Source organism: Roseovarius sp. ZX-A-9, assembly GCF_028369135.1.
Taxonomy (GTDB): Bacteria; Pseudomonadota; Alphaproteobacteria; order Rhodobacterales; family Rhodobacteraceae; genus Roseovarius.
In genome coordinates this window covers 1-56,374 of record NZ_JAPWHW010000004.1, presented here as the reverse complement: position 1 = coordinate 56,374, position 56,374 = coordinate 1, and the positions used below count along the sequence as shown (strand labels likewise).

The following is a 56,374-nucleotide window of genomic DNA, read 5'->3' as shown; positions in this document are numbered from 1 at the left end:
TTCGAGCCCGAGGAAGACGTCTATTGGGGCGCAGAAGGCGAATGGCTGGCCACATCGGACACCGAGAACAGCCGCTATTCGGGCGAGCGTGATCTGGAAAACCCGCTGGCCGCCGTTCAGATGGGCCTGATCTACGTCAATCCCGAAGGTCCGGACGGCAACCCCGATCCGGTCGCCTCGGGGCACGATATCCGCGAGACATTCACGCGCATGGGCGTCAATGACGAGGAAACCGTGGCGCTGATTGCGGGCGGGCATACCTTTGGCAAGGCGCATGGTGCGGGCGATCCGATCTATGTCGGCCCCGAACCAGAGGCCAGCGGCTTGGAGGACATGGGCCTGGGCTGGAAGAACAGCTTTGATTCAGGGGTCGGCGTGCATACCACCACAAGCGGCATCGAAGGCGCGTGGAAGCCCAAGCCGACAACCTGGGACATGGGCTATTTCGACGTTCTGTTCAGCAACGAATGGCGGCTGACCAAGAGCCCGGCAGGCGCGCAGCAATGGACCCCCAAGGACCCGCGCCCCGAGCACATGGTCGAGGACGCGCATGATCCGTCGAGAAAGCACCCGCCGATGATGACCACCGCCGATCTGGCGATGCGCTTCGACGAGAAATACGAGGCGATCTCGCGCCGGTTCCACGCCGACCCGGACGCCTTTGCCGATGCCTTTGCGCGGGCGTGGTTCAAGCTGACGCATCGCGACATGGGGCCGAAATCCCGCTATCTTGGTCCGGATGTCCCGGCAGAGGATCTGATCTGGCAGGACCCGATTCCGGCGGTCGATCATGCGCTGATCGACGCGGGCGACATTGCGCGGCTGAAATCGGATATCCTTGGCAGCGGGCTGAGTGTCGGCGAACTGGTTCGCACCGCGTGGGCCTCGGCCTCGACCTTCCGGGGATCTGACAATCGGGGCGGCGCCAATGGCGCGCGCATCCGTCTGGCGCCGCAGAAGGATTGGGAGGTGAACGAGCCCGCGCAACTGGCCAAGGTGCTGGATGTGCTGACGGGCATCCAATCGGCGTTCAACGATGCGCAGACCGGAGGTAAGCGCGTCTCATTGGCCGATCTGATCGTGCTGGGCGGCTGTGCCGCGATCGAGCAGGCCGCCAAGGCGGGCGGTCATGAGATCGACGTGCCGTTTCATCCCGGCCGCATGGATGCCAGTGCCGAGCAGACCGACCCCGACAGCTTTGCGGTGCTGGAGCCGGTCGTGGACGGGTTCCGCAACTACGCAAAGGCGGACTTCAATGTGCCCGCCGAAAAGCTGCTGGTGGATCGCGCGCAACTGCTGGGGCTGGGCGCGCCCGAGATGACCGTGCTGGTCGGCGGTTTGCGGGTTCTGGGTGCCAATGCAGGCGGCTCGGCGCATGGCGTGCTGACTGATCGCGTCGGAACCTTGAGCAATGATTTCTTCACCAACCTGCTGGACATGAATATCTGCTGGACCCCGGTCAACGAGGCGCAGAGCGAGTTTGCGGGCAAGGATCGCAGCACCGGCGAGATCAGATGGACCGGCACTCGGGCCGATCTGGTGTTCGGCTCCAGTTCGCAACTGCGGGCTGTCGCTGAAATCTATGGGCAGGATGATGCAGGCCCGCGTTTCGTGCGCGATTTCGTCGCAGCATGGGCCAAGGTGATGGATGCCGATCGCTTCGATCTGGCATAAAACTCTGCCAACATCCGGAAAAAACGCCCCGGTCATTGCCGGGGCGTTTTGCGTCACCAGAGCGCGGCGGTGGACCATGACAGCCCTCTCGGCTTAGGCTGGGAGCAACAACGGAGAGTGCGTGATGGACTGGCAATCGCACCGGCGAGAGGCGCATGACCTCGGCCACATGCAGGAGTTTCTCAAGCAGATCGTCTATGGCGGCAATGACGGGATCGTCACGACCTTTGCCATTGTCGCAGGCTTTGCCGGGGCGGCGGCAGATGGTGTCGCGCAGATCGGCGGGCTGGCGGTGCTGGTCTTTGGCCTGGCCAACCTTTTTGCCGACGCGACCAGCATGGGGCTGGGCGAATTTCTGTCACTGCGATCAGAACATGATCTTTACCGGGCGCGCCGCAACAGCGAGTTGCGCGAGATTGCCGAGAATCCCGATCATGAACAGGTCGAACTGTTCATGATCCTGCGCCAGCGCGGCCTGCCTGCGGGCGAGGCGGATACGCTGGCGGATATCCTTACCCGGCACCCGCCGATCATGGCCGACCTGATGATGACCTATGAATTCGGCATGCAGGACCCCGACGGCGAAAGCCCTGTGATGAACGGGCTTTATACCTTTGGGTCGTTCATCATTTTCGGGGCGGTGCCGCTGGTGCCCTATTTCCTGTGGCATCCGACGCAGCAGACCTTTTACCTGTCGATCGCGGCGACGCTTGTCGCGTTGGTCGCGTTGGGTCTGCTGCGGTGGAACGCAACCGGCTTGCGGCTGATGCGCACGGTTGGTGAGACGGTGCTGGTGGGCACCGTCTGTGCGCTGGTGGCCTATGCGGTGGGGGCAATTGTCGGCGGCTGAGCGATGTGGCAGGCGGGTTGACGCCCCCTACCCGATCATCCCGCCCGCATCGCCCAGCAAAGCATAGTGCCGCTTGAGCCGTTGCAGCGCGATCCGCAACACGATCTTGCCGGAGCGCGCCGACCAGCCCATCCGCTTTTCCGCGCTCTCCAGCCCTTCCAGATGGCAGCAGCAGCGCAGCGCGATATCGCCCAGCCCTGGCCCGAGGTCACGCAATGCCCCCTGAACCCTGCGGCGCGCAGCGGCGGCACCGCGATCCGGCACGTTGTCCCCACCGCTGTCGATGTCGCCGCCGATCAGGAAACGGTCCCAATCCTGGCCCGCATCGGCGCCAATCTGCGACAGCTCGAAATCCTCGCGCAGCCGTTCGCCGGCCCTGACCAGATCATCCGAGATGAAGCGCGCCCCTTGCGGGTGATGTGATAGCGCGCGACCCGGCCCGACTGATCGCAGGCGATCCACGCCTTGAGCGCCATCGCCTCGGCGATCTCGCGGTCCACCACGGCCGTGCGGGTCGCATCGCCCGCCGGGCCATCGCGGACCACGACGGCCTTTTCCATCTGTGGCGCGACGGCCAGCACAGCACCGGCCTCGCATAGCCGCCGCAGGATGCGCTGGCTTTCGGTCTTCAGCCGGGATTCGGATATTTGTCCCAGGTCCATGGCAGTCTTGGTCATCGGTTTCCCCTTGGATGAGGAACCGGCTTTCTCGCTCGGGCCGAGCCGCTGGCCGAGCGCGCGCAAGGCTTCGTCGACCAGGTGATCGTCGCGACGGGTCTCGAAACGCCTGATCCGTCGCAGAACCGTGGAAGCGTGGCAGCCCGTGCCGCGGGCCAGGGCACGAATGGACGCCCCCTTTTCGGTGTGCAGCAGATACAGGAGCGCCCCGTCCGGCACCCAGGACGGAACACAGCCTGCCTCCCTCAACGACGCGCCTCGGTTTTGCATCTGCTACCCTCCATTGCTTGTGGGGCTTGGCCGGCCAGACCGGCGTGCCCCATCTTTGTCCACATTTTCGGCCCCGAAGCATTCGCAGGCTGTTTGACTGGCCTGTTCGCGACATTTTCGCTGACCTGTCCACAGTGGCGAACGCAACCTATGCGAGTAAAGATTACCGGTTCGCTAATTGTTGCTAACCCGTCAACCTTTGTTCCGAATTCGTAAACAATCAGGCACAGGGGCGTGCGCAACAAAGGCGCGAGGCGCAACACCCGCTTAGGCTGCGCCATGGTGGCCACCACCCTGAAAACGGAGACCCGCCATGAAAGACACCCTGAACACCCTCGCCACGCTGCGCCGCCCGCGCATCCTGATCCGTGCCGCACGTATCGGTGCGGCGGAGTATCGGCGCGATGCGCATTTGCGGCGCCATCTGGGCTATGGGCCGTTGCCGCGCCCGGAGGCGGCCCTTGGCGCATTGGTGAAAATGGAAGCGGCGCTGGAAACCCAGCGCCGCCAAGACAGCGCGGGCTATGTTGCCTCGCGCCATGTCGATATCCTGATCGCGATGATGGGCGAGGCGCGCATCCTGCGCGCCGCCGCCCTGCAACCGGTCACATGAAGGAGTCCGGCATCGATTCCTTCTTGCGCGCGATATAATCGGCTAGCCCTTCGGCGATTCCTTCGTCGAGGGGCGGTTGCTGATAGGTGTCCAGCATCCGGCGCATGCGGACGTTGGCCAGCGTCATGGTATCGCGGCCGCCCTCCTCTTCCCAGGTCTCGAACGGCTTGTAATCCAGCAAATCCGTACGCCAGAAAGCGTTCTTGAAATTCGCCTGCGTGTGGGCGCAGCCGAGGTAATGCCCGCCGGGGCCGACCTCGCGGATGGCATCCATCGCCTGAGCGTTTTCGTCATGCGCGACGCCGCGTGCAAGGTGATGCAATACGCCCAGTTGGTCAGCATCCATCACGAATTTCTCGAAGGACGACACCAGCCCGCCTTCGAGCCAGCCACATGAATGCAGCATGAAGTTCACGCCGCCCAACAGCACCGCATTATGGGTGTGCGCGCTCTCATAGGCTGCCTGAGCATCGGGCAGCTTGGACCCGCACAACCCGCCGCCGGACCGGTAGGGCAGATTCATGCGACGCGCCAACTGACCTGCACCATAAAGAATATGGCTGGCTTCGGGCGTGCCAAAGGTGGGCGCACCGGAGTTCATGTCAATCGACGTGACGAAGGCCCCGAAGATCACCGGCGCGCCGGGGCGCACCAACTGGCTGTAGGCGATGCCGGCCAGAACCTCGGCCAGAACCTGCGTCAGCGTGCCGACGACCGATACAGGTGCCATCGCACCGCCAACGATAAAGGGCGACAGGATGCAGGCCTGATTGTTCTTGGCGTAGACTTCCATCGCGCCCATCATCACATCGTCGAAGGTCATCGGCGAGTTGACGTTGATGAGCGAGGTCATCACGGTGTTTTCCTGAACGAATTCCTTACCAAAGAGGATCTCGCACATCTCGACGCTGTCCTGCGCGCGGCTGGGTTCGGTGACCGAGCCCATGAACGGCTTGTCCGAGAGCGTCATGTGGGCGTGCAGCATGTCGAGGTGACGCTTGTTCACGGCCACGTCGGTGGGTTCACAGACCGTGCCGCCGGAATGGTGCAGCCATTTCGACATGTAGCCCAGTTTCACGAATTTGCGGAAATCATCCATCGTGGCGTAACGGCGGCCGCCATCCATGTCGCGCACGAAGGGGGGGCCGTAGACCGGCGCGCAGACCAGGGTGTTGCCGCCGATCTCGACGGTGCGCGCAGGGTTGCGGGCGTGCTGGGTGATCCGGCTGGGAGCGGTCGAACACAGCTTGCGTGCCAGACCCTTTGGTATGCGCACGCGTTCGCCGGTGATATCCGCACCGGCCTCGCGCCAACGCTCCAGCGCAGCGGGGTTGTTGACGAAATTGACGCCGACCTCTTCGAGAATCGTTTCGGCATTCGCCTCGATGATCTCCAGCACCTCTTCGGTCAGAGGCTCATAGAGGGGAATATTGCGTTCGATATACTTGGCGGTTTCGATGCTGACCGCGGTACGTTCCGCCCTGCGCGCGGCACCGCCGCCTCCCCGTGCCCGTCTGGGGGCTGCTGTTTCAGTCATATATGACTTCCCTTGTCAGTCGTGGCCCCTCATGGGCCCTGTGAATACCATACGACATTATCCGACCGAAATCCTGCGCCGCGGGAGATAACCGCCACTTGCGGGGGGAAAGCGACATGTCGCAATTGCGCCGCGTTCCGGCAGGTCTGCCGCGGTCGCGTCAAAACCCCGCGTCGCCCTCTTGCCTTGCGCCGCGCCGCGCCCTACTAGGCAAACATGACAGATCCATCGCATGACCGCCTTCTGATAATCGACTTCGGCAGCCAGGTAACGCAGCTGATTGCGCGCCGCCTGCGTGAGCTGAATGTCTATTGCGAGATTCACCCCTACAACATCGTCACTGACGAGTTTCTCGAACGGTTCGCGCCGCGCGCCGTGATCTTGTCGGGGGGGCCATGCAGCGTGCTGGACGCCGGAGCCCCGCGCCCGCCCGCCAGCGTTTTCGAACTTGGTGTGCCGATCCTTGGCATTTGCTACGGCCAGCAGGTGATGATGCAGATGCTGGGCGGCCACGTCGAACGCGGCGATGCCACCGCCGAGTTTGGCCGCGCCTATGTGACCCCCACCAAAGAGCGCATCGACCTGCTGAACGGCTGGTTCCTTGAGAATCGCGAGCAAGTCTGGATGAGCCACGGCGACCATGTCAGCCGGATCGCCCCCGGCTTTGCCGTTTATGCCACGTCTCCCGGTGCGCCCTTTGCGATCACCGCCGACCTGAAACGCAATTTCTATGCGGTGCAGTTTCACCCCGAGGTGCATCACACACCGAATGGCCGCACGCTCTATGAAAATTTCGTCAGGCTGGCAGGCTTCAAGGGCGACTGGACAATGGCCGCCTATCGCGAGGAAGCGGTGCAGAAAATCCGCGACCAAGTGGGCGACGGTCATGTGATCTGCGGTCTTTCGGGGGGCGTCGACAGCTCTGTTGCCGCGGTGCTGATCCACGAGGCGATCGGCGATCAGTTGACTTGCGTCTTTGTGGATCATGGCCTGCTGCGCCAAGGCGAGGCGGACGAGGTCGTGGGGATGTTCCGCGATCATTACAACATCCCGCTGATCCATGCCGACGAAGCCGACCTGTTCCTTGGTGAGCTTGACGGTGTAAGCGACCCGGAAACCAAGAGGAAAATCATTGGCCGCCTCTTTATCGATGTGTTCCAGAAACACGCCAACGCCATCGACGGGGCGGAATTTCTGGCGCAGGGCACGCTCTATCCGGATGTGATCGAAAGCGTCAGCTTCTCGGGTGGTCCCAGCGTCACGATCAAGAGCCATCACAATGTTGGTGGCCTGCCCGAGAAAATGGGTCTGAAGCTGGTTGAGCCTTTGCGCGAGCTGTTCAAGGACGAGGTGCGCGCGCTTGGCCGCGAGCTTGGCCTGCCCGACAGTTTCATCGGACGTCACCCTTTCCCCGGACCGGGCCTCGCGATCCGTTGCCCCGGCGAGATCACCCGCGAAAAGCTGGAGATCCTGCGCAAGGCCGATGCGGTCTATATCGATCAGATCCGCAAGCATGGGCTCTATGATGAGATATGGCAGGCTTTCGTCGCCATTCTGCCGGTACGCACCGTTGGCGTGATGGGCGACGGGCGGACCTATGATTTCGCCTGCGCGCTGCGCGCCGTCACTTCCGTTGACGGAATGACCGCTGATTATTACCCTTTCAGCCACGAATTCCTGGGCGAGACGGCGACGCGGATCATCAACGAGGTGCGCGGGATCAATCGCGTCACATACGACATCACCAGCAAACCGCCCGGCACGATCGAGTGGGAATGACGGTGCTGGCTGACGATGGGATGCAATGCAGGCGGACCGGAACATGCCAGTATTGATCCGCTCCTAGGGTGACACCGATTTTGTCACCGGATTGCGTGCCATTGCGGCGATTATGGTAATCGCGATTCACACCGGCGCGTTCCGCGAACTTGGCTGGCTGGGTGGCAATATCGCGGATAATGGCAAGTACGGGGTTCAAATTTTCTTTGTGATCTCCGGATTCACCATTGCCCAGACCTTTTGCAACGCACGTGGTTTCTGGCCTTATTTCGGTCGTCGGGTGATGCGGATCGCGCCGCTTTATTACGCGATGATCCTGCTGGGCTTTGCGCTGATCGCCACGGCCACGCTGCCGCACCCCTACTGGATGGAATTTTACGGGTCAGAGCCAAGCCTCTACAACCTGCTGATGCATCTATCGTTCCTCAGTGCTTGGGACCCGACAATTGCGCCGTCTATCTTGGGGGTCGAATGGACGATCCCGATCGAGATGTTCTGGTATGTCACGCTGGCGCTGCTGCTGCCAGTCAGCGGGGATCGCCGGGCAGTGTTCAAGGTTTTTGGCGTGCTGCTGGTGCTGTCCGCGCTGACCCGAGGGCTGGGGCAACTTTACCTTCCGCCCGCAGGGGCACACTTCAACCCATTGACATATGGCGCTTATTTCTACCTTGGAGCCGTCGCAGATCAGATGCGCAGCGTCTTTCGTGAGCGTGAGAAACCTTGGAAACGACAGCGATTGTGGCTGTGCTACGCGGTGTTTGGGCTGGCTTTGATCACCGATATCGGGGTGAATTCAGCCCTTTTGGGTCTCGCGACCGCCGGGATAATTGTATTTTACGACCACAACGCTGCGCGGGCAAAGCTGTTAACATGGCGCCCAATGCTGTTTCTCGGCTCGATCAGTTACAGCCTTTACCTTATACATTATCTGGCGATTACCATTGTGAACGCGATCTGGCCTGCCCATGCTGTTACCGGAACGCCGTTCTTCGTATTGATCACGGCACTGACCATCGTGCTTTCCACAGCGACCTACCTTCTTATCGAGCGACCATCGAACCGTTTGGGCAAAGCGATTTTTGGCGCGCAGCGCGGCACCTGACTCACTCCCCCATACGGTAATGACACAGGCCGACGCCGCGTCGAATACTTGACAAGCAGCACACAACGCCCAAGAAGTGCAGCGTCAGTACAAAGGCCCGCCAATGACCGTCTTCAGCGAACTCGCACACCTTAAGGCCATGTCGGACTGGGCCAAACGGGGCTATTCCGACCACGCACCGCAATTCGTCAAACGGGCGATTTTCCGGAAATATTCGATAGACGGCGCCACCTGGGTGGAGACCGGCACATTCATGGGCCGGACTACGCGGTTTCTGGCCTCGCTTGCGCCGCTGGTCTACACGATCGAGCCTGCGCCCAAACTGTTCAAACGCGCCAAGCGGCGTTTCAAGAACACCCATGTCCACGTTCTGAACGGCACCAGCGAGGATGTGATTCCCACGCTGCTGCCCAAGCTGTCGGGCGATATCTGTTTCTGGCTCGACGGGCATTATTCTGCCGGACAGACCCACAAGGGCCCGACGGACTGCCCGATCGAGCAGGAGCTCGCGGCCATCGCCGCGAATCTCGGGAATTTCGATCGCGTCAGCATCCTGATCGACGATATCCGCCTCTTCCTGCCCAGCGAGACCACCTATTCCGACTACCCTTCGGTCGATTTCCTGGTCGATTGGGCGCGTCAGCACGATTTTGAATGGCGGATCGAGCAGGACATCTTCATCCTGCGCAACTGGGCATGACAATGACCTGCGTGCACTGCCATCGATGACCGCCTCTGTCGCTAATGCCGACTCAGGGAATGTCCTGCGGGCCGCCCTGTGGATGACCGGTGCCATCACGTCGTTTTCCCTGATGGCGATTGCCGGGCGCGCGGTCAGCTTCGAGCTGGATACGTTCGAGATCATGTTTTACCGTAGCGCGATCGGTCTGGTTGCCGTGCTGGTGGTGGCGGGTGTGGCAGGCAAGCTGCACGAGGTGACGCGGCGCAATGTCGGCATTCACCTGTTGCGCAACACCTGCCATTTCGCCGGGCAGAACCTGTGGTTTCTGGCGATCACGCTGATCCCGCTGGCACAGGTCTTTGCGCTGGAGTTTACCGCGCCACTCTGGGCGCTACTGCTGTCGCCCTTTGTTCTGGGCGAGCGACTGACGCGGGTTCGCGTGCTGGCCGCAGCGGCCGGGTTCATCGGCATTCTCATCATCGCGCGCCCGACCCCTGACTCGATCAGCATCGGTATGCTTGCCGGCATCGCTGCGGCCGTCGGCTTTGCCGGGACGGCAGTTCTGACGCGCAAGTTGACCCGAACCGAGACACTGACCTGCATCCTGGTTTACATGACGGCGATCCAGAGTGCGCTGGGCCTGATCTTTGCCGGATATGATGGCGACATCGCCCTGCCCTCTGCGGCCTCTGTCCCTTGGCTGAGCGTGATCGTGCTTTGCGGGCTGGTTGCCCATCTGTGCCTGACCAAAGCCTTGGCGATTGCCCCGGCAACGGTGGTGATGCCGTTCGATTTTGCCCGCCTACCGCTGATCGCAGTGGTTGGCGCATTGTTTTATGACGAAGCGGTGAGTCTCTATCTGATCGCCGGCGCCGCGATGATCTTCGCGGCTAACTATATCAATATCCTCGCAGAAACCCGATCATGGCGGCCGCACGGCAGAGTTGTGTGACTTTTTTGTGTCAACATTGGCTCTGCTGACGTTAGAAGGCATCGTGACGTGGCGTCAAAGTTTGCCGGTGACGCGCCGCGCGGTATTCAAGTTCCGCGTATTCTGGAGGAGCGTCACTATGAAAACCCGTGTTCTGTCTGTCACCTCGGCGATGGCTTTGGCCGCTGGCGCGGCAACTGCAGGCGGTCTGGACCGCAGCGGCACCCCGATCGATGTCATTTTTGAAAAGGGCAACTATGCCGAACTGTCGTTTGGCTATGCTGAACCCGATGCCACGGGTGTCGATGCTCTGGGCAACCCGATTTCGAATGTGGCCAATAATTTCACACTCGTGGGTGCATCTCTGAAACTGCAGTTCAGCGATAAGTTCTCGATGGGCATCATCTTTGACCAGCCCTACAGCGCCGACATTGCCTATGGCGGCAATCGCCTGACGACGATGCTGGGCGGCACCTTGGCCGAGGCCGAGAGCGAAGCGATCACGATCCTGTTCAAGTATAACCTTGATGAGCGCATCTCGATCTACGGTGGTCCGCGCCTGGTCGAGGCGAACGGCGATATCACGCTGTCGGGTCTGGCCTATGGCCCGCTCAACGGCAACCGCTACCAGTTCAGTTCGGACCGTGCGCTGGGCTATGTTGCGGGCGCCGCCTACGAGATCCCCGAGATCGCGTTCCGCGCCTCGCTGACCTATCATTCGGCGGTCAAGCTCGACCTGCCCACCAGCATCACGCCCTTTGGCGCTGGCGCCGCGATCCCGGTGGGCACGACCCGCAGCAAGCTGCCCGAGACGCTCAAACTGGCCGTACAATCGGGTATCGCCAAGGACACGCTGGCCTTCGGCAGCGTCCGCTGGGCCAACTGGAGCGAGTTCAAGCTTGACCCCAACGGTGCCACCCCGAACCTGGCAGAGCTGGACGACAGCATCATCTATGAAATCGGTGTTGGTCGCCGCTTCACTGAAAAGTTCTCGGCCTCGATCAGCTATGCCTACGATGACAGCGACGGCAACGACTTGGTGTCGCCGCTCGGCCCGCGTCATGGCGAACAGTCGGTCACGCTGTCGGGCAAGTACCAGATCAATGACATGGTCAACGTCTCTGGCGGGATCAAGTATATCTGGCTGGGCGACGCCCGCCCGGAAACCGGTACGCCCGACACCGCGCGCGCGACGTTCAACAACAACACCGCGCTCGCAGCCGGCATCAAGCTTGGCATCAGCTTCTGATCTGACGGCAATGCATTGAACAACGGCCCCGCAGACCCGGTCTGCGGGGCTTTTTCGTGCCCGCCCTTTCCCGGCGCTGCTGCAGCCTGTCGCGGCGTTCCGATTATGGATTTGACGCGCCCCGCCCCGCTGGCTACCACACGGGCTAGGAAAAGGGCGCTGAGATGATCTATAAATCGGCTGAAGACTGGCGTGATGCGCCGCACAAGCGGGTGCTGTTCTACGGCATGTCCGGTCTGGGCAAAACATACCTGTCGAACATGCTGAGAAGCTCCGGCGACTGGTTTCATTACTCGATAGATTACCGCATCGGCACCCGCTACATGGGCGAGTTGATCGCCGACAATGCCAAGGCACATGCGCTGCAGGTGCCCTTCCTGCGCGAATTGCTGCTGTCGGATTCGATCTACATCGGCTCCAACATCACCTTTGACAACCTCGCCACGGTTTCGACCTATCTGGGTAAGCCGGGAAACGAGGCGCGCGGCGGTCTGCCCTTCGAGGAATACCAGCGGCGACAGGAGCAGTTCCGCCTCGCCGAGATTGCGGCGCTGAACGATACCGGCCATTTCATAGAGCGGGCACTATCGCTGTACGGTTATCCGCATTTCATCTGCGATACCGGCGGTTCGATCTGCGAATGGGTCGATGGCAACGACCCGGACGATCCACTTCTGACCACATTGTCTCAACAATGCCTGTTGATACGGCTCAACGGCAGTGCCGCGCATACGCAGGAACTGATCGACCGTTTTGACCGCGCGCCCAAGCCGATGGCCTATCAGCCCGCGTTTCTGGCTGCGGCGTGGGATGAATACCTGAAGGAGACCAACACCCAGCCCGGCGATGTTGATCCCAATGCCTTTATCCGCTGGACCTATGCCCGCGCGCTGGCCCATCGTGCGCCACGCTACGAGGCGATGGCGCCCTGGGGAATCACGCTGGAAGCAACCGACGTGGCCCAGATCCGCGATACGCGCGATTTCGACAGGCTCGTCATGCGCGCGCTGGAGAACCACGACTGAGCCATCAACCAAACCCTGACCGAAACCTGTAAAAGGCCCGAACCGATGCCCATCAAAATCCCCGCTTCACTGCCTGCCTTCGATGTGCTGACGCGTGAAGGCGTGATGGTGATGGACGAGGATTCAGCCGGCCGTCAGGACATCCGCCCACTGCGCATCGGCCTGCTGAACCTGATGCCCAAGAAGATCCAGACCGAGACCCAGTTCGCCCGGCTGATCGGCGCCACCCCGCTGCAGATCGAGCTGAGCCTGATCCGGATGTCCGAGCATCAGGCCAAGAATACCGCCGCCGAACACATGGAAAGCTTTTACCGCCCCTTTTCAGAAGTGGCCGAGAGCGGCGAATATTTTGACGGGCTGGTGATCACCGGCGCACCGATTGAGCATCTCGATTTCGCGGAAGTCACATATTGGGACGAACTGCGCACGGTCTTTGACTGGACCCAGAGCCATGTGCATTCGACGATGGGCGTCTGCTGGGGCGGGATGGCGATGATCAACCATTTCCACGGTGTCCCCAAACACATGCTGCCAGCCAAGGCGTTTGGCTGTTTCCGGCATCGCAACATGCAGCCCGCGTCGCCCTATCTGCGTGGGTTTTCAGACGATTGCGTGATCCCGGTCAGCCGCTGGACCGAAATGCGCAAGGCCGAGATTGACGCGGTGCCGGGCCTGACGACGCTGCTGCACAGCGAAGAGGTCGGCCCCTGTCTGGTCGAGGATGCGGCGTGCCGGGCGCTCTATATTTTCAACCATCTGGAGTATGACAGCGACACGCTGAAACAGGAATATGATCGCGACGTGGCGCAGGGCGAGCCGGTGAACGTTCCGGGCAACTACTATCCTGACGATGATCCGACCCGCGCGCCGCAGAACCGCTGGCGCAGCCACGCACATCTGCTCTACGGCAACTGGATCAACCAGATTTACCAGACGACGCCCTTCGATATCACGCAGATCGGTTCAGGCGCGACCTGAGCGGCACCTGCGAGGATACTGCGGACACTGGCGGCCAGACGGATGCCGGTTGCGCCGGATTGCGCTACCCCTGATGGCAGGCCATAGTACGCCGCAAAAAGGAGCAGTAGTATGGACCTGCCATTTGACGGGGCGATCAGCGCCTACTTTGAGACAGCCGCGCCCGACGCCGTCCGCAACGCGATCCGCCGCGCGGAAAAGGGCGACATCCTAGATGGCAGCTACCCGCATTCTGACCGGATGCCGCGCAAAGCCTATGAGAAAGACCTAGGGGGTCTCCAGATCGAACTGGTCAAGCTGCAGGCCTGGGCCAAGGAAAGCGGTGCGCGCATCGCGCTGGTGTTCGAGGGCCGGGACGCGGCCGGAAAAGGCGGTACGATCAAACGCTTCCGCGAGAATCTTAATCCACGCGGCGCGCGTGTTGTGGCGCTGCCGAAACCGTCGGATACCGAACAGACGCAATGGTATTTCCAGCGCTATACTGACCACCTGCCTGCCGCCGGTGAAATCGTGTTTTTTGATCGTAGCTGGTATAATCGCGGCGTCGTGGAAAAGGTCTTTGGCTTTTGTACCGAAGCGCAACGCGAACATTTTTTCGCGCAAGTGACAGATTTTGAACGGATGCTGGTGGATGACGGGATCATCTTGGTCAAGTTCTGGCTCAATGTCGGGCGGGCCGAACAACTGCGCCGCTTTCTCAGCCGCGAGCGCGATCCGCTCAAGCAGTGGAAGCTGAGCTGGATTGACGTCGAAGGTGTGCAGAAATGGGATGAATATTCCACCGCCATCGCCGAGACGCTGGCGCGCAGCCACACCGATATGGCGCCCTGGTGCGTCGTACGTTCGGATGACAAGCGCCGGGCCCGGCTGGCGGCGATCCGTACGGTGCTGCAACAGGTCGATTACGCCCATAAGGACGCGCAGGCGATCGGTGCGATCGACACCGAAATCTGCGGCGGACCAGATATCTGGAATGTCTAAACGCGGCTATCATCACGGCAATCTGCGCCAAGCGCTGGTCGAGGCGGCGCTGGCGTTGATCGAGGCGAAGGGGCCAACCGGCTTTACCCTCTCGGAGGCGGCCAAGCAGGCGGGCGTCACACCCGCTGCCGTCTATCGCCATTTCGCCGGGCGCGATGATCTGATCGCCGAGGCGGCCCGCCAAGGTTACGAGATTTTCACCGATCTGATGCAATACGCCTATGATGGCGGTCAACCTTCCGCCATGGCCGCGTTCGAGGCCACGGGGCGCGCCTATCTGGCCTTTGCGCGCAAGCATCCCGGCCACTACATCGCGATGTTCGAAAGCGGCATCTCGGTCAACCGCACCGCCGATCTGGCCGCTGCCGCACTGCGCGCGCGCAGCGTTCTGGAAAAGGCCGCGCAAGAGCTGTCACAGCACATCCCTCCTGAAAAACGGCCGCCACCCGCGATGTTCTCGGCCCATATCTGGGCGCTGAGCCACGGGGTGGTGGAGCTTTTCGCGCGCGGCTCGCCCGGGGCACAGTCACCCTACCCGCCCGAGGATCTGTTGGAGAGCGGCATCGGCATCTACCTGCGCGGCCTTGGGCTTCTGCCACCGGACAGCTGACACGGCTTCTGCTTGCTGAAGATACCTTGGGGGACGCGCTGAATTTTCATTGAGCGTTCAAAGCCCCAGTCAGCGACGGGCATAAAAAAGGGCCGCCCGAAGGCAGCCCTTTTTCCGAAAACTTGGCAAAGATATCAACGCTTGGAGAACTGGAAGCTCTTACGCGCTTTGGCCTTGCCGTATTTCTTACGTTCCACCACGCGGCTGTCGCGGGTCAGGAAGCCGGCGGCCTTGAGTGCCGCGCGCAGGCTGGGATCATAAAGCTGCAGCGCTTTCGAGATGCCGTGCTTGACCGCGCCGGCCTGACCCGAAAGGCCACCACCCTTGACGGTTGCCATCACGTCAAACTGGTCCTCGGTGCCCGACACGGTGAACGGCTGACGCAGGATCATCTGCAGAACGGGACGCGCGAAATAGGCGTTCATGTCCTTGCCATTGACCGTGACCTTACCGGAACCCGGCTTGATCCAGACGCGGGCGGCGGCGTCTTTACGCTTGCCCGTGGCATAGGACCGGCCCAGCTCGTCACGAACCGGCTCACGGGTGACGGCGGCTTCGGTAGCAACGACGCCTTCGGCGACCGCTTCGAGCCCTTCGAGGGATTTGATTTCTTCAGCCATCAGTAAGCCACCCGCGTGTTCTTGGAGTTCATGTTCTTCACATCCAGCACTTCGGGGCTTTGCGCCTCGTGGGGATGCTCGGCGCCGGCGTAGACGCGCAGGTTGGTCATGATCGTGCGGCTCAGGCGGTTGCCGGGCAGCATGCGCTTGACGGCCTGCATGACGACACGCTCGGGGTACTTGCCCTCGAGGATTTGGCCGGTGGTGCGGGATTTGATGCCGCCCGGATGGCCCGTGTGCCAGTAGTTGGGCTTGTCACGCTTCTTGCCGGTCAGTTGGACCTTGTCCGCATTGATGACAATGACGTTGTCGCCCATGTCCATGTGGGGGGTAAAGCTGGCCTTGTGCTTGCCGCGCAGGCGAGTGGCGATGATCGAGGCGAGACGGCCCAGAACAACGCCTTCAGCGTCGATCAGGATCCATTTCTTGTCGATATCTGCCGGAGTTGCAGAGAATGTCTTCATTTTACGTCGAAACCCTATGTGGTGTTCGTTGGCAAGGCACCGGAGCGCTCCTGCATGTGATGGTCGGTGTATAAAGGGGCTGCGCGCCACGTCAAGGGAGGTTGGTTGGAATAAATTAAGCGAAAACAATGTGTTGAGATTTAGGTATTATAATACCCCATCAAAAATCCACATTCACGGGCGGTCGCGCCAACAAAGCCGCGATCCGGCGCAGACCGTCCTCCAGCGCGGCCACGTCCGCGACCGCGTTCAGTGTCAGGCGCACCGCATGTGGCGCGACGCCGTCTGGCGGCGCGAATTCGTCCGCGGGCTTGATCCGCATCCCCTCTGCCTCGCAGGCCATGGCAAAGGTCGAGCCACGCCAGCCTTGTGGCAGCCGCAGCCAGAGGAACGGGATATCGGTCCGCCAATGAATGTCCCACTGCCCCAGAATGTTGACCGCGATGCGCACCCGGCGGGCGATTTCAGCTTCAACCTGCGTGCGGATGCGCTCGGCCTCACCAGAGCGGATCAATTCGGCACACAGGTCCAGCATTGGCTGGGGCAGACCGTAGAATGTCGATTGCGCCACTTGACGCGCAACTGGCGCCTGATCCGCCGGGCAGGCGGCAAAACCAAAGCGCAAGGCGGCCGAAACGGATTTTGTCAGGGACGAGACGAACCAGCCGCGCTCGGGACAGATCGCGCGAAAGCTCGGCATATCGGGGCGGTTGATCACATGGCAGTCATCTTCGATGATCTGCAACTGGTAGCGTTCCGCGATATCCGCGATGCGCTGGCGGCGTTCCAGCCCCATGCGCGCGGTGGTCGGGCTGTGGGCATGGGGCGACAGCAGCAGCACCTGACCGCCATGACGGCGCAGCGCCTCTTCCAGCCGGTCTGGGCGCAACCCTTCCTCGTCGATCTCCACCCCGATCAGTTGGGCGCGCAGCAGTCTCGCGGCATGGCGCACACCCGGATAGGCGAGGCTCTCGGTCAGGACCACAGGGCTGGGTCCGTGCAGACAAGCCTGCAGCACCATCATCACCGTGTTCTGCGCACCCAGCCCCAGAACGATATCGTCAGGGATCAGCCGCCCGGCGCGGTCCTGCCCGATCCAGCCCACCACCTGTTGGCGCGCTGCTAGGTCGGTCTGGGAGGTCGGGTAGTCGAGATAGGGCGCGTCCTGCATCTGGCCCAACTGCTGCAGCACCGCACGGATCGCCCGGCTCTGGCCCACTTCGGGCACGCGGGCGGCGCGAAAATCGAGCAGGCCGGATTGCGTGAAATTGATCAGTGGCTCTGGTGGGGCGACGACGGGCTGTGGCGCGCCGGTGACAAAGGTGCCGCGCCCCACGGCGGCCTCGACCAGCCCTTCATCGGTCGCCAGCTTGTAGGCGCGCGCCACGGTGCCCGGCGTGATGCCCAGCTTCCAGGCCAACTCGCGGACCGGCGGCATCCTTGTCCCCGGCGTCAATCGGCCAGATCTAATGGCTTCGCGGATGTATTGTATCAATACAATGTACTTTGGATCAGATTTTCGGGTGAAATCAGGAGTCCAAATTGTATCAGTCACAATGTTCCCCTCGCCAGCCACAGCAAAATTTCGTAATCCATTTTTGCGTACCACGCAAATTGTACCAATACAATACAGGAGATGAGACGATGCTGACCCTCACCCAAACCGATCGGATGGCCCTGACCCAGGTCCCTGCACTTCCGGTGCTGGCGGTGATCGCGGTTCGTTTTGCGTATCTCATCGCACTTTGGTCATTCCGCCATCGCACGCGCAAGACGCTGGCGACGTTGCCCGCTCACGCGCTGGACGATATCGGGATGAGCCCGCGCCAGGCAACGCTGGAAAGCCGCAAATGGTTCTGGAGGCCGTAGCTGTCCCTGATGCGAGACCTCTTCCACTGGCCGGGCAATACGCCCGGCCTTTTTTGTCGGCATTGCTGGCCCGAGGCCGTATAAAGCGGGTGCAGGCCCGTTACTTGGGCGGGATTGAATAGGTCATGCTGGCGCGAGCCACGGGCGCCTCGCTTCCTTCGGAAAAGATCAGCACCTCGCCCACCGCCAGAACGCGACCCAGCTTGAGCAGGCGGCATTCGGCAATCAGGTCCACACCTGCGGCGGGTTTGCGCATGAAGTCGATCGAGCAGTTTGTCGTCACCGCAAGGCCCTGCGGGCCGATCATCGCCAGAACCGCCAGGTAGACCGACACATCCGCCAGCGCAAAGATCGACGGGCCGGACACGGTGCCGCCGGGCCGCAAATGCCGCTCTCCCACCAGAAGGCGCGTGCGGATTCGCATCTCGCCCAGGTCTTCGATGGCAAATTCGCCGCTCACCTGTGGAAACTCGGCCTTGAGGAACGCCTTCAGTTCCTCGGTGCTCATCTGCAAACCCATGCTTTTCTCCGTGCCTGCGTACCGCTACGATTGCCCCAAGGTTGCCCATGTTCGAGGGAGTAGCAAGATGGCGATACTGGAACGGACCGACAAAGATGGCGTGGCGCATCTGCGGATGAACGCGCCAGAGCGGCTCAACGCGCTGAGCGACGCGATGCTGGCGGCCTTGAGGGCCGAGCTCGAAACACTGTCGAACCAGCCACAAATTCGCGCCGTGATCCTGTCGGGCGCGGGCAAGGCCTTTTGCGCCGGGCACGACCTGAAAGAGATGACCGCAGGGCGGCAGGCCGAGGATGGCGGCAAGGCTTATTTCAAGGACCTGTTCCAGCGCTGCACAGCGGTCATGTTGGCGATCCGCGCCCTGCCCCAGCCGGTGATTGCCGCGCCGCATGGCATCGCCACCGCCGCGGGCTGTCAACTGGTCGCCTCCTGCGATCTGGCGCTTGCCGCGACGGGCACGCGGTTTGGTGTCAACGGAGTCAATATCGGGCTGTTCTGTTCGACACCGATGGTGGCGCTCAGTCGCAACATCCCCCGCAAACAGGCGTTCGAGATGCTGACCACTGGCAGTTTCATCGACACCGACCGCGCCGTGGAACTGGGGTTGATCAATCGCGCCGTGCCCGCCGAGCAACTGGAAGCCGAAGCCGAAGCGCTGGCCGAAACCATCGCCGCAAAACTGGGGGCTGCCGTGCGTATCGGCAAACAAGCGTTCTACAACCAGATCGAGATGCCGCTGGAGCAGGCCTATGCCTATACCGGCGATGTCATGGTGGAAAACATGCTGTGGCGCGACACCGAGGAAGGGATCAGCGCCTTTATCGAAAAGCGCCCGCCTGATTGGCAACAATAGGCCCGCTACGGACCCTGTCGCGCAGCGCTTCGACCATTGTCACGCGAATCCTTGTTTATTGACAGATTGTTGCGGTTTGTTTCCAAAATCGAACCGATCTATTTCCAGAATTGCCGTTTTTCCGCCGCATTTTAAACACTATGTCCGATAATTTAAGTTTTTTAGGGGTTTGACGTCATGAAACTGTGGGCTGTAGCCGGAATGCTATCGCTCCAGGCTGGCATCTGCATGGCGAGTGATCTTCCTGCACCCGCAGCACATGACACATTCCCGGTTCCGGGGGGCACCTCGGTTCTGTTGGGGCGGCAACTGTTCTTTGATCCGGTCCTGTCTGGCAATCAGAATATCTCTTGCGCGACCTGTCACCACCCTGCCCTTGGCAGTAGTGATGCGGTATCGCTGTCGATCGGCGAAGGCGGCATCGGCCTCGGGCTCCAGCGCAAGGCCGACGCGGCCAACATGCCGGTGGCGCGCATTCCCCGTAACGCGCCGGCGCTCTATAATCTGGGTGCGCGCGAATTCACGACGCTGTTCCATGATGGCCGGGTTCAGGTGGATGCCAGCGCCCGGTTCAATATCGCGATGCCTCCCGGACGCGAATTGGAGCGTCCCCTGCCCTCGCCGCTCGCGGCGCAGGCCATTCTGCCGATCACGTCCCATGAGGAGATGGCCGGCCAGACGGGCGAGAACCCGATTGCCGATGCGGTCGCCGCTGGCCGGATTCGCGGGCAGGACGGCGCGTGGCAGATGCTGGCGGCGCGGGTCGAGGCGATCCCGGAATATCGCAAGCAGTTCGACTGGATCATCGGCGCGGGTGAACCAATCCATATCACGGATATCGGCCGCGCAATCGCCGACTACATCACCTTCGATTTCCGCTCGACGGACAGTAGATATGACGCCTTTCTGCGCGGTGACGATACGGCGCTGACCAATACCGAAATCCAAGGCATGTCGTTGTTTTATGGCAGGGGCGGCTGCGGCGACTGCCACGGCGGCCTGTTTCAGACCGATCACGATTTTCATGCCATCGGCATCCCGCAATTCGGCCCCGGCAAGGGGCACGGGCCGGGCTATGCCGATCATGGCCGCGCTGCCGTGACCGGCGACCCGGCCGATGCCTACAAGTTTCGCACCCCGTCGCTGCGCAATGTCACGCTGACAGCCCCTTACGGGCATAACGGCGCCTATGCGCGCTTGGAAGACATGCTGCGCCATCATCTTGATCCGTTGACCATGCTGGCCGAATACACGCTGGGCTATGCGCTGTTGCAGAACATGCAGCTAAGCGTGTCGGACACCGAAGTGCTGGAGGATTTCGACGAGGTCCAGCGCCTTGGGATGGCGGTCGAACTGGAGCCTGTTTCCCTGCACGATGACGAGGTCGAGGCGATCCTCGCGTTTCTCGGTGCGCTCGAAGATCCCTGCGCGCGCAGCGGGCGGCTGGGCGTGCCCGATGCCGTGCCCTCGGGGCTGCCGCTTGATCCGCTGAACCTGAACGACCTGCCCCCGTCCTGACCCTTTCCAAAGCCACCCTGATGCCCTACATCGCGGGACATGGACAACATTCTTCATATCGTCGGCGGCGGCATGGCCGGATCAGAAGCAGCATGGCAGGCGGCCCAAATGGGCGTTCGCGTGGTGATCCACGAAATGCGCCCGACCGTTGGCACCTTTGCCCATCGTACCGGCGATCTGGCCGAAATGGTGTGTTCCAACTCGTTCCGCTCGGACGACGATGAACAGAACGCCGTGGGCCTGCTGCATTGGGAAATGCGCGCGGCGAATGGCCTGATCATGCAGATCGCAGACCGCCACCGCCTGCCTGCGGGCGGCGCGCTGGCCGTGGATCGCGACCCCTTCGCCCGCAGCGTGACCGAAACGCTCAAGGCGCATCCGAACGTGTCGGTCGAATACGGCGAAGTGGACAGCCTGCCCGAGAGCGGCCAATGGATCATCGCCACCGGCCCGCTGACGTCGGAAAAGCTGGGTCAGGCCATCGCGGCAGAAACCGGACAGGGCGCGCTGGCCTTCTTTGATGCCATTGCCCCCATTGTCCATTACGACAGCATCGACATGTCGCGCGCGTGGATGCAGTCGCGCTATGACAAGGGCGAGACCGAAGAAGAACGGACCGCCTATCTGAACTGCCCGATGGACCGTGACACTTACGAGGCGTTCATTGATGCGCTGCTGGCCGCCGACAAGGCCGAGTTTCATGAGGGCGAAACCGCAGGATATTTCGACGGCTGCCTGCCCATCGAAGTGATCGCCGAACGCGGGCGTGAATCGCTGCGCCACGGGCCGATGAAACCCGTGGGCCTGACCAACCCGCATGCCCCCGATACCAAGCCGTGGGCCGTGGTTCAGCTACGCCGCGATAACGCATTAGGGACGCTCTATAACATTGTGGGATTCCAGACGAAAATGAAGTACGGCGCCCAGACAGAAGTGCTGCGTATGATCCCCGGTCTGGAAGAGGCGCGCTTTGCCCGGTTGGGTGGCATTCACCGCAACACGTTCCTCAATTCGCCGACATTGCTGGACGAGCAGATGCGTCTGCGGTCGCGCCCCAATATCCGTTTTGCCGGGCAGATCACCGGCGTCGAGGGCTATGTCGAATCCGCCGCGATGGGCCTGCTCTCGGGGCGGATGGCGGCCGCCGAAATCCTGGGGTCTCCGCTGGCGGCGCCACCGCAGGACAGCGCCATGGGCGCGCTCATTCACCACATCACCGGCGGTGCCGAAGCCAAGACCTTTCAGCCGATGAACGTCAATTTCGGCCTGTTTCGCCCGGTGGATGGGCTCAAGGGCGGGCGGCGCGGCCGCAAGGACCGTTACAAAGCCTATACCGACCGGGCCAAAGCGGCCTGGACCGATTGGCTGGAACACAGCAGACTGGACGCAGCCCAGACTGTGTGATTTTCTGGCGCCATGAGCGGGAAATTCCTCGACAAGGCTTATGATCTCGATGGCTCCGAGAAGACCCAGGCGCATTACGATGCCTGGGCTGCCACCTATGATGCCGAGATAGCCGAGAACGGCTATGCTACCCCCGGACGTTGCGCGGCGGCCCTCTGGGAGCAACTTCCCAGCCCGGATGCCCCGATCCTCGATTTCGGTTGCGGCACAGGCCTGTCGGGTCTGGCACTGCGGCTCGCCGGATACCGGGTGATAGACGGCACCGACCCCAGCCCCGAGATGCTGGACGGCGCGCGTGGCAAGGATGTCTATCGCAAGCTTTCGCTGCTCGACCTCGACGATCCTGCGCCGGTGCCTGCGCACAGCTATCGCGCCATCGCCGCAATCGGGGTGATCGGCACTGGTGCCGCCCCGGCCAACACCCTCGATCTGCTGATGAAGGCGCTGGGACAGGGTGACATACTGGTCTTCAGCTACAATGATCACGCGCTTGCGGATCCGCAGTACGTTGGGCGGCTCAATCAATGGCTGGATTGCGGCGCGGCGCGGTTGCTGAGCCAGAGTTACGGCCCGCACTTACCAGGGAAAGACTTGAACTCTAACGTTTATGTTATTGAAAAAGCGTGACCTTCATAACCCGGTTCGCACCGTCCCCCACCGGCCCACTGCATTTGGGTCATGCCTATTCCGCGCTGCTGGCCCATGACAGGGCTGTGGCCGAGGCCGGTCAGTTCCTGCTCAGGATCGACGATCTGGACCAGACGCGCGCCCGACCGGAATGGGAAGCCCAGCTCAAGGAGGATCTGGCCTGGCTCGGGTTGCGCTGGCCGGAACCGTGCCGCCGAGAATCCGATTGCGTAGCCGAGTATGACGCCGCTCTCGACCGGCTCTGGTCCATGGGCCTACTCTATCCCTGTAGCTGCACGCGGCGTGATATCCGCGAAGCGGCAAACGCGCCGCAAGAGGGCGTGCCCACACATGGGCCGGACGGCCTGATCTACTCGGGCACCTGCCGCGAGGCCGCAGCGGCGGAACGCGCATCCCCCGTTCGTCCGCGCGGCGTAACCCTGCGGTTGGACATGGCGCGCGCCTGCGAGCTGCTTCGTGCGCAGGATAAGGAGAGCGATTTGCCGAAGAACGAGATATCGTTTCGCGAAACCGGTAGCGGCCCGGATGGCACGACCGGCCTTATCGCATTCTCGAGCGATGCCCTGACGGCAGAGATCGGCGATGTCGTCGTCGCGCGTCAGGATTTCGGTGCCGCCTACCACCTGGCCGTGGTGGTCGATGATGCCGCTCAGGCGATCACCCATGTGATCCGTGGACAGGACCTGTTCGATGCCACCCGCATCCATGTCGTTCTGCAACTTCTACTGGGTCTGCCGACACCCGTCTATCATCACCACCGCCTGATCCGTGACCCGGCGGGCAAGCGTCTGGCCAAACGCGACGATGCCCGGGCGATCGCGAAATACCGCAAGGACGGTGCAAGCCCTGCCGACATCCGGCGCATGGTCGGATTGGCTTAAGGCGTATCAGTCTGCCATAGGCGCCATGATCTCGGTTTCCACACCGTCGCGCAAAGCGGTGTAAAAACAACTGCGCCGGTTGGTGTGACAGGCCGGTCCGACCTGCTCGACCTGGATCAGCAGGCAATCGCGGTCGCAATCCACGCGCATCTCGATCAGGCGCTGGACATGGCCGCTCGTCTCGCCCTTGACCCAGAACGCGCTGCGCGAGCGCGACCAATAGGTGACGCGCCCGGTGTCCAGCGTGCGCGCAACGGCGTCGGCATTCATCCAGGCCAGCATCAGCACCTCACCGCTTGCGGCGTCCTGCGCGATGGCGGGGATCAGGCCCGCGTCGTTATAGGTCAGGCTGGCGGGATCGAATGACATTGGACATATCCTTGGCAACAGGGGGCTTGCGGATTATCTATGGGACATTGAGACAAAGGAAAAGCGATGAGCGGCAACAGCGACATGATCAAGCTCTACTCGGCACGCATTCTGGCGCTGGCTGCGGACATTCCCCGACTGGACCGTCTGGCAGAGCCGGACGCAACCGTGAAACGCCGCGCGCCTCTTTGCGGTTCTACCGTGACCGTTGACCTCAAGGTCGAGGACGGGCGCGTGAGCGATTACGGTCAGGACGTGAAAGCCTGCGCGCTGGGACAGGCTGCTGCCAGCGTGGTCGGCGCCAACATCGTCGGCTGCACCCGGGCCGAGGTCGTCGCGGCGCGTGACGCGCTCAAGGCGATGCTGAAGTCGGACGGGCCGACTCCGCCTGCCCCTTTCGACGGGCTCGAAGTGCTCAGACCTGCGCAGGACTACAAGAATCGCCATGCCTCGATCCTTCTGGCGCTGGAAGCTTCAGTCGAGGCGCTGGATGCGGCCTCTGCCGCCAGTTCCTGCGCCTGACCCGAGATCGCGCACCGATGTCGCCACGCAGCGCCTGGATGTTCAATTTCGCCGGCTGGATCCTCTTCACGCTGTCGGCGCTCGGCTTTGTCTGGTCCACATGGCGTGCAGGGGACATGATCGGGCTGGCTGCCAGCCTCCTTTTCCTTGTCGCCTGTCTGGCTTTCCTGGTGCCAGTCTGGCTTCTCCGCCCGGGTCGCCGGGACTGATCCACAAAAAAACCGCCGCACATCCGGGGATGGATGGCGGCGGTCAGTGGGGTGCGATCCCCTGTGGAACCCTGTCGTGCCGTCCGGGGAAATGAGGCAAACCCGGAGAGGACGTCGGAACAGGCTGTGTCAGTCACGTTGCATCGGAAATGGGGACAGGAGATGCAGGCACGCAAAGGGTACAGGTGATGGATCGCAGGCAGAAACTCTTAAAGGCGTCAGACGAGACCGGGAAGAAAAAGACCGACAACCAGCATGACGATCAGCGCGGCCCCTCCGATCACATCCCCCAGAAGGGTGTCGTTGGAGCGGATGGCGGCGGCTTTGATCTGGTGGAACATCGGGCTTTCCTTTCCAATCCGTTGTGTTGCTCCTTTGTTCTCATTTTTGAAACGTTCTGTAAAGAACTTTATGAGAACATAAGTGAACAAACCGTGCGATTTCGAATCAACCGATTGAAATCACACCTAAAATTTCCGGCTCAGCCCACTTCGATCAGCCGGATCGCCTGATCCTGTTCCATCAGCCACAGCAGAACACGCGCCGCCTTCCCACGCGGGCCAGCCAGAGCCGGGTCCTCGTGCAGCAGTTTGCGGGCATCCGACTGGGCCACAGCCATCAGCGCCGCCTGCCCTTCCAGATCGGCCACGCGGAACTTTGGCAGGCCCGACTGCGCGGTGCCGATCAGATCACCCGCGCCGCGCATTTCCAGATCGACCTCGGCGATGCGAAACCCGTCCTCGGTGTCGCGCATCGTGGCCAGCCGTCGCTCGCCGCTCTCGCTTAGCGGGGATTGGTACATCAAGAGACAGGTCGAAGCCGCCTCGCCGCGCCCGACGCGACCGCGCAACTGGTGCAGCTGTGCCAGGCCAAAACTTTCGGCGCGCTCGATCACCATGATCGACGCGTTGGGCACATCCACCCCCACCTCGATCACTGTGGTCGAGACAAGAACCGAGGTCTCGCCGCGCTGAAAGGCAGCCATCGCCGCATCTTTCTGCTCGGGCGGCATCTGGCCATGTACGAGGCCGACATGGCCTTCGCCCAAAGCCGCGCGCAGCCTCCGAAACCGCTCTTCGGCGCTGCTCAGATCGACAGACTCGCTCTCTTCAACCAGCGGGCAGACCCAATAGGCCTGCCGCCCTTCGGCAATCGCGCGCCGCAGCCGGTCCACCACTTCGTCGATGCGGTCCATGCGGACAAGCGCCGTCTTGATCGGTTTGCGCCCGGGCGGTTTTTCATCCAGCACCGAGATATCCATATCGCCATATTGCGCCAGGCTCAGGCTACGCGGGATCGGCGTCGCGGTCATCACCAGCACGTCGGCCTTGTCGCCCTTGCGACCCAGTTCAAGCCGCTGACGGACGCCGAAGCGATGTTGTTCATCGACGATGGCCAGCCGCAGATCGGCAAATTCAACGTCCTTTTGAAAGACCGCATGTGTGCCGACCAATATCTGGATCTCACCTGCCGCCAGCGCTGCCAGTTTGGTGCGCCGCTCGGCCCCCTTGTCGCGGCCAGTCAGTATCTCCAGCCGCACGCCCGCCGCTTCGGCCAGTGGGCGCAGCCCCTCAAGATGCTGGCGCGCGAGGATTTCTGTGGGGGCCATCATCACCCCCTGCCCGCCGGCCTCTACCGCGATCAAGAGCGCCTTGAGCGCCACCAACGTCTTGCCCGCGCCCACATCCCCCTGCAAGAGCCGGTTCATCCGCGCGTTGCTTGCCATATCCGCGGCTATCTCGGCTATCGCGCGGGTTTGCGCGCCGGTGGGGCTATAGGGCAATGCCTCCAGCACACGGGCCTGCAACGCGCCGGTCCCGACACTGGCCCGCCCCTTGGCCCGCTTCAACCGGCTGCGCGCCAGTGCGAGGGTCAGCTGATGCGCCATCAACTCGTCATAGGCCAGGCGCGTACGCGCCGGGTCCGCGGGACTGAGATCGCCGATATCCTGAGGTGCATGCACCGTCTGCACGGCCTCAAGCCAGTCCGGCCAGCCAGCTTGCGCCTTTTGTGCGGGATCGATCCACTCGGCCAAATCCGGGGCGCGGGTCAGGGCGGCTTGCACCGCCTTGTACATCGCCCGTTGCGTCACGCCGGCGGTCAGCGGGTAGACCGGCTCGAACAAAGGGATTTCGCCGGCCTCTTCGGGGGGCAGCATGTGATCGGGATGGACCATCTGCGCCACCCCGTCGAACAGCTCGACCTTGCCCGACAGGACCCGCCGCGCACCGGTGGGCAACATCCGGCGCAGATATTCGTCGCGAGCATGGAAAAACACGATCTGAAACGTGGTCGCTGCATCCTCTGCCATGATCCGGTAGGCGCCGCCGCGTCGGGAGGGTGCGCGGTGCTCGCCGATGGTCGCCTCGACGGTGACAACACCGGGCAGATCGGCGCCCTGCACGGTCTCCCGCATGCGCCTGTCCACACCTGAATGCGGCAGGGTAAAGAGCAGATCGCGCGGCTTGGTGATATCCAGCGCCGCCAGCGCCTTGGCCGTCTTGGGGCCGACACCGGTGAGTGTCTCGAGCTCTGCAAACAGCGGAAAGAGTGGCTCTGGCCGACCCTTTTTCGGGTTTGCATCGTGGTTTTCGGTTTCGTCGCTCATGTGCCGTCGATCAGCGCCAACCAGGCGTCCTCATCCAGAATCTGCACACCCAGATCGGCGGCCTTCTTGGCCTTGGAGCCTGCGCCCGGCCCCGCGATGACGATATCGGTCTTTGCCGAAACCGAGCCCGAAACCTTGGCCCCCAGTGCTTCGGCGCGGGCCTTGGCCTCGGCGCGGGTCATCTTCTCGAGCGTGCCGGTGAAGACCACGGTCTTGCCGGCAACCGGGCTATCGGCGGTTGCGGGCGCAGCAGCGTCCGTGATTGTCAGCTCTGCCACCAGCGCGTCAATTGACTCGCGCTCGGCAGGCTGTTGGAAGCTGGTGACAAGCGCCACCGCCACCGTTGCGCCGATCCCGTCGATGCCGGTGAGGTCGGTCCAAGCGGCGAGCGCGGCACTGTCCAGCCCCTCCCAGACCGCATCGCGCACGGGCTTGATCCTGGCGCGGCGGCCCTCTTGCGCCGCGGCCTGCCGCTCGCGCGCCACTGCGCGATCCGCCTGCAATTGTCGTGTCGCGGCCGGGCCGGCCAGATCGACGGCCTTTGCCAGCGCCGTCCAACTGCCATAATGGCGCGCCAGATCGGCGGCGGCGACCTCGCCCACGTGACGGATCCCCAGCGCAAAGATCAGCCGGCGGAGCGGCACGCGGCGGCGTTCCTCGATCGCGGCAAAGAGGTTGCGCGCGCTGGTTTCGCCCCAGCCATCGCGATTGGCCAGTTTCGTGAGGTTTTTCGCATCCCGCGCTTCGAGCGTGAAAATATCCGCAGGCGTGCGCACCGGCAACTGGTCGTCATGATAGAACATTTCGACCTGCTTGGCCCCCAGCCCCTCGATGTCAAACGCCCCGCGACTGACGAAATGCTTCAGCTTTTCCACCGCTTGTGCCGGACAAATCAACCCGCCTGAACAACGCCGCACGGCATCGCCCTCCTCGCGGATGGCAGCAGAGCCGCATTCGGGGCAGGTCTCGGGAAAGCGGTAGGGCTGCGCGTCATCGGGGCGCTTGGAAAGGTCGACATCGGCCACTTTCGGGATCACGTCACCTGCGCGGTAGACCTGCACCCAGTCGCCCACCCGGATATCCTTGCCGCCCCGGATCGCGTTGCCGTTGGAATCGCGCCCGGCGATGTAGTCCTCGTTGTGCAATGTGGCATTGCTGACCACGACCCCGCCCACCGTCACCGGCGCCAGCCGGGCCACCGGGCTCAGCGCGCCGGTGCGGCCCACCTGGATATCGATGGCCTCGATACGGGTCCACGCCAGTTCGGCGGGGAATTTATGCGCAATCGCCCAGCGGGGCGTGGTCGCGCGAAAACCGAGCCGGTGTTGCAGTGCCAGATCGTCGACCTTGTAGACCACGCCATCGATATCGTAGCCGAGGCTGGCGCGCTGTTGCTCGATCCTTGCGTAATGCGCCAGCATCTCGTCCGGGCCATCGCAGAGGGCGGTCAGCGGGTTTGTCTTGAACCCCAGTGCCGCCAGCCGGTCGATCGCGCCCTTTTGCGTCTCGGCCAGCGGTTCGCTCAGCGCACCCCAGGCGTAAGCGAAAAACCTCAGCGGGCGTGCCCTGGTGATCGCCGGGTCGAGTTGCCGCAGCGATCCGGCGGCGGCGTTGCGCGGGTTGGCAAAGGTTTTGGCTCCTGCCTCGGCCTGCCGGGCGTTCAGTGCGGCAAAATCGGCATGGCTCATATAGACCTCGCCGCGCACTTCCAGCAAATCGGGCGCGCCGGTCAAAGTCTGGGGGATGTCGTCGATGGTGCGCGCATTGGCGGTCACGTTCTCGCCGACCGAGCCGTCGCCGCGCGTGGCCGCCTGCACCAGTTTGCCGCCCTCGTAGCGCAGGCTGAGGCTGAGCCCGTCGATCTTGGGCTCGGCGGTGTAGCGCAGCGGGGCGTTCGGGCCGAGGCCGAGATACTTGCGGATCCGCCCGTCAAAGTCGGTGATTTCTTCGGCGTCGAACGCATTGCCCAGTGACAGCATGCGCTGCGCATGGCTGACCTTGGAAAACCCTTCGGAAGGCGCGGCCCCAACCCGGTCCGACGGGCTATCGGCGCGCTTGAGATGCGGAAATGCGGCCTCGATTTCGGCGTTACGGCGCTTCAACCGGTCATATTCGGCATCGCTCAGCTGCGGAGCATCGTCGGCGTGATAGTCCTGATTGGCGCGTAGCAGGATCTCGGCCAGCGCTGCCAGTTCGGCCGCAGCCGCTTCTTCGCTCAAATCGCCAACGTTGCGCGCCTCTGTCATGTCTTCTCCTGTCTCGGGCCAGAAACGTGCCGGACCATTCATCGTCAAAGCCTTCCCGCACCCGTCCCGGCAGAAAGACGCAGAAATGATGCCCACGTCCTTTCTGGGGGCGGGCGTTCTGCATCGATACTGCCGTTCAGAACAAATGCAAATCACCTTTCAAAGTGATAAAGCGTTTCGCGAAAAACCTTAATCACGGATTTTCGCAAATCGCACTCAAGACATCTGCACTGCGCGTGCTTCACCTCTGGCTGATGGGTTTAATCAAAGCTGAAACGGCACCGGAAGGCGATCCCGCCAAGGTCCAGACCGGGCCAGTACCGACATAAAAAGGACCGCCGCCCGTTCTGGGCCGCGGTCCTTTCACCTTTGGAGGAGGTTGCCAGTTACGGCTGTCGGGGGCTTTGCCCCCTAATGTTAAGCGCCGATGGCAAGGCGCTGTTCTTCGGCCAGTTCGGCCGGTTCCGGGTCCCGCAACACATAGCCACGTCCCCAGACCGTCTCGATATGGCATTTGCCGCCGGTGGCTTCGTTCAGCTTCTTGCGCAGTTTGCAAATAAACACATCGATAATCTTCAACTCCGGCTCGTCCATGCCGCCATATAGGTGGTTGAGGAACATTTCCTTGGTCAGGGTCGTGCCCTTGCGCAGGCTCAGCAATTCCAGCATCTGGTATTCCTTGCCGGTCAGATGCACCGTCTTGCCGCCGACATCGACTGTCTTTGCGTCCAGGTTGACATTGATCACCCCGGTCCGGATGACAGACTGCGAGTGTCCCTTGGACCGGCGAATGATCGCATGGATGCGCGCCACCAGCTCTTCGCGGTGGAACGGCTTTGTCAGGTAGTCGTCGGCGCCAAAGCCAAAGCCCTTGATCTTGCTTTCCGTGTCATCCGCGCCTGACAGGATCAGGATCGGCGTCTCTACCCGCGCCAGCCGCAACTGACGAAAGACATCATGGCCCGTCATGTCCGGCAGTCCCAGATCGAGCAGGATCAGGTCGTAGTCATAGAGCTTGGCCAGATCGATTCCTTCTTCGCCCAACTCGGTCGTGTAGACATTCAGATTGGCATGGGTCAGCATCAATTCGATGCTCTTGGAAGTCGTCGGATCATCTTCCACCAGCAGCACACGCATGAACTCTCTCCGTAACTATGGCCCTATCAAAAACAAACCTGACGAATATTGGTTAACTACAAGTTAGCATAATCGTTCATTTTCAAAATGCCACCTAAGGTTGTCGGTATTCTTTTAACGCCGTGACTTTCAGGGCTGCCTCGCCATGAAGGCTGACGGCGCGGACCCATTCGCGGAATTCATCCTCGCTCAGCGCATAGCGTCTACACGCTTCCTTTTGTGAAATAAGGCCGTAAAGCACGCCACGCACCACGGCCAGTTTGCGCGAAGCGACCCAACGCGTTGTGTCCGGCGCGGGCAAATCGCCCTGTGTCAGGACCGTTCCATCCGGCAGTGTCACCGCGAGTTGCCCATCAACTTTTTTCAGATACATCACTCTCACCCTCGTAAAACCTGTCACCAAACTGGCCTTTGGGGCCTTAACAGTGGCTGAAACGCGCCGGGCAGAATGCAGCGGATTTTTCTAAAGGATTTCGCATTCAGCTTTTGAAACCACGTGCGTCCGAAACGCGCGTAATGCGCGCGCGGTATGGGCGTTTGTGAAAATCGTCGCGACCGGGAATCTGCAAAAACACCCCAAAGGGTTTTGCGTTTCCATGCCCGAGCCCTTATGTGGCAGGTGCAAGCGCCCAACGCTGGAGACCGCAGATGGCCCTCGATCACCCACATCCGATCAATTCACTCGGTTTTGCCAAACCCGAGAGCAAGACCCGCGTCGTCGTCGCCATGTCCGGCGGCGTCGATAGTTCGGTCGTGGCCGCGCAACTGGCCGAGGAAGGCTATGACGTGGTTGGTGTGACGCTCCAGCTATACGACCACGGGGCGGCGCTGGCCAAAAAGGGCGCGTGCTGCGCCGGGATCGATATCCACGATGCGCGCCGCGTGGCCGAAGACATGGGCTTTCCGCATTATGTTCTGGACTACGAGAACATCTTCAAGGACGCGGTGATCGACGAGTTTGCCGACAGCTATCTGGCGGGCGCCACGCCGGTGCCCTGCATCCGCTGCAATGAACGTGTCAAGTTCAAGGACCTGCTGGAGATGGCCAAGGACCTCGATGCCGATTGCATGGCAACCGGGCACTACATCCAGCGCAAGATGGGCCCTTCTGGCCCCGAGTTGCACAGTGCCGCCGACGCCGCGCGCGATCAGTCCTATTTCCTGTTTTCCACGACACCGCAGCAGCTGGATTTCCTGCGCTTTCCGCTGGGCCATCTGCCGTCCAAGGATGCCACCCGCGCGCTTGCCGCAAAATATGGACTGCGTGTCGCGGACAAGCCCGACAGCCAGGACATCTGCTTTGTGCCCAATGGCAACTATGCCAGCGTGATCGAGAAACTGCGCCCCGGTGCGGCGGAGCCGGGCGAAATAAGGCATGCCGACGGGCGTGTTCTGGGGCAGCACAACGGCGTCATCCACTACACCGTCGGGCAGCGGCGGGGGCTGGGGATCGGCGGGCTGGAAGAGCCGCTTTATGTGGTGAAGCTCGACGTGGACGCGCGGGTTGTCATCGTCGGCCCCAAGGAGATGCTGGCCACCCGAACCATCCCGGTGCGCGAGATCAACTGGCTGGGCGATGCGCCGCTGGTCAGCCGCGCCGAGTGGCATGTCGCGGTCAAGGTCCGCTCGACAAGGCCGCCGCGCGAGGCGGTGATCCGCCCCTTGCCGGACGGCACAGCCGAAGTGGAATTGCTGGCCGCCGAAGAAGGCGTCTCGCCCGGGCAGGCCTGCGTGTTCTACGACACCACCAGCACCCGTATTCTGGGCGGTGGCTGGATCTGGCGCGGGGCGTAATCCCCTGAGCCGGGCACGCTGACCCCAGCGCCGCCGCTGATACCCGATTTTAGAGCCGGGACAGCACCGCGCGGGCCGCGCGCAGGCCCGGCGCCTCTCCACCCTGCCCCAGCCGTTGCATGGTCAGGCGCATCGCCGCGAGTTGCGCGGTCGGATCGGCCAGCACCTTCTGCAGGGCTGCCGCGATCTTTTCGGGTGTGCAGTCGGCACCGTTGCATTCGGGCACGGCGCGGGTGTCGCTGACCAGGTTGACCAAGGTCGCGGTGTCGATCAGTAGCATGCGTTTGATAATGCTGCGCGTCAGCCAGTTCGCATCATAGGCCATGACCATCGGCGTCTCGGTCGCGGCCAGTTCCAGCGACACGGTGCCTGAAGCCGCCAAGGCGGCGGAGGCGGCAGCGAAAGCAGCGGCCTTGTCACGCTTGTAGGCTGCCGCGCTCTGCCCAGAGGGGCCGAGGATCAGCGGCGCCTGCGGCCAATCCGCAGCAATCTGGCGCACCTGTTCCGTTACGTTGCCGGTGGTCGGCACCACCAGACGTAGCGTGGGATGTGCTGCCAGAACCGGCCCCAATGCGCGGCCAAAGACCGGACCGAGCCGCGCCACCTCTCCACTGCGCGAACCCGGCAGCACCAGAAGGAGTCGCGCATCACCCAGCCCGTGCGCGGCACGAAATGCCGCCTGCTGCGGCGCGTCGGCCACAGGTTCGGTCACCACCGGATGACCGACAAAATCGCAGGCCATGCCCGCCGCCTGCATATAAGGCGGCTCGAACGGTAGCAGGGCCAGCACATGGTCGATCACCCGAGCCATTTTCTCGGCGCGTTTGGGGCGCCATGCCCAGACCGACGGGGCGACATAATGGACCGTGCGGGTATTGCTCTGGGCCTTGACGATACGTGCAACACGTAGGCAGAAATCCGGACTGTCGATGGTGATCAGCACATCGGGCCGTGTCTGAAGCACCGCCTCTGCCGTCTGCGCGATCCGGCGCTTCAGGTGTCGATACTTGGGCAAAACCTCGACAAGGCCCATCACGCTCAGCTCGTCCATGGGAAAGAGGCTGTCCAGCCCTTCGGACTGCATCAGCGGGCCGCCGACGCCGGCGAACTCCACATCTGTGAGTGTCTTCAACCCGGCCATCAGAGCGGCACCAAGCCGGTCGCCCGACGCCTCGCCCGCAACCAGGAACACTTTCATCAGACTGGCCGCGAAATGAGAAAGATGCCGCTTTGCTCCACTGCCGCCTTTACCGCCTCTGGCTCCAGCACCAGTACCTGACCTTGGGCGACCACGAGCCCCGCCAGACCGGCATTTGCGACGCCCTCGATGGTCCGCACGCCGATGGCGGGCATATCTATGCGCAGATCCTGGCCACGCTTGGGCGCCTTGACATAGACGCCGCGCTGACCGCGCTTGAGCGGCTCTGGCGTGGTGGCAATGTAGCGCAGGTTGGCGTCGGTGCCCTGGATCGTCTCGATCCCGAGGCACAGCCCGCCTGCCACTGCGCATCCCTGCCCCAGATCGAGCGGCGCGATGGCATCGAGTATATCAAGACCACGAGTGATATCCGCTTCGTCGCCCCGGCTAGGCTCTGGCCCCAGATGCAGCCCCGCGGGCGCGGTGAGGTCCGGCAGCAATTCATGCGCGCCGACGACCTCAAACCCTTCGGCCTCAAAGACCCCGATGACAAAGCGCAAGAGCGCATCGTCGCCCTTGCCCACCGCCTGCATCAGGCCCGGCGCGAGCCGCATCATCGTGGCATCAAACTGCGCCGGATTCAGCGGCGGGCGCGTCAGATCCCCTGCAAAGACCATGCGGGTGATGCCCGCATCCCGCATGGATTCGAAGATCGCGCCAAATTTCTCTAGCTGAAAGCTTTGCGACGATCCGCTCAATTCGCTCGGAATACCGTCCAGCGTGATCTGCATCGCATCCGGAAAAGCCTCGGCAAGGCGCACCGGCAGTGCGCCACCACAAGCCAGGATCGCCAGACGCCCCGCCATGCGCACGCCTCAGCCCTGACCAGGCGTCAGGAAGGACCGGTCGCTATGGCCGGTCACGAATTTGACGATGTTGCGCACATATTCGCTGTCGGTTTCCTCGCCCAGACGGCGGGCGCGGTCCTGAAACGCGCCTTCGCCCTGTGCGAGCATCTGAAATGCGGCCCTGAGGGCCGTGATATCGCTGCGCGCCACACCGCGCCGCTTGAGCCCGACAAGGTTCAGCCCGTCCAGTTCACCGCGCGGGGCCTGTACCAGACCGTAGGGGATGACATCGTTCGTCACCATCGTAACCGCGCCGATGATCGCGCCCTGTCCGATACGCACGAACTGGTGCACGCCCGACAAACCGCCCACCAGCACGTCATCCTCGATGATGCAGTGCCCGGCGATAGCGGCATTGTTCACGATGATCACCCGGTCGCCGAGGATTGCGTCATGCGCCACGTGGCACCCTGCCATCAGCAGGCAATCGGCGCCGATCCGGGTCAGGCTGCCGCCGCCCGCGGTGCCGGTGTTGATCGTGACATGCTCGCGGATACGAGTACGCGGGCCGATTTCCAGCCGGGTCTTTTCGCCCTTGAATTTCTGATCCTGCGGAATCTCTCCGACGCAGGCGAAAGAGAAGATGCTGCAGTCATTGGCGACGGTCGTATCGCCGGTGATCACGACATGGGATTTGACGACGCAATTGTCGCCCAGAACCACCTCGGGGCCGATCAGGCAGAATGGGCCAATGATACAACCCGCACCAATCTGCGCACCGGGTTCGATGACCGCGCTGGGATGTACTTGGGGTTCGGCATCGCTGCGCATCGATGTCATGCTCCGGCGAGGTCCATCATCGCAGTGAACTGCACTTCGCAGGCCAGCTCTCCTTCGACTTGGGCCACGCCGCCGAATTTCCAGACTTTCGCACCGGGTTTGCCACGCAGAGTGGTCAGTTTCATTTCCAGAATGTCGCCCGGCACCACCATGCGCCGGAACTTGCACGACTCGATGGCCATGAAATAAACCAGCATGTTGCGGTCGGCCATGTCGAGCGCGGTGCCAACCATGACGGCGGCGGTCTGTGCCATTGCCTCGATGATGGTCACGCCCGGCATGATCGGTTTGCCCGGGAAATGGCCCTGAAAATGCGGCTCGTTCATCGTGACGTTCTTGATCCCCACCGCCGATGAATACCCGTCGATATCGCGCACCTTGTCGACCAGAAGGAAAGGATAGCGATGCGGGATGATGCGCTGGATCAGGTGAATATCGGCGCTTCTGAGCGGCTCGGTCATGTGGGTCCTTTCGCGCGGGCTTTTGCCCTATGTCCCTGAAGCGTTTCTACTTAAACCTGAGGCAGGGTTAAGTGGAAACGCCGTGCACAAATCAATGTTGTGGGCGTCTCGGGACAAACTCGTGATTCAAGTTTATCCCGAAACGCTTTAGCAATTCGGCGGCCTGTGGGCAAGCAGCGTCGGCCTGGGGCGGCCATGATGACCGGTTACCGCGCAACCCCTTGGCGTTTGCACCTTTCCAGAATCAGGGAAAATGCAAAAGCTCTAGTCTTGCGCCGCACCGGGGTCTGGCGTTTCAGGCTGTTCTGCGTCGGGTGAGACTTGCGGGGCATCCTTCGGAGCCTTTTCGGGTGCATCCGGTTCTGGCGTTGGGGCCTCGCCGATGAGGCCCGTACCGTCACCGATTGCCTCGTCGACGCCGGCAATCGCCAGATCTGTGATGTCGATCACGTCGGCGCGCAGCAGGACCTGCCGGTGGTCAAGAATGACCATGCCCCCGGCATCGCGCATGATCTGCACCAGAACCGGCTCGGCCAACCGCATCAGTTGCACAGGTGCAACCTCGCGCCGTCGTTCCAGATCAAGCGCCTCGCGCTCGTTATCCTGCCGGATGCCGCGCACCTTGGCATCGAACGCATCGGCCAGATCGCGAAACTCGGCGGGGGTAACGGTTGGGCGCTTCTTGGTCAGGGCCAGTTCTTCGGCACGCAATTCCGCCTCGATCCGGCGGTTGTTGGCGATCAGACGCTCGCGCTCTGCGTGATAGTCGCGCGTCATGCGCTGCCCGGCTTGCGTGCCGTTAAAAAGAGCCTCGATATCAAGAACGAGAATCTGGCTTTGAACAGTGCCGAGATCCTGCGCCTGCCCCGCAGTCGGCAGTCCGCCGCAGATCAATGCGGCGGCCAACACCAGCCCATGCCAGACCGAACGGCCCCGCATGATCAGAATTCCGATTGAATCGTCAGATCGAACTGCTGTTCCTTGTCGAACGTTTCTTTCTGCAGCGCATGGCTGAAGTTGAACCGCAGCGGCCCGAAGGGCGATTGCCAGATCAATGCAACCCCGACAACGTGACGCGGCTTGAACCCGTTCGAGGAGACCGCAGCCCCGCCCGCAGAGGCGTCCACGTCCCAGATCGCGCCCATATCGTAGAACGCACCGGCAGAGATGCCGTATTCGTCAGGCAGGCCCAGCGGGAACTCGGCGTCCAGTTTCAGCGACGCATAGAAGTTGCCGCCCAATTGCTCGCCGCTCTGAACCGGGCCGATGCCATTGGGTTCGAAACCGCGCATGATCTGACCCGCGTAGCGATCGACCGCGCGGCTGTTCTGGCTGCCATAGAAGTGCAATGCGCCACCTTCCAGCGTTGCGCGCAACGTTACTTCTTCGTTCAGCACCTTGGTCTGTGCGATGGCGCGGACCGAACTCTTGATATATTCGGAATCGCCGCCCAGCCCGTAGAAATCCTGACCAAAGGACAGCAGCACGCCGGCATTCGGGTTCAGGCCGGTCCGGCGCGTATCGTAGGTGTAGTTATAGCCGATGCCACTGGAATAAAGACCGCCGACCGTTGACTCGGCGGCAAGGATCGCGCTCGCGCCTGTATAGTTGTCCATGTCCTTGTAGGCAGCGCTATACGAGAGGCTCAGCCGCCCGTTCTCACTGACCGGGAAGGTCAGGCTGGGACGGAATGTTCCGGTCACCGTGTCATAGAGGGCAAAATCATCGTCGGTTTCCAGCAGGCTGAAGCTGAGCCCGAAGGCTACGTCCCGCCCGAGGAATGCCGGTTCGACGAAGTCGATATTGTAGTTGATGTTGTCTGCCGCCGCAGCAATCGAAGCCGTCAGACGCTGACCACGCCCGAGGAAGTTACGCTCGGAAAAGCCGACCTGCACACCCAGACCGCCGCTGGTGGAATAGGACGCGCCAAACGACAGCGTACCGGTCGATTTCTCTTCGACATCAACATCCACCACGACCTGATCGGGGCGCGAGCCTTCGCGGGCATCCACCTCGGCATTGGCAAAAAAGTCCAACGCACGGATACGCTCTGCCGCTTCGCGGATGGCGCGCGGGTTGAACGGGTCACCCTCAACGGTGTCAAACTGACGACGGATCACACGGTCGAGCGTGGTGGTGTTACCTTCGATGTCGATACGTTCGACAAAAACGCGCGGGCCGCGCAGGATCACGAATTCCACATCCAGTGTCAGATCGCGGTCGTTGCGGGTGATCCGCGGCTCGACCCGCAGGAAATCATGGCCCTGCCGGATGCCCAGACGTTCCATCCGCGCGATGGAGTTTTCCACGATCGAAGGGGAATAGATGACGCCGGGGCGCACTTTCAGCGCGGCCTGGTAATCCTCGGCTTCTACACCGGTCATCTCGCTGACCGTGGTGATCTGGCCAAAGCGGAATTGCTGCCCTTCCTGAACATTGAAGGTCACGAAATAGGTATCGCGTTCGCGCGCCAGTTCGGCATTCACGCCGGTCACACGGAAATCGACATAACCACGCGCGGCGTAGAAATCGGCCAGCACCTGCTTGTCGAATTCGATCCGGTCCTCGACGAAGGTATCGCGGTTGACCAGCGCACGGAAAATGCCGGTCTGCTTGGATTGCAGAACGCGACGCAGGCGACGGTCCGAGTAAGCGCGGTTGCCGACGATGCTTATCCGCTGCACCTCGATCTTGCGGCCCTCGAAAATCTCGAACACCAGATCGACACGGTTATCGCTGCGCCGGATCACGCGCGGGGTGACACGGGCGGCACTGCGTCCGGTCTGGGCATAGGCATCAATGATGTTGGCAGCGTCGCGTTCGGCCTTGGCGGGGTTGAACACCTGCCGCGGCGCGCTTTCGACCATTCCGACGAGGTCCTCGTCCTTGATCCGCTTGTTGCCCTCGAAATTGATCTTGGAAATTGTCGGGTATTCCTTGACCCGGATTTCCAGCGTGCTGCCGCGCGGATTGATCGCCACCTCTTCAAAAAGGCCGCTCGCCAAAATGCGCTGATAGGCATCGTTCAGTTCAGCGGCGCTGATGCTCTGGCCGCGAGCGATTCCCGCATAAGTCAGGATAGTGCCCGCCTCGATCCGCTGATTACCCTCGATCGCAACCGAGCTGAAGCGATAGTTTTGCGCGCTGGCACCCGAAGGCAAAAGCGAAAAGCAAAGAGAAAATAGAGAGATAAGTACCAGGGAGGACAGTGTCTGCCTCATGGTCGAAATTGCCATTCGCCCAAGGCGCAGGTCACACTTATAATTCATTGCTCAAACCCAGTCTGCCATCCCAGTTGAAATGTCAGTAACGGGTCTGTCAGGCCTTGTCAAAACGCCAATGGCACGCTGTTCGCGCCTGTTGTCGCAAGGGCGCAGTGACACGCCCGGCCCGTCAGAGCGAGGCGATGTAGGACGCGCCGAAAAGCGCGACGCCGATCGCCCCGAGATAGAGCATCCGGTCCCTGTTCAGATCGACAAGAAGGCTAAGGCCGCGGTATCCGCCAATGAGCGTTTGCATTTGATATCCTCTCACGAATCGAACGTTGATAGAGAATATTGGCATCCGAATATGGCGCGGAACGGCGCATAAATGTGGCCGAAATATGGCGGATTCTCGGGGCTGCAATAATCATTGCAACCCCGCCCCGTTCAGTAACTGCCCGTCAGGGACAAAACAGATCCTGTGTCAGAGCAAAGAACATCAACCCCAGAACCAGCGTCAGCCCGGCGGTCATCAGGATCCGCAGCGCACGGTCGCTGGGCGGTCGGCCGGTCACCGCCTCGTAGGCGTAGAATACCAGATGCCCACCATCGAGCACCGGGATCGGAAAAAGGTTGAGCAGGCCGACAGCAGTCGACAGAACCGCAATGAACCAGATGAAGCTCTCGACCCCTTGGCTGGCCATCGCACCCGAGACCTGGGCGATCCCGATGGGACCGGACATGTTACAGCTGCTGATTGCGCCGGTAATCATGTGATACAGGCCCGACAGCGATCCTTCGATGATCCTCCCGGTTTGCACGACACCGCCCGTGACCGCCTCGAACGGGCCCAGCCGCTCGGTTCCCGGCTCGAACGCCCAGCCGCCTGCGATTCCGATCCGCCACTGTGTCGCGAAGCCGCCCTCATCCTGCTGTTCGTCGGTCGCACGCGGCTTGAGCGCGAATTCCAGCATTTCACCGTCGCGCCACACATCCAGCCGCAACACCCGTCCGTTCGAGCTTTCGACAATTTCCTTCAATTGCTCAAAGGTGGCGATGGGGCGGTCGTCAATGGCCGTGATCACGTCGCCCGGCTTCATGTCGATGGAATAGGCCGCCGATTGCGGCGCCAAGCGGCTCACGATGGGCGGCAGCGGATGCGGGCCGATCGCTGTCTGCTCGACCCCGTCGCGCAGGATGCGGTATTCGACCAGCGGTGCATCCGGCAGGCTTTTGCTGAACGCCTCGTAGCTATCGGGCTCATCGGCGGTCGGCAGCGGCACGCCGCCCGCCGCAAGCAACTGGTCACCCGGTTGCAGGGTCACGCCTTCGACCGGCATGGGTTTCAGCGCGCCGATGCTGATCGGGTCGGTGGGTTTGCCCTGCGTCATCATGATCGCCGCAAAGACGAGGATCGACAGAACGAAGTTGAATACAGGCCCGGCCGCCACTGTCGCCGTGCGCGCCCAGAGCGGTGCGCCGTGCATCGTCTGACGCAGCCGCACCGGATCGACCTCGGCCATTTCCATGACTGCTTCATCCTTGCCGCTGGCAGCATTGGCGTCGCCCAGAAACTTGACATAGCCGCCGAACGGCAATGCGGCCAGTTGCCAGCGCGTGCCGTGCCGGTCCACCCGCGACCACAGCACCGGGCCAAACCCGAGACTGAACACCTCGGCCTTGATCCCCGACCAGCGGGCTACGATGTAATGGCCGTATTCATGAATCGCGACGATCACCGACAGGGCGACAACAAAAGCCACAAGCGTCATGAAAACACCGCCAAACTGCGGTAAAATCGTGGAAATATCCAAAACCCCGTCCTAACCGGCCCTGCGGCCTACCTGCATATCCATGTGTTGCCGTGTAACGTGGTCCACGGACTGTACTCTTTCAAGCGTGATTTCCGACACGGCAAGCTCCGGATGCCCCGCCAGCCCGTCCAGCGCGGATTGCACGAGGTCCGCCATCGCCATGAAACCGATATGCCCCGCGATGAAGTGGTCGAGCGCGCGCTCCTTGGCGGCATTGAATACCGCGCCGGTCAACCCGCCAACTGCCATAACCTGCCACGCCAGCCCAAGCGCGGGATAGCGCGCCGGATCGGGGGCGGCAAAATCCAACCGGCCGATTGTTGCCAGATCGAGCGCCTCAACGGGCAGGTCGCGCCGCGTGGGCCAGTTAAGCGCATAGCCGATCGCGTGGCGCATATCGGGCGGACCAACATGCGCCATCAGCCCGCCGTCACAGAATCCGATCAGCGCATGGATGATGGATTGCGGGTGGATAACCACTTCGATCTGCTCTGGCCGAAAACCGAAAAACTCTTTTGCTTCGATGACTTCCAGCGCCTTGTTGAACATGGAGGCGCTGTCGATGGTGATCCGCTGGCCCATCGCCCAATTGGGATGGGACGATGCCTGCGCCACGGTCGCCGCGCGCATCCGCTTCAGCGGCCAGTCGCGGAACGCGCCGCCGCTGGCAGTGATGATCACCCGGCGCGCGGTCGCGATATCTTCGCCGGTCAGGGCCTGAAATATCGCCGAATGTTCGCTGTCTACCGGCAGGATGCGCGCGCCCGTGGCCTGCGCGCAGGCCATCAACAACGGGCCGGCCGTGACCAGCGATTCCTTGTTTGCCAGCGCCAGCGTGCCGCCGTTTTCCAATGCCGCCAGTCCGGGTGCCAAACCCGCCACCCCGACTATGGCGGACATGGTCCAGTCTGCCGGGCGCTGTGCCGCCTCGATCAACGCAGCGGCCCCTGCCGCCACCTCCACGCCGCTGCCCGCGAGCGCCGCGCGCAGGGGAACCAGCAGATCGTCATGGGCGGTCACCGCCAGTTCCGCGCCAAACGCCCGCGCATCCGCCGCCAGTTGCGCAATATTGCGCCCGCCGGTAAGCGCCACCACCTGGTAAGAGCCCTTCGGCGCCCGGCGGATCAGATCAAGCGTGTTCTGCCCGATGGAGCCCGTCGCCCCGAGGATCGTTACGCGCCTCATGTCAGCCCCGGCATCAGGCCCAAGCCCCACAGCAGGCTGGCCGCCAGTGCCGCGCCGAGCATCGCATCGAACCTGTCCAGAACGCCGCCGTGACCGGGGATGAGGTTCGAACTGTCCTTGACGCCGGTGTGCCGCTTGATGGCGCTTTCGGCGATGTCGCCCATCTGCCCGGTGAAGGCGACCAGTACCGAGATCGGTGCCAGCATCGGCCCTGCCCCGGTCACGAATCCGAAAATAACGCCGATCACCGCTGCAGCCACCCAACCGCCGATCGTGCCAGACCATGTCTTTTTGGGGCTGATGCGCGGCCAGAACTTGCGCCCGCCCAATGTCTTGCCAACAAAATACCCGGCCACGTCCGAGGCGATGACGACGCAGATGACCCAAAGTATCCACGGCAACCCGGCCACCTCGCGCAGCATCACCATCGCATGACAGGCCAGCAGGATCGCGGCGGTGAATCCGACATAGCGCCAACGCTCATGCCGCAACTGCCCCATCCCGACAAGGGCCGCGCCGATGAGTAACGGCAGCACCAGCAGCCCCGGCAGCAACCAGGCCAGCACCAGCGCACCACCGGACAACAGCGCCAGTTGCACCGGCAGGCCGCGCGCGGCGGGTGCCAACATGCGCACCAGTTCCCACACCATCAGGCTGCCAGTGATCCAGACGCCAATGGCAAAGACATAGCCACCCGCCCACAGCCCCAGCGCGGCAAGAACCAGCATCACCACTGCCGAGAACACCCGCGGTCCCAGATCGCTCCAGCGCGCAGATGTGCTCATGCCGGCACGCTCACAGGTTCACGGCACCGAAACGGCGCTCGCGTTTGCCATAGCTGCCGACCAGCCCGGTGAATACGTCACGCGTGAAATCGGGCCAGAGCGTGTCGATGAATTCATACTCGGCATAGGCCGATTGCCACAGCAGGAAGTTCGAAATCCGGGCCTCACCACTGGTGCGGATCACCAGATCGGGATCGGGCAGAACATGGGTGTCGAGATACCGCGTCAGCGTGGTTTCGGTAACATCCTCCGGAAACAGCTGACCAGAGGCCACATCCTCGGCCAGCCGCTTGATCGCGCGGCTCACCTCGTCGCGGCTGCCGTAATTGATCGCGATGGTCAGATGCACCCGGTCATTATGCGCGGTCATCTGCTCCAGTTCGTCCATCAACGAAGTCAGCTTGTCATCCAACCGCACCCGGTCACCGATGAATCGCACGCGCACGCCTTCATCGCACAGCGCGCGCGCCTCCTTGGTGATGTAGCGGCGAAAGAGGCTCATCAGCCCGGCGACTTCGGTCTGGGTGCGCTTCCAGTTTTCCGTGGAAAAAGCAAATACTGTCAGGTACTTGACGCCCAGATCGGGGCACGCCTCGACGATCTCGCGCACGCGTTTCGCCCCGGCATGGTGACCGAACAGCCGCGGACGACCTCGCGATTGCGCCCAGCGACCATTGCCATCCATGATGACAGCCACATGTTTCGGCCCTCTTGGCCTTGTCTGCTCTTTTTCCTGGGCACCATCGGGCATCAAACTTGCATGATCTCCGCCTGCTTCGTCTCCAGCTGCTTGTCCACCTGAACAATCAGCCTGTCGGTCAGCTCCTGCACTTCGGTCTCCCAGAACTTCTGGTCATCCTCTGACATGCCGTCGGCCTTGGCCTTCTTGATCTGGTCCATCCCGTCGCGGCGAATGTTGCGGATCGCGACGCGGGCATGCTCGGCATATTGCGAGGCGACCTTGGTCAGCTCACGCCGGCGTTCCTCGTTCAACTCGGGAATGGGCAGCATGATGATCGTGCCGTTCATCTGCGGATTGATGCCCAGACCGCTCTCGCGGATCGCTTTCTCGACCTTGTTCACCAACCCCTTGTCCCAGACATTGATCGTGACCATCCGCGGCTCGGGTACGTTGACTGTGCCGACCTGGTTGATCGGAGTTTTCACGCCATAGGCGTCCACCATCACCGGCTCCAGTATCGAAGCCGAGGCCCGGCCCGTGCGGAGCGAGGCAAACTCGGTCCGGAGCGATGCGATCGCGCCCTCCATCCGGCGCTCCAGATCAGCGGTATCAATTTCGAAGTCGTCGGCCATATTATTCTTCCTCTTGGAGGTCGCGCGCGTCTGCGCCCGACCTTAACGTTAGCTGTGCACGGTTGTATAGGTGCCTTCCCCGGCCAGAATGCCCTTGAAGCCGCCCGGCTCGTCGAGGCTGAAAACGATGATCGGCAGGTTGTTGTCGCGCGCCAGAGCAATGGCGCTGGCATCCATCACCTTCAAGTGCTTGGCCAGCACGTCGTCATAGGTAATCCGCTCAAAGCGTACCGCATCGTCATTGGTCATCGGATCCTTGTCATAGACGCCGTCAACCTTGGTGCCCTTCAGGATCGCCTGGCAGGCCATTTCATTGGCGCGCAGCGTGGCGGCCGTGTCGGTGGTGAAATACGGGTTGCCAGTGCCTGCGGCAAAGATGCAGACGCGTTTTTTCTCAAGGTGGCGCACCGCGCGGCGGCGGATATAGGGCTCGGCCACCTCATCCATGCGGATTGCCGAAATGACCCGGCAGAAGACGCCCATCTTTTCCAGCGAACTCTGCATTGCCAGCGCATTCATCACGGTGGCCAGCATGCCCATGTAATCAGCTGTTGTACGCTCCATCCCCTGCGCGCTGCCCTGCAATCCGCGAAAGATGTTTCCGCCGCCGATGACCATGCAGATCTCGACGCCCATATCGTGAACGCTTTTCACTTCGCGGGCGATCCGCTCTACCGTCGGTGGATGCAGGCCATAGCCCGCGTCCCCCATCAGCGCCTCCCCCGAAATCTTCAGCATCACGCGTTTGAAAGTGGTTCTGGGGGTATCGCCATCGGTCATGTGTCGCGCTCCAGTTGGGGTCCCGTGTCGTCGCGCGCAAAATGTCCCAAACACCGGCCAAGTTCAATGCAATAAACCCGCCTCTCGTGGAAACCACGGCCGCCACTCGCATCGGCGCGCATGATGGAGTAATCGAAGCCCATGAAATGGTCACGCGACATATCCCCCGAGCAGCCAGTGCTGATCGCCGGGCCGACCGCCTCGGGCAAATCGGCGCTGGCGCTGGAGATCGCCGAGCGTCAGGGCGGCGTGATCGTCAATGCCGACGCGCTGCAGGTCTTTGACAACTGGCGCATCCTGTCTGCCCGGCCCTCGCCTGCGGAAGAGGCGCGCGCGCCGCACCAGCTCTATGGTCATATCCCGCATGACGCCGCGTATTCCGTCGGACACTGGTTGCGCGAGGTTGCGCCATTACTGCGCGGGCCGGAGCGTGTGATCATCGTGGGGGGCACCGGGCTCTATTTTACTGCGCTCACCGAAGGACTGGCAGATATCCCGCCCACACCTGCGCCGCTGCGCGCCGAGGCGGACGCGCTGCGCAGGCAAGGCGATCTGGACCGGATGATCGGCACACTTGATGATGCGACAAGGGCGCGAATCGACATTGCCAACCCGATGCGCGTGCAGCGCGCCTGGGAAGTGCAGCAGGCCACCGGGCGCGGGCTGGCCGCGTGGCAGGACGCAACGCCGCCGCCCCTGTTGCCGCTGGGCAGCGCGCGGGCGATCGTGCTTGATGCACCCAAAGACTGGCTGACTCCGCGCATCGAGGCCCGGTTTACCCAGATGATCGCCAACGGGGCGCTTGACGAAGCGCGTGCCAACATGGCGCTGTGGGATCCTGCGCATCTCTCTTCCAAGGCGATTGGCGCGGCTGAACTGATGGCCCATCTGCGCGGCGAGATGACCCTGGATGAGGCCACCCGGGCAGCCGTGATCGCCACCCGCCAATTTGCCAAACGCCAGCGCACCTGGTTCCGGGCCCGCATGAAACGCTGGGATTGGTCAACCTGTGGATAAAATGTGGGTAAAACAGCAGCCAACGAAAAGATTTCCCTAATACAACCATTTCGAATGACAAGCGCCGGAAAATGTGAGATTTATTGACTAATTTCGATAAATCATCATGAGGCCCGGCAGCGGCGATGATTGACAGACCGCAGATCCTCACCCTCACACAGTGGATGCATGGCGCCGCATGGCGGCTGCAACTGCAGCATGCGCTGGATCATCACGCGTTGGTCTGGGTCACTCGTGGTCAGGCACGCGCCACGGTTGATGGCATTCGCCGGGGTGTGGGCGCCCACAATGCCCTGGCCATCCCGTCCCGGACGCTTTTTTCTTTCGAGATGGGTGTGCAGTGTTTCGGCCTTGTCTGCCTCATCCCTCCCGGTGGCCCGACCCTCATGCCCGACCGGGCACAGCATCTGCGCATTCGCGAGGTCAACGCGCAGATGGAACTGACCGCGCTGCTCGATTCGATGCAACGCGAATCGAATCAGCCGCGCGAATTCTCGGATGAGGCGCTCGAGGCGCATGCGCAACTCATGACCGTGTGGCTGCGCCGCGCCATGATCGCGCACGAATCCCCTACCCGGCCGAATGCAGCGCAGCGCTTGGTGACGGCGTACTCGGCAATGGTGGCGTGTGACTATGCAACGCCCAAGCTGATGGCCGACTATGCCCGAGATCTGGGGGTGACGCCGACCCACCTGACGCGATCGTGCCGCCAATGCTCCGGGCTGACGGCTGCCGAAATGCTGACCCAGTGCAGCCTGCACGCGGCGCGCGTCATGCTGGAAAACGGTGACGATTCGATTCGCCATGTCGCAGTGCAGTTGGGATTTCGCAGCGCGGCCTATTTCTCGCGCTTCATCCTGCATCATACAGGACATACGCCTTCGGTGCTGCGCAAGGCAGCAAAGTCCAAGAAGGCCGCGTAGGATGTTACGTGGTAAATGATAGCGCGCAGATGGCTGGGTTTGGCGTCAGCCGTTAACTAGCTGCCCCAAATTACTTTTACGTAATTCTTGGTCTCACTGTAGGGCGGCACACCACCGTATTTCTTGACCGCCGCCGGCCCTGCATTATAGGCCGCCAGCGCCAGTCGCCATGAGCCGAATTCACGATATTGCTGCGCCAGATAGCGCGCGCCACCTTCGAGGTTCTGCTTGGGATCGTGGGGATCGACCCGCAGTACCGCCGCGGTGCCCGGCATCAGTTGCGCCAGCCCGATTGCGCCCTTGTGGGATCGTGCCGTGGGCTTCCAGTTGCTCTCCTGCTGGATCAGGCGCAAAAACAAGTCTTCGGGAACATTGTGGCGCTGCGCCGCTGCCTTGGCCAAGGCCAGGTACTGACCGCGATAGCGCCCATCATAGGCTTGGCTCGAACTGCCCCACTTGGTCGGCGTGTTGATCTTCTTGGGTTGCAGGCGCACGGACGCCTTGTATTGCTTGGCCGCGCGATTGTCCAAAACGCTGGTCTGCGATTTGAACTGCTTCACGCGGTTCTTGGTCGAAAGAATATCTGCCTGGCCCGCCGAAGCAGTTGACAGGCAAACCATCAACGCGGCTGAAACGACTTTTTGCATGTTTTGATAAAGTCCCGTCCCCAAACTGCAGAGCATGATACTGATTTCGACAGCAATTTCCAGCATCAGGATCGACAATCGGCAGCATCCCGCACGATCCGGTGCATTTTACGCCAATTTTAACCTTCCCTTCATGCGCCTGCGATGATGTAAACGCGCAAACCAATCTGATGCAGACGTTCAGGGAGACAATCATGGCGGGCTCGGTAAACAAGGTAATTCTCATCGGCAATCTGGGCCGCGACCCCGAGGTGCGCACTTTCCAGAACGGCGGCAAGGTGTGCAACCTGCGCATCGCCACCTCCGAGACGTGGAAGGACAAGAACACAGGCGAGCGGCGCGAGCGGACAGAATGGCACAGCGTCGCCATCTTCAACGAGGGGCTGGTGCGCATCGCCGAGCAATACCTGCGCAAAGGGTCCAAGGTTTATATCGAGGGCCAGTTGCAGACCCGCAAATGGCAGGACCAGAGCGGCGCGGATCGCTACAGCACCGAGGTTGTGCTGCAAGGTTTCAACGGCACTCTGACCATGCTGGACGGCCGTGGCGAAGGTGGCGGCGCCGGCGGCGGTAGCCCCGACACTTATGGCGGCGGTCAAGGTGGCAGCCAGGGCGGCGACTATGGCGGCGGCAGCAGCGGCGGCCCTTCGTCGAGCCAAGGTGGCCCGGCACGTGATTTCGACGATGAGATCCCATTCTGATCGGGTTTTAACCGCTATTTAGGGAATTTCCGGCACTTGGAGGGCGATGCAAATTGCCCTGAAGCCCCTGGCTCAATCCCCCGCCTTGCCAGGCAACGCGATACAGCAGCATCCGCATTATGCGGGTGCTCTTGGCGCTGAGCTTGAAGGTGCAAGCGGCGGAATTTCGGCGCGATGCCAGTTACTTGGGACGTGCCCAATTCGTCATCCGCCGACTTGGCCCAATCCGAATCGCGTGGCTACCGCGCGACCCGGTCTTTAACAGCGCAGTGCGCCCTGGGGCTGGACCGATTCAAGCTGGGCTGCGGCGCTCGGGCCCGTCATACCGGGCCAACCATGCTTGCCGCGCGGCTCTGAGCCGTTTGTGTTCGTGACGCAGCGATCCCGCCTATTCCTCGCTTTCCCTCTGGCTTTTCTCCCGAGGCCCGTATAGGGCGCAGAAAACATCTGAGGAACGCTCTAAATGGATCTTCGCAATATCGCGATCATTGCCCACGTCGACCACGGCAAGACAACACTGGTGGACGAACTGCTGAAACAATCCGGCGCATTCCGCCAGAATCAGGCAGTGGATGAACGCGCGATGGACAGCAACGACCTTGAGCGAGAGCGTGGCATCACCATCTTTGCCAAGCCCACTTCGGTGGTCTGGAAAGGCACGCGAATCAATATCGTCGACACCCCCGGCCACGCCGATTTCGGCGGCGAGGTGGAGCGCATCCTGAGCATGGTTGACGGCGTGGTGTTGCTGGTGGATGCGGCCGAAGGCCCGATGCCACAGACCAAATTCGTGACTTCCAAGGCGCTCGCGCTTGGCCTGCGGCCCATTGTCGTGCTCAACAAGGTGGACAAGCCGGACGCTGAACCGGACCGGGCACTGAACGAATGTTTTGACCTGTTTGCCAATCTGGAAGCCGATGACGACCAGCTCGATTTTCCGCATATGTATGCCTCGGGGCGCTCCGGCTGGGCCGATCACGAGCTGAATGGCCCGCGCAAGGATCTCAGCGCGCTCTTTGACTTGGTTGTGAACCATGTCCCCGCGCCACGTCAGATCAAGCAGCAGGACGACGATTTCCGCATGCTGGCCACCACGTTGGGCGCCGATCCGTTTGTTGGCCGCCTGCTGACGGGCCGGGTCGAGAGCGGCCACATCAAGGTGGGTGCAACCGTGCAAGCGCTCAGCCGCGTCGGCCAGAAAATCGAGCAGTTCCGCGTAACCCGCATTCAGGCGTTCCGCGGCCTTGCCAGCCAGGACATCGAAGAAGCCCAGGCCGGCGATATCGTTAGCCTGGCAGGCATGTCCAAGGCCACCGTGGCCGACACGATCTGCGCGCTCGCCGTTGATACACCGCTGGCCGCGCAACCGATTGATCCGCCGACGATCACCGTCACTTTCGGGATCAATGACAGCCCCCTCGCGGGCCGCGACGGTAAGAAGGTGCAGAGCCGGGTGATCCGCGATCGCCTGATGAAAGAGGCCGAATCGAACGTTGCCATCAAGGTTACCGACACACCCGGCGGCGAGGCTTTCGAGGTCGCGGGCCGCGGCGAATTGCAGATGGGCGTGCTGATCGAGAACATGCGCCGCGAAGGCTTTGAACTGAGCATATCCCGCCCGCAGGTCGTCATGCGCGAAGGTGAGAACGGCGAGCGGCTGGAGCCGATCGAAGAAGTCACCATCGACGTGGACGACGAGTATGCCGGCGCGGTGATCGAAAAGATCACCGGCACGCGCAAGGGCGAGATGACCGAGATGAAACCGGCAGGGGCGGGCAAGACACGGATCATCGCGCATATCCCGTCGCGTGGCCTAATCGGCTATCACGGCGAGTTTCTGACCGACACGCGCGGCACCGGCGTTCTGAACCGCGTCTTTCACAGCTGGGCGCCGTACAAAGGCGCGATTCCGGGCCGTCGTGCGGGTGTTCTGATCTCGATGGAAAACGGCGAATCAGTGGCTTATGCCCTGTGGAACCTCGAAGACCGCGGCCGCATGTTCATCGGCCCGCAGGCCAAGATCTATACCGGCATGATCATCGGTGAGCATAGCCGCGAAAACGATCTCGAAGTGAACCCACTCAAGGGCAAGAAGCTGACCAACGTGCGCGCCTCGGGCACCGATGAAGCGGTTCGCCTGACCACGCCAATCGAAATGAGCCTGGAGCAGGCCATCGCCTATATCGATGACGACGAACTGGTCGAAGTGACACCGAACGCGATCCGCCTGCGCAAGCGCTACCTTGATCCGAACGAGCGCAAGAGAAAGTCGAAAACTGCCTGAGCCGGTATAGGCTGCGCCGGATATCACGCGGGGCCAACCGACTTCTAGAAAACAGAAAAGCCGCTACACTCAGGTGTGGCGGCTTTTTCATCTCCACTAGTTCGTGTTGGCAAACCGGATAGGCGCCGCGTTCAATTCCGGGATTTGATCGTTTCAGCCAGCCAAAAGGCGGGGTCAGACAACAACCGGCGCGGCGCGTTGGTGCTAAACCGCACGACGCCGCAGATCACTCAGACGTTTCGACCACCAGAAGCTCGCGTTCAGACGCGCCACGGGCATGGCTTAACGCCTCTTGATACTCGGGCGAGTGATAGCACGCTTCGGCCGCTTCAAGACTGGGAAAGCGCGCCACGACATTGCGTGGGCGGTCTTTGCCCTCCAGCTGCACGTAGCGTCCGGCGCGAGCGATGAAATGCCCGCCGTGCTTGGCAATCGCGGGGCCGGCCAGCGCGGCGTATCTGCCGTAGGCATCTTCATCAGTTACGGTCACATGGGCAATCCAGAGTGCAGGCATGGTCTATCCTTTCAGCAATGTCCTGACAGCATCGATCGCGGCATCGGCATTGGTCACATCGCGCCCGCCACCTTGGGCCATATCGGGGCGGCCACCACCGCCCTTGCCGCCCAATTCCACCACGGCGCTCTTGACCATATCCACCGCTGACACGCGGTTCGTCAGATCATTGGTCACGCCCGCAGCCACGGCAGCCTTACCGCCCGTGTCGGCGATCAGCAGGACAGCGCCGCTGCCGATTCGTGTCTTGTGCTCATCAATCAGCGCGGGCAGGTCCTTGCCCGATACACCGTTCAGCACCTGCGCCAAAAACGGAATGCCGTCGACATCCTCGACTTCTGCCGCACCGCCCTGCCCGGCCCCGCCGGCCATTGCCAGTTCGCGGCGCAACTGGGCGACCTCGTTGGTCAGAGCCTTGCGCTCGTCCATCAAGCCACGAACCCGGTCAAGCACGTCATCCGGTTGCGCCCGCAGCTCCTGCGCCAAAGACGCGACCCGGTGATCCTGTTCGCTGAGATAGCGGAACGCATCCGCGCCGGTCAGGGCCTCGATTCGCCGGACGCCAGCGCTCGACGCTGAGTCGCCCAAGGTGACAAACACGCCGATATCGCCGGTTCGCGCGACATGCGTACCGCCGCACAGCTCGATCGAATAGGTCGCGCCGTCGCTGCCCTTGCCCGATCCGGGTTGCGTGCCCATCGACACCACGCGCACCTCGTCGCCGTATTTTTCGCCAAAGAGCGCCTGCGCCCCCAGCGCGCGCGCGTCATCTGGTGTCATGATCCGCGTCTCGACGGTGTCGTTCTGCCGGATATAGGCGTTCACGTCATCTTCGACCTGTTTCAGTTCCTCCGGCGTCAGCGCCTTGGTATGGCTGAAATCGAACCGCAGCCGGTCCGCGGCATTCAGGCTGCCGCGCTGCGCGACATGGGCGCCCAGCACCTCGCGCAGCGCCTCGTGCAGAAGGTGAGTGGCCGAGTGATTGGCGCGGATCTGGCTGCGGCGGACATGGTCCACCTCAAGCTGTGCCGCATCGCCTTTGGCCAGCGTGCCCTTTGTTACCGTCCCGAAATGGATGAACACGCCCGCCACTTTGCGACAATCGGTGATATCGGCCACTGCGTTTTCGGTGCGTATGGTACCGGTATCGCCCACCTGTCCGCCGGATTCGGCATAAAACGGGGTCTGGTTAAGCACGATCTGTACCGTGTCACCGGCCTTGGCCTCGGCGATCAGCGCGCCATCTTTCACCAAGGCGCGGATCTGGCCTTCGGCCACTTCGGTGTCATAGCCCAGAAAATCGGTCACACCCTCGGTCTCTGCGATGTCGAACCAGATGTCGGCATCCGCCGCCTCGCCCGATCCCGACCAGGCCGCGCGTGCCTTGGCCTTCTGCTCGGCCATGGCCGCATCAAAGCCGTCAGTGTCGACCCCCAGCCCCTTTTCCCGCAGCGCATCCTGCGTCAGGTCCAGAGGGAAGCCGTATGTGTCGTAGAGTTTGAATGCCGTCTCGCCCGGCAATTCCCCGCCTTCGGGCAAGTCGACGATGGCATCGTCCAGCATGCTCAACCCCCGGTCGAGCGTCTGCTTGAACCGCGTTTCTTCCTGTTTCAGCGTTTCTTCGATCAAGGCCTGCGCATGTCCCAACTCGGGGAAAGCCTGCCCCATCTGTGCCACCAGCGCAGGCACCAGACGGTACATCACCGGATCCTTTGCCCCCAGCAGATGCGCGTGCCGCATCGCACGTCGCATGATCCGGCGCAGCACATATCCGCGCCCCTCGTTCGACGGCATCACGCCGTCGGCCATCAGGAACGAGGTCGAGCGCAGGTGATCCGCGATCACCCGATGATGCACATTTCCCGGCCCGTCCGGATCCTGGCTGGTGACATGCGCGCTGGCCTCGATGAGCGCGCGCATCAGGTCGGTATCGTAATTGTCGTGTTTGCCCTGCAACAGCGCGCCGATGCGTTCCAGCCCCATGCCGGTGTCGATCGACTGCATGTCCAGATCGCGCTGCGAGCCATCCTCGAACCGCTCATTCTGCATGAAAACAAGGTTCCATATCTCGATGAACCGGTCACCATCTTCCTCGGCGCTGCCCGGCGGGCCGCCCCAGATCTCCGGCCCGTGATCGTAGAAGACCTCGGTGCATGGGCCGCACGGGCCCGTGGCACCCATCGACCAGAAATTGTCGTCCGTTGCGATACGGATGATCCGGTCATCCGGGAGGCCCGCGTATTTCTTCCAGATGTCCGCGGCTTCGTCATCTGTATGGTAAACCGTGACCAGAAGCTTGGATTTATCTAGGCCGAAATCCTTGGTCAGCAGGTCCCAGGCGTAGGGAATCGCCTGTTCCTTGAAATAGTCGCCAAAACTGAAGTTACCCAGCATCTCGAAAAAGGTGTGATGCCGCGCGGTATAGCCGACATTATCCAGATCGTTATGTTTTCCGCCCGCGCGCACACATTTCTGGCTGGTCGTGGCGCGGGTGTAGTCGCGGTGTTCGACCCCGGTAAAGAGGTTCTTGAACTGCACCATGCCCGAGTTGGTAAACATCAGCGTCGGATCGTTGCGCGGCACCAAAGGAGAGCTGTCGACGATCGTATGATCGTTGCGCTCGAAAAAGTTAAGAAAGGTCGAGCGGATTTCATTCAACGTCGGCATGGGTATCTCTTTCCGGGTAGTGGGTCCCTGTGATTTATCCGCCCCTGCCCGCCCTGTCCACCGCAAGAAAATATGCCCCCCGAAACCCATGAAAAAACCCGGCCGCAAGTGCTGGCCGGGTTTCTGATCTGTCAATCGTCGTGGGCGGTCATGCCTCTAGGATGTCGCTTCCGTCATCCGTTGCTTCGGGCATATCGAATTCAAGCCCGTGCGCGGCCCTGATCTTGTCCTCGATCTGCAACGCGATCCGGCTGTTTTCCTTCAGGAACGTCTTGGCATTCTCGCGCCCCTGCCCGATCCGCTCGTCGCCATAGCTGAACCAGCTGCCGGATTTCTCCACCACGCCAGCCTTGACCCCGAGATCGAGCAACTCGCCCATCTTGCTGATGCCTTCACCATACATGATGTCGAATTCCACCTGTTTGAAGGGCGGTGCGACCTTGTTCTTAACCACTTTGACGCGGGTGGCGTTGCCGACCACCTCGTCGCGGTCCTTCAGCGCGCCGATGCGCCGGATATCCAGCCGCACCGAGCTGTAGAACTTGAGCGCGTTGCCGCCGGTCGTGGTTTCGGGGCTGCCGAACATGACGCCGATCTTCATTCGGATCTGGTTGATGAAGATCACCGTGCACTTGGTCCGGCTGATCGAGCCGGTCAATTTGCGCATTGCCTGGCTCATCAGCCGTGCATGCACACCGACGCTGCTGTCACCCATGTCGCCTTCCAGCTCGGACTTGGGCGTCAGGGCCGCAACGGAATCGACGACGATCATGCTGACCGCACCCGAGCGCACCAGCGTATCGACGATCTCCAGCGCCTGTTCGCCGGTATCTGGCTGGCTGATCAACAGCTCGTCCAGATCGACCCCCAGTTTGCGCGCGTATTGCGGATCAAGCGCGTGTTCGGCATCGACAAAGGCGCAAACGCCGCCTTTTTTCTGCTCTTCCGCCACGCAATGCAGGGTGAGCGTCGTCTTACCCGAGCTTTCGGGGCCGTAAATCTCGACAACACGACCCTTTGGCAGGCCGCCGATTCCCAGAGCGATATCCAGCCCCAGTGATCCGGTGGAGGTCGATTCGATATCCTGAATGGCGTTTTCGCCGCCCAGTTTCATGATCGAACCCTTGCCGAACTGCCGCTCGATCTGCGCTAGCGCGCTGTCGAGCGCCTTTTGCTTGTCCGCGCTTTTTTTGCTGTCCATGCTGAGTAAATCTGCCGTTGCCATTTTCATTCCTGCCCTTATCCCACACCCGCATGCGGGCGGCAATTGCTGCGTTTGTTCACATCTTGTTCCGTAGTACATGCAGACAAAACAAGAACATTTCAAGTGATTTGTTCACGACCCCACTTTTTCCCAATTGTGTTAAAGAGTAGTTTACGAGGATCACAGGAACGGGCAGAAACAGGATTATCGCACGTATGTTGGTGTTTACTAAAGAGAAATTGGTATTTCTGTCGGTCCCCAAGACCGGAACCACCGCTTGGCAGGCCGCTCTTGGCGCGCGGGCATCGATGGTTGTAAGCGATCCGCCGGAACTGAAACACGCGCCGGTTTTTCGCTACAACCGGTTCTTTCGTCCCATGCTTGAAAAATTCGTTGGTGAAGGGCTGGATGTGATCGCGGTCATGCGCGAACCGATCAGTTGGCTGGGAAGCTGGTACCGCTACCGCCAGCGCCCTTTTCTTGACGGCCACGCCAACAGTACGGCGGGGCTCAGCTTTGACGACTTCGCGACAGCCTACATGAAAGGCAAGGCGCCCAGCTTTGCCAATGTCGGCGCGCAGTCTAAATTTCTGGAACCGACACGCAACGGCACGGCCGTTACGCATCTGTTCCGTTACGAAGACCAGCCGGGTCTGATCGCCTTTCTGGCGGACCGGTTGCAATGCGAGGTCACGCTGGAGCGCCGCAACACGTCAACCGGGGGCGCGCCCGTGGCAGGCCCTCCCCAGCTTTCGCCTCAGTTGGAACGTCGATTGCGCCGCAAGTTCGCGCCGGACTTCGCGCTTTGGGAAGGGATCGGTGCCAATGGGACCTATACTCCGGTCCCGGTGCCTTCAATTTAGAGTATCCGTCTTGATCAAGCTGTTTTCGGTGTCCATTTGCGGTTTTGCTGGACGAGTGCGTTTGCCAATTCGATCATCTTTCGCATGAGCGCTGTCAGGGCGACTTTCGCAGGCTTTCCGGCTTGGATCATGGTCTGGTATTTCTGTCGCAGATCCGGGTTATAACGGGCGGCGACGAGCGCGGGCATGTACAGCGCATCGCGCAGGAATTTACGTCCGCCCTGGATGAATGCGGTGCCACGCCACTGGCCGGATTGTCGGGTCATTGGTGCCAGGCCTGCGAGACTGGCGATCTGCTTGCGTGTTAGGGTGCCGATTTCCGGACACTCGACAAGGATCGCGACCGCAGTGACCCGGCCCAGCCCCGGGATTGAGCAGAGAATGTCAAAGGCACGCGCCCGTTTCGGGCACTGGCGTGTAAGATCAAGCAGCGCCGCTTCCAGCTCAGTGAGTTGGCGCTTGATCTGCTCAAGTCGGGCCTTGGACTGGCGTTTGAGCAGGGCCAGGGACTGTGTTTTCGAACGGTTCAGCAGTCGCGTGCGCTCCTTGATCAGCGCCATGCGGGC

55 protein-coding genes and 1 pseudogene (1 of these 56 cut by a window edge) are annotated in these 56,374 nt (G+C 61.9%); 26 read left to right on the top strand and 30 right to left on the bottom strand.

The features are described 5' to 3' along the window. Both katG and O3306_RS05280 read left to right on the top strand, forming a co-directional pair. On the top strand, window positions 1-1,674 hold the 3' portion of the coding sequence (gene katG / locus O3306_RS05285; protein ID WP_272004286.1) for a catalase/peroxidase HPI. 516 nt of this gene lie to the left of the window's left edge; only the last 1,674 of its 2,190 coding nucleotides appear in the window; its start codon lies beyond the left edge, outside the window; the stop codon is at window positions 1,672-1,674. A 124-nt stretch (window positions 1,675-1,798) separates the two neighbouring features. After that, window positions 1,799-2,524 (top strand): VIT1/CCC1 transporter family protein, encoded by a 726-nt coding sequence (locus tag O3306_RS05280; protein ID WP_272004284.1) that lies wholly within the window; start codon window positions 1,799-1,801, stop codon window positions 2,522-2,524. A 27-nt stretch (window positions 2,525-2,551) separates the two neighbouring features. Here the strand turns inward: O3306_RS05280 and O3306_RS05275 are convergent. After that, window positions 2,552-3,471, bottom strand: a pseudogene (locus O3306_RS05275) (DUF6456 domain-containing protein). A 313-nt stretch (window positions 3,472-3,784) separates the two neighbouring features. Here O3306_RS05275 and O3306_RS05270 point away from each other — a divergent pair. Continuing rightward, window positions 3,785-4,084 (top strand): DUF6477 family protein, encoded by a 300-nt coding sequence (locus O3306_RS05270; protein ID WP_272004282.1) that lies wholly within the window; start codon window positions 3,785-3,787, stop codon window positions 4,082-4,084. Here O3306_RS05270 and O3306_RS05265 read toward each other — a convergent pair. After that, the gene (locus O3306_RS05265) at window positions 4,077-5,621 is read right to left on the bottom strand and encodes a trimethylamine methyltransferase family protein (RefSeq protein ID WP_272004280.1); all 1,545 of its coding nucleotides are present in this window, start codon (window positions 5,619-5,621) and stop codon (window positions 4,077-4,079) included. The genes O3306_RS05270 and O3306_RS05265 overlap by 8 nt on opposite strands. Before the next feature lie 216 nt (window positions 5,622-5,837). On the opposite strand from O3306_RS05265, the gene guaA reads away from it, so the two are divergent. The 9 genes from guaA (at window position 5,838) to O3306_RS05220 (ending at window position 14,958) form a co-directional block, all read left to right on the top strand. Then, the gene (gene guaA / locus O3306_RS05260) at window positions 5,838-7,400 is read left to right on the top strand and encodes a glutamine-hydrolyzing GMP synthase (RefSeq protein ID WP_272004278.1); all 1,563 of its coding nucleotides are present in this window, start codon (window positions 5,838-5,840) and stop codon (window positions 7,398-7,400) included. A gap of 91 nt (window positions 7,401-7,491) precedes the next feature. Then, window positions 7,492-8,502: an acyltransferase family protein gene (locus O3306_RS05255; RefSeq protein ID WP_272004276.1), complete on the top strand. Its 1,011-nt coding sequence runs from the start codon at window positions 7,492-7,494 to the stop codon at window positions 8,500-8,502. A 103-nt stretch (window positions 8,503-8,605) separates the two neighbouring features. After that, complete coding sequence (locus O3306_RS05250) at window positions 8,606-9,202, top strand: hypothetical protein (RefSeq protein ID WP_272004274.1); 597 nt, start codon at window positions 8,606-8,608, stop codon at window positions 9,200-9,202. A 25-nt stretch (window positions 9,203-9,227) separates the two neighbouring features. Beyond that, entirely contained in the window at window positions 9,228-10,136 is a 909-nt protein-coding gene (locus O3306_RS05245; RefSeq protein ID WP_272004273.1) for a DMT family transporter, read from the top strand. 118 nt (window positions 10,137-10,254) lie between these two features. Further along, window positions 10,255-11,364: an OmpP1/FadL family transporter gene (locus O3306_RS05240; protein ID WP_272004271.1), complete on the top strand. Its 1,110-nt coding sequence runs from the start codon at window positions 10,255-10,257 to the stop codon at window positions 11,362-11,364. 164 nt (window positions 11,365-11,528) lie between these two features. After that, a complete protein-coding gene (locus O3306_RS05235) occupies window positions 11,529-12,389 on the top strand; it encodes an ATPase (protein WP_272004269.1) in 861 nt (286 codons plus the stop codon). A 45-nt stretch (window positions 12,390-12,434) separates the two neighbouring features. Continuing rightward, window positions 12,435-13,367 (top strand): homoserine O-acetyltransferase MetA, encoded by a 933-nt coding sequence (gene metA / locus O3306_RS05230; protein WP_272004268.1) that lies wholly within the window; start codon window positions 12,435-12,437, stop codon window positions 13,365-13,367. A gap of 111 nt (window positions 13,368-13,478) precedes the next feature. After that, window positions 13,479-14,348, top strand: a complete 870-nt coding sequence (gene ppk2 / locus O3306_RS05225) for a polyphosphate kinase 2 (RefSeq protein WP_272004266.1) — start codon at window positions 13,479-13,481, stop codon at window positions 14,346-14,348. Further along, entirely contained in the window at window positions 14,341-14,958 is a 618-nt protein-coding gene (locus O3306_RS05220) for a TetR/AcrR family transcriptional regulator (protein ID WP_272004264.1), read from the top strand. The genes ppk2 and O3306_RS05220 overlap by 8 nt, the downstream gene beginning before the upstream one ends. Window positions 14,959-15,092: 134 nt before the next feature. Here O3306_RS05220 and rpsI read toward each other — a convergent pair whose 3' ends face one another. The 3 genes from rpsI to O3306_RS05205 all read right to left on the bottom strand — a co-directional run bounded on the left by rpsI (window position 15,093) and on the right by O3306_RS05205 (window position 17,597). Beyond that, window positions 15,093-15,578: a 30S ribosomal protein S9 gene (rpsI, locus tag O3306_RS05215; protein WP_272004262.1), complete on the bottom strand. Its 486-nt coding sequence runs from the start codon at window positions 15,576-15,578 to the stop codon at window positions 15,093-15,095. Continuing rightward, window positions 15,578-16,042: a 50S ribosomal protein L13 gene (rplM, locus tag O3306_RS05210; RefSeq protein ID WP_272004260.1), complete on the bottom strand. Its 465-nt coding sequence runs from the start codon at window positions 16,040-16,042 to the stop codon at window positions 15,578-15,580. Before rplM ends, rpsI begins: the two co-directional genes overlap by 1 nt. Before the next feature lie 160 nt (window positions 16,043-16,202). After that, the gene (locus O3306_RS05205) at window positions 16,203-17,597 is read right to left on the bottom strand and encodes an aminotransferase-like domain-containing protein (RefSeq protein ID WP_272004258.1); all 1,395 of its coding nucleotides are present in this window, start codon (window positions 17,595-17,597) and stop codon (window positions 16,203-16,205) included. An 89-nt stretch (window positions 17,598-17,686) separates the two neighbouring features. Here O3306_RS05205 and O3306_RS05200 point away from each other — a divergent pair, with 89 nt between their 5' ends. Continuing rightward, on the top strand, window positions 17,687-17,911 hold the full coding sequence (locus O3306_RS05200) for a DUF1127 domain-containing protein (RefSeq protein WP_272004256.1): 225 nt from the start codon (window positions 17,687-17,689) through the stop codon (window positions 17,909-17,911). A gap of 100 nt (window positions 17,912-18,011) precedes the next feature. Here the strand turns inward: O3306_RS05200 and O3306_RS05195 are convergent, their stop codons facing one another. Then, window positions 18,012-18,431 (bottom strand): PaaI family thioesterase, encoded by a 420-nt coding sequence (locus tag O3306_RS05195; protein WP_272004254.1) that lies wholly within the window; start codon window positions 18,429-18,431, stop codon window positions 18,012-18,014. A gap of 67 nt (window positions 18,432-18,498) precedes the next feature. Here O3306_RS05195 and O3306_RS05190 point away from each other — a divergent pair, with 67 nt between their 5' ends. From O3306_RS05190 to gluQRS, 5 genes are all read left to right on the top strand, one after another. Continuing rightward, a complete protein-coding gene (locus O3306_RS05190; RefSeq protein WP_272004252.1) occupies window positions 18,499-19,284 on the top strand; it encodes an enoyl-CoA hydratase in 786 nt (261 codons plus the stop codon). Window positions 19,285-19,512: 228 nt separating this feature from the next. Then, window positions 19,513-20,802, top strand: coding sequence for a cytochrome-c peroxidase (locus O3306_RS05185; RefSeq protein WP_272004250.1), 1,290 nt, complete (start codon window positions 19,513-19,515; stop codon window positions 20,800-20,802). 39 nt (window positions 20,803-20,841) lie between these two features. After that, window positions 20,842-22,206, top strand: a complete 1,365-nt coding sequence (gene trmFO / locus O3306_RS05180) for a methylenetetrahydrofolate--tRNA-(uracil(54)-C(5))-methyltransferase (FADH(2)-oxidizing) TrmFO (protein ID WP_272004248.1) — start codon at window positions 20,842-20,844, stop codon at window positions 22,204-22,206. A gap of 12 nt (window positions 22,207-22,218) precedes the next feature. After that, window positions 22,219-22,833: a class I SAM-dependent DNA methyltransferase gene (locus O3306_RS05175; protein ID WP_272004246.1), complete on the top strand. Its 615-nt coding sequence runs from the start codon at window positions 22,219-22,221 to the stop codon at window positions 22,831-22,833. Continuing rightward, window positions 22,830-23,735 (top strand): tRNA glutamyl-Q(34) synthetase GluQRS, encoded by a 906-nt coding sequence (gene gluQRS, locus O3306_RS05170; protein WP_272004244.1) that lies wholly within the window; start codon window positions 22,830-22,832, stop codon window positions 23,733-23,735. Before O3306_RS05175 ends, gluQRS begins: the two co-directional genes overlap by 4 nt. Before the next feature lie 6 nt (window positions 23,736-23,741). On the opposite strand, the gene hisI is transcribed toward gluQRS, so the two are convergent. Then, window positions 23,742-24,104 carry a phosphoribosyl-AMP cyclohydrolase gene (gene hisI, locus O3306_RS05165; protein WP_272004242.1) on the bottom strand — a complete coding sequence of 121 codons (363 nt, stop codon included), beginning with the start codon at window positions 24,102-24,104 and terminating at the stop codon, window positions 23,742-23,744. Between the two features lie 66 nt (window positions 24,105-24,170). Between hisI and O3306_RS05160 the strand changes: the two genes are divergently transcribed. Then, on the top strand, window positions 24,171-24,626 hold the full coding sequence (locus tag O3306_RS05160) for an iron-sulfur cluster assembly scaffold protein (RefSeq protein WP_272004240.1): 456 nt from the start codon (window positions 24,171-24,173) through the stop codon (window positions 24,624-24,626). A 17-nt stretch (window positions 24,627-24,643) separates the two neighbouring features. Further along, window positions 24,644-24,835 carry a hypothetical protein gene (locus O3306_RS05155; RefSeq protein WP_272004238.1) on the top strand — a complete coding sequence of 64 codons (192 nt, stop codon included), beginning with the start codon at window positions 24,644-24,646 and terminating at the stop codon, window positions 24,833-24,835. 218 nt (window positions 24,836-25,053) lie between these two features. Here O3306_RS05155 and O3306_RS05150 read toward each other — a convergent pair whose 3' ends face one another. The 5 genes from O3306_RS05150 to sciP form a co-directional block, all read right to left on the bottom strand. Then, a complete protein-coding gene (locus tag O3306_RS05150) occupies window positions 25,054-25,176 on the bottom strand; it encodes a hypothetical protein (RefSeq protein WP_272004236.1) in 123 nt (40 codons plus the stop codon). A 140-nt stretch (window positions 25,177-25,316) separates the two neighbouring features. After that, a complete protein-coding gene (gene recG / locus O3306_RS05145) occupies window positions 25,317-27,443 on the bottom strand; it encodes an ATP-dependent DNA helicase RecG (protein WP_272004234.1) in 2,127 nt (708 codons plus the stop codon). Continuing rightward, window positions 27,440-29,689, bottom strand: coding sequence for an NAD-dependent DNA ligase LigA (gene ligA, locus O3306_RS05140; protein WP_272004232.1), 2,250 nt, complete (start codon window positions 29,687-29,689; stop codon window positions 27,440-27,442). Before ligA ends, recG begins: the two co-directional genes overlap by 4 nt. Window positions 29,690-30,106: 417 nt before the next feature. Continuing rightward, window positions 30,107-30,826, bottom strand: a complete 720-nt coding sequence (gene ctrA, locus O3306_RS05135) for a response regulator transcription factor CtrA (RefSeq protein ID WP_272004230.1) — start codon at window positions 30,824-30,826, stop codon at window positions 30,107-30,109. 94 nt (window positions 30,827-30,920) lie between these two features. Further along, window positions 30,921-31,199, bottom strand: coding sequence for a CtrA inhibitor SciP (sciP, locus tag O3306_RS05130; RefSeq protein WP_272004622.1), 279 nt, complete (start codon window positions 31,197-31,199; stop codon window positions 30,921-30,923). Window positions 31,200-31,474: 275 nt separating this feature from the next. Between sciP and mnmA the strand changes: the two genes are divergently transcribed. Beyond that, a complete protein-coding gene (gene mnmA / locus O3306_RS05125; RefSeq protein WP_272004228.1) occupies window positions 31,475-32,620 on the top strand; it encodes a tRNA 2-thiouridine(34) synthase MnmA in 1,146 nt (381 codons plus the stop codon). A 49-nt stretch (window positions 32,621-32,669) separates the two neighbouring features. Here the strand turns inward: mnmA and lpxB are convergent, their stop codons facing one another. The 13 genes from lpxB to pyrH all read right to left on the bottom strand — a co-directional run bounded on the left by lpxB (window position 32,670) and on the right by pyrH (window position 44,988). Beyond that, on the bottom strand, window positions 32,670-33,818 hold the full coding sequence (gene lpxB / locus O3306_RS05120; protein WP_272004227.1) for a lipid-A-disaccharide synthase: 1,149 nt from the start codon (window positions 33,816-33,818) through the stop codon (window positions 32,670-32,672). Next, a complete protein-coding gene (locus O3306_RS05115) occupies window positions 33,818-34,624 on the bottom strand; it encodes an LpxI family protein (protein WP_272004225.1) in 807 nt (268 codons plus the stop codon). The genes lpxB and O3306_RS05115 overlap by 1 nt, the downstream gene beginning before the upstream one ends. A gap of 9 nt (window positions 34,625-34,633) precedes the next feature. Then, window positions 34,634-35,446, bottom strand: a complete 813-nt coding sequence (gene lpxA / locus O3306_RS05110) for an acyl-ACP--UDP-N-acetylglucosamine O-acyltransferase (protein ID WP_442969973.1) — start codon at window positions 35,444-35,446, stop codon at window positions 34,634-34,636. After that, window positions 35,443-35,907, bottom strand: a complete 465-nt coding sequence (gene fabZ, locus O3306_RS05105; RefSeq protein WP_272004223.1) for a 3-hydroxyacyl-ACP dehydratase FabZ — start codon at window positions 35,905-35,907, stop codon at window positions 35,443-35,445. Before fabZ ends, lpxA begins: the two co-directional genes overlap by 4 nt. Window positions 35,908-36,171: 264 nt before the next feature. Next, the gene (locus O3306_RS05100) at window positions 36,172-36,846 is read right to left on the bottom strand and encodes an OmpH family outer membrane protein (RefSeq protein WP_272004221.1); all 675 of its coding nucleotides are present in this window, start codon (window positions 36,844-36,846) and stop codon (window positions 36,172-36,174) included. A 2-nt stretch (window positions 36,847-36,848) separates the two neighbouring features. Further along, complete coding sequence (gene bamA, locus O3306_RS05095) at window positions 36,849-39,128, bottom strand: outer membrane protein assembly factor BamA (RefSeq protein ID WP_272004219.1); 2,280 nt, start codon at window positions 39,126-39,128, stop codon at window positions 36,849-36,851. 172 nt (window positions 39,129-39,300) lie between these two features. Then, window positions 39,301-39,426, bottom strand: coding sequence for a hypothetical protein (locus O3306_RS05090; RefSeq protein ID WP_272004218.1), 126 nt, complete (start codon window positions 39,424-39,426; stop codon window positions 39,301-39,303). 145 nt (window positions 39,427-39,571) lie between these two features. Then, the gene (gene rseP, locus O3306_RS05085; RefSeq protein ID WP_272004216.1) at window positions 39,572-40,924 is read right to left on the bottom strand and encodes an RIP metalloprotease RseP; all 1,353 of its coding nucleotides are present in this window, start codon (window positions 40,922-40,924) and stop codon (window positions 39,572-39,574) included. 9 nt (window positions 40,925-40,933) lie between these two features. Beyond that, on the bottom strand, window positions 40,934-42,109 hold the full coding sequence (gene dxr / locus O3306_RS05080; RefSeq protein ID WP_272004214.1) for a 1-deoxy-D-xylulose-5-phosphate reductoisomerase: 1,176 nt from the start codon (window positions 42,107-42,109) through the stop codon (window positions 40,934-40,936). After that, on the bottom strand, window positions 42,106-42,894 hold the full coding sequence (locus tag O3306_RS05075) for a phosphatidate cytidylyltransferase (protein ID WP_272004212.1): 789 nt from the start codon (window positions 42,892-42,894) through the stop codon (window positions 42,106-42,108). The genes dxr and O3306_RS05075 overlap by 4 nt, the downstream gene beginning before the upstream one ends. A gap of 10 nt (window positions 42,895-42,904) precedes the next feature. Then, window positions 42,905-43,645: an isoprenyl transferase gene (locus O3306_RS05070; RefSeq protein ID WP_272004210.1), complete on the bottom strand. Its 741-nt coding sequence runs from the start codon at window positions 43,643-43,645 to the stop codon at window positions 42,905-42,907. Continuing rightward, window positions 43,645-44,208, bottom strand: a complete 564-nt coding sequence (frr, locus tag O3306_RS05065; RefSeq protein WP_272004208.1) for a ribosome recycling factor — start codon at window positions 44,206-44,208, stop codon at window positions 43,645-43,647. Before frr ends, O3306_RS05070 begins: the two co-directional genes overlap by 1 nt. A 48-nt stretch (window positions 44,209-44,256) precedes the next feature. Beyond that, a complete protein-coding gene (gene pyrH / locus O3306_RS05060; protein WP_272004206.1) occupies window positions 44,257-44,988 on the bottom strand; it encodes a UMP kinase in 732 nt (243 codons plus the stop codon). Between the two features lie 141 nt (window positions 44,989-45,129). Here pyrH and miaA point away from each other — a divergent pair, with 141 nt between their 5' ends. Together miaA and O3306_RS05050 are read left to right on the top strand one after the other, a co-directional pair. Beyond that, entirely contained in the window at window positions 45,130-46,005 is an 876-nt protein-coding gene (miaA, locus tag O3306_RS05055) for a tRNA (adenosine(37)-N6)-dimethylallyltransferase MiaA (RefSeq protein WP_272004204.1), read from the top strand. 125 nt (window positions 46,006-46,130) lie between these two features. Then, complete coding sequence (locus O3306_RS05050; protein WP_272004202.1) at window positions 46,131-46,928, top strand: helix-turn-helix transcriptional regulator; 798 nt, start codon at window positions 46,131-46,133, stop codon at window positions 46,926-46,928. 56 nt (window positions 46,929-46,984) lie between these two features. Here the strand turns inward: O3306_RS05050 and O3306_RS05045 are convergent, their stop codons facing one another. Continuing rightward, window positions 46,985-47,575, bottom strand: a complete 591-nt coding sequence (locus O3306_RS05045) for a lytic transglycosylase domain-containing protein (RefSeq protein ID WP_272004618.1) — start codon at window positions 47,573-47,575, stop codon at window positions 46,985-46,987. 194 nt (window positions 47,576-47,769) lie between these two features. Between O3306_RS05045 and O3306_RS05040 the strand changes: the two genes are divergently transcribed. Together O3306_RS05040 and typA are read left to right on the top strand one after the other, a co-directional pair. Then, complete coding sequence (locus tag O3306_RS05040) at window positions 47,770-48,276, top strand: single-stranded DNA-binding protein (protein ID WP_272004200.1); 507 nt, start codon at window positions 47,770-47,772, stop codon at window positions 48,274-48,276. 463 nt (window positions 48,277-48,739) lie between these two features. Then, window positions 48,740-50,560, top strand: a complete 1,821-nt coding sequence (typA, locus tag O3306_RS05035) for a translational GTPase TypA (protein WP_272004198.1) — start codon at window positions 48,740-48,742, stop codon at window positions 50,558-50,560. A 226-nt stretch (window positions 50,561-50,786) separates the two neighbouring features. On the opposite strand, the gene O3306_RS05030 is transcribed toward typA, so the two are convergent. The 3 genes from O3306_RS05030 to recA form a co-directional block, all read right to left on the bottom strand. Continuing rightward, the gene (locus tag O3306_RS05030; protein ID WP_272004196.1) at window positions 50,787-51,074 is read right to left on the bottom strand and encodes a DUF1330 domain-containing protein; all 288 of its coding nucleotides are present in this window, start codon (window positions 51,072-51,074) and stop codon (window positions 50,787-50,789) included. Between the two features lie 3 nt (window positions 51,075-51,077). Continuing rightward, a complete protein-coding gene (alaS, locus tag O3306_RS05025) occupies window positions 51,078-53,741 on the bottom strand; it encodes an alanine--tRNA ligase (protein WP_272004194.1) in 2,664 nt (887 codons plus the stop codon). 148 nt (window positions 53,742-53,889) lie between these two features. Beyond that, a complete protein-coding gene (gene recA, locus O3306_RS05020; RefSeq protein WP_272004192.1) occupies window positions 53,890-54,966 on the bottom strand; it encodes a recombinase RecA in 1,077 nt (358 codons plus the stop codon). 194 nt (window positions 54,967-55,160) lie between these two features. Between recA and O3306_RS05015 the strand changes: the two genes are divergently transcribed. Beyond that, window positions 55,161-55,808 carry a gamma-glutamyl kinase gene (locus tag O3306_RS05015; RefSeq protein WP_272004190.1) on the top strand — a complete coding sequence of 216 codons (648 nt, stop codon included), beginning with the start codon at window positions 55,161-55,163 and terminating at the stop codon, window positions 55,806-55,808. 14 nt (window positions 55,809-55,822) lie between these two features. On the opposite strand, the gene O3306_RS05010 is transcribed toward O3306_RS05015, so the two are convergent. After that, a partial coding sequence (locus O3306_RS05010; protein ID WP_272004188.1) for a transposase occupies window positions 55,823-56,374 on the bottom strand: 552 nt, incomplete at its 5' end.

Excerpts from the sequence above, each read along its gene's own strand:
- alaS (WP_272004194.1), bottom strand. The coding sequence starts at position 53,741 with ATGCCGACGTTGAATGAAATCCGCTCGACCTTTCTTAACTTTTTCGAG.
- O3306_RS05195 (WP_272004254.1), bottom strand. The coding sequence starts at position 18,431 with ATGGGTTTGCAGATGAGCACCGAGGAACTGAAGGCGTTCCTCAAGGCC.
- O3306_RS05235 (WP_272004269.1), top strand. The coding sequence starts at position 11,529 with ATGATCTATAAATCGGCTGAAGACTGGCGTGATGCGCCGCACAAGCGG.
- lpxB (WP_272004227.1), bottom strand. The coding sequence starts at position 33,818 with ATGAAAGTGTTCCTGGTTGCGGGCGAGGCGTCGGGCGACCGGCTTGGT.
- miaA (WP_272004204.1), top strand. The coding sequence starts at position 45,130 with ATGAAATGGTCACGCGACATATCCCCCGAGCAGCCAGTGCTGATCGCC.
- O3306_RS05220 (WP_272004264.1), top strand. The coding sequence starts at position 14,341 with ATGTCTAAACGCGGCTATCATCACGGCAATCTGCGCCAAGCGCTGGTC.
- O3306_RS05175 (WP_272004246.1), top strand. The coding sequence starts at position 22,219 with ATGAGCGGGAAATTCCTCGACAAGGCTTATGATCTCGATGGCTCCGAG.
- O3306_RS05150 (WP_272004236.1), bottom strand. The coding sequence starts at position 25,176 with ATGTTCCACCAGATCAAAGCCGCCGCCATCCGCTCCAACGACACCCTT.
- O3306_RS05045 (WP_272004618.1), bottom strand. The coding sequence starts at position 47,575 with ATGCAAAAAGTCGTTTCAGCCGCGTTGATGGTTTGCCTGTCAACTGCT.
- O3306_RS05115 (WP_272004225.1), bottom strand. The coding sequence starts at position 34,624 with ATGGCGGGGCGTCTGGCGATCCTGGCTTGTGGTGGCGCACTGCCGGTG.
- metA (WP_272004268.1), top strand. The coding sequence starts at position 12,435 with ATGCCCATCAAAATCCCCGCTTCACTGCCTGCCTTCGATGTGCTGACG.
- guaA (WP_272004278.1), top strand. The coding sequence starts at position 5,838 with ATGACAGATCCATCGCATGACCGCCTTCTGATAATCGACTTCGGCAGC.
- O3306_RS05090 (WP_272004218.1), bottom strand. The coding sequence starts at position 39,426 with ATGCAAACGCTCATTGGCGGATACCGCGGCCTTAGCCTTCTTGTCGAT.
- bamA (WP_272004219.1), bottom strand. The coding sequence starts at position 39,128 with ATGAGGCAGACACTGTCCTCCCTGGTACTTATCTCTCTATTTTCTCTT.
- rplM (WP_272004260.1), bottom strand. The coding sequence starts at position 16,042 with ATGAAGACATTCTCTGCAACTCCGGCAGATATCGACAAGAAATGGATC.
- O3306_RS05270 (WP_272004282.1), top strand. The coding sequence starts at position 3,785 with ATGAAAGACACCCTGAACACCCTCGCCACGCTGCGCCGCCCGCGCATC.
- O3306_RS05040 (WP_272004200.1), top strand. The coding sequence starts at position 47,770 with ATGGCGGGCTCGGTAAACAAGGTAATTCTCATCGGCAATCTGGGCCGC.
- O3306_RS05015 (WP_272004190.1), top strand. The coding sequence starts at position 55,161 with ATGTTGGTGTTTACTAAAGAGAAATTGGTATTTCTGTCGGTCCCCAAG.
- trmFO (WP_272004248.1), top strand. The coding sequence starts at position 20,842 with ATGGACAACATTCTTCATATCGTCGGCGGCGGCATGGCCGGATCAGAA.
- recA (WP_272004192.1), bottom strand. The coding sequence starts at position 54,966 with ATGGCAACGGCAGATTTACTCAGCATGGACAGCAAAAAAAGCGCGGAC.
- rpsI (WP_272004262.1), bottom strand. The coding sequence starts at position 15,578 with ATGGCTGAAGAAATCAAATCCCTCGAAGGGCTCGAAGCGGTCGCCGAA.
- O3306_RS05155 (WP_272004238.1), top strand. The coding sequence starts at position 24,644 with ATGTCGCCACGCAGCGCCTGGATGTTCAATTTCGCCGGCTGGATCCTC.
- recG (WP_272004234.1), bottom strand. The coding sequence starts at position 27,443 with ATGAGCGACGAAACCGAAAACCACGATGCAAACCCGAAAAAGGGTCGG.
- O3306_RS05100 (WP_272004221.1), bottom strand. The coding sequence starts at position 36,846 with ATGCGGGGCCGTTCGGTCTGGCATGGGCTGGTGTTGGCCGCCGCATTG.
- dxr (WP_272004214.1), bottom strand. The coding sequence starts at position 42,109 with ATGAGGCGCGTAACGATCCTCGGGGCGACGGGCTCCATCGGGCAGAAC.
- O3306_RS05185 (WP_272004250.1), top strand. The coding sequence starts at position 19,513 with ATGGCGAGTGATCTTCCTGCACCCGCAGCACATGACACATTCCCGGTT.
- O3306_RS05280 (WP_272004284.1), top strand. The coding sequence starts at position 1,799 with ATGGACTGGCAATCGCACCGGCGAGAGGCGCATGACCTCGGCCACATG.
- O3306_RS05075 (WP_272004212.1), bottom strand. The coding sequence starts at position 42,894 with ATGAGCACATCTGCGCGCTGGAGCGATCTGGGACCGCGGGTGTTCTCG.
- O3306_RS05250 (WP_272004274.1), top strand. The coding sequence starts at position 8,606 with ATGACCGTCTTCAGCGAACTCGCACACCTTAAGGCCATGTCGGACTGG.
- O3306_RS05030 (WP_272004196.1), bottom strand. The coding sequence starts at position 51,074 with ATGCCTGCACTCTGGATTGCCCATGTGACCGTAACTGATGAAGATGCC.
- frr (WP_272004208.1), bottom strand. The coding sequence starts at position 44,208 with ATGGCCGACGACTTCGAAATTGATACCGCTGATCTGGAGCGCCGGATG.
- fabZ (WP_272004223.1), bottom strand. The coding sequence starts at position 35,907 with ATGACCGAGCCGCTCAGAAGCGCCGATATTCACCTGATCCAGCGCATC.
- O3306_RS05070 (WP_272004210.1), bottom strand. The coding sequence starts at position 43,645 with ATGCCCGATGGTGCCCAGGAAAAAGAGCAGACAAGGCCAAGAGGGCCG.
- sciP (WP_272004622.1), bottom strand. The coding sequence starts at position 31,199 with ATGTATCTGAAAAAAGTTGATGGGCAACTCGCGGTGACACTGCCGGAT.
- ligA (WP_272004232.1), bottom strand. The coding sequence starts at position 29,689 with ATGACAGAGGCGCGCAACGTTGGCGATTTGAGCGAAGAAGCGGCTGCG.
- O3306_RS05050 (WP_272004202.1), top strand. The coding sequence starts at position 46,131 with ATGATTGACAGACCGCAGATCCTCACCCTCACACAGTGGATGCATGGC.
- ctrA (WP_272004230.1), bottom strand. The coding sequence starts at position 30,826 with ATGCGTGTGCTGCTGGTGGAAGATGATCCGACGACTTCCAAGAGCATC.
- lpxA (WP_442969973.1), bottom strand. The coding sequence starts at position 35,446 with ATGACATCGATGCGCAGCGATGCCGAACCCCAAGTACATCCCAGCGCG.
- typA (WP_272004198.1), top strand. The coding sequence starts at position 48,740 with ATGGATCTTCGCAATATCGCGATCATTGCCCACGTCGACCACGGCAAG.
- hisI (WP_272004242.1), bottom strand. The coding sequence starts at position 24,104 with ATGTCATTCGATCCCGCCAGCCTGACCTATAACGACGCGGGCCTGATC.
- O3306_RS05245 (WP_272004273.1), top strand. The coding sequence starts at position 9,228 with ATGACCGCCTCTGTCGCTAATGCCGACTCAGGGAATGTCCTGCGGGCC.
- mnmA (WP_272004228.1), top strand. The coding sequence starts at position 31,475 with ATGGCCCTCGATCACCCACATCCGATCAATTCACTCGGTTTTGCCAAA.
- O3306_RS05190 (WP_272004252.1), top strand. The coding sequence starts at position 18,499 with ATGGCGATACTGGAACGGACCGACAAAGATGGCGTGGCGCATCTGCGG.
- O3306_RS05265 (WP_272004280.1), bottom strand. The coding sequence starts at position 5,621 with ATGACTGAAACAGCAGCCCCCAGACGGGCACGGGGAGGCGGCGGTGCC.
- ppk2 (WP_272004266.1), top strand. The coding sequence starts at position 13,479 with ATGGACCTGCCATTTGACGGGGCGATCAGCGCCTACTTTGAGACAGCC.
- pyrH (WP_272004206.1), bottom strand. The coding sequence starts at position 44,988 with ATGACCGATGGCGATACCCCCAGAACCACTTTCAAACGCGTGATGCTG.
- O3306_RS05240 (WP_272004271.1), top strand. The coding sequence starts at position 10,255 with ATGAAAACCCGTGTTCTGTCTGTCACCTCGGCGATGGCTTTGGCCGCT.
- O3306_RS05160 (WP_272004240.1), top strand. The coding sequence starts at position 24,171 with ATGAGCGGCAACAGCGACATGATCAAGCTCTACTCGGCACGCATTCTG.
- O3306_RS05200 (WP_272004256.1), top strand. The coding sequence starts at position 17,687 with ATGCTGACCCTCACCCAAACCGATCGGATGGCCCTGACCCAGGTCCCT.